The organism is Paraflavitalea sp. CAU 1676, from assembly GCF_029223285.1.
Lineage (GTDB): Bacteria > Bacteroidota > Bacteroidia > Chitinophagales > Chitinophagaceae > Paraflavitalea.
Map to the genome: position 1 here is coordinate 519043 of NZ_JARHUJ010000008.1, position 57671 is coordinate 576713.

Consider the following 57671-nt stretch of genomic DNA (forward strand, 5'->3'; position numbering starts at 1 on the left):
AGCAGAAATTGGAGACCATGTATCAGGCAATCATCACGGAAACATTTCGCCAGCTGTTGCAACACCAACAGGGAAGCCTTGAAAGCCACCGCGCAGCAGGCACCGTTGCTGATCCCTTGCTCGATCTCATCCAACAGGGCATCGTACACCTCGAGCCCGTATTCCCCGGCTCCACCGATGCACAATTACGCCGACACTATAAAGTATCACTGTCTCATCAGTTATCACCTGCCGAAATAGAACAAGTAAGATCCAATCCTGCATTCGAAAGCTTTTATGAAAAGCCAGCCGATGAACTACCCATGTAAACACCGGGTCAAACCAAACATTCATCCTTAAAAAGAAATTATGGCAAAAGCAAAAAGTGCCGCTCCGGCAGGAGCTGGTAACGACAATGATTTGCGCGAACTGATCGTGCTCATGAACAGCGAGTCAGCCGTCGTCGCATCCCGCGAATCCTTCACCTCCCGCAGCGGAACCGATACCTCTCCCCTCAACGCATTGCTCAGTGGCGTTGGAGCCACCCTTACACCACTCTTTGGCAGCGAAAGCCGCCTCCCCACCGTCCGCGAAGGGCAGTTTGCCCCCAGCGCCGAAGCAGTGGCCGATCTCATCGGCTATTACGCCGTCAACACCACGGCCGATAAAGAACAGCTCGCCAAACAACTCCGCAAAGATCCCAACGTGGAAGCAGCCTACGTGAAACCTCCCGCCGAACCACCCATCATCCGGGAAGATATAGCCCCGCCCATCGGTGGCGATACACCACCCGCCACACCCGATTTCAATGCCCGCCAGATCTACCTCGATGCCGCACCCGCAGGTATCGACGCCCGTTATGCCTGGACGCTCCCCGGCGGTAAAGGCGATGGCGTACGCGTCATCGACATCGAAGGCGCCTGGCGCTTCTCACACGAAGACCTCATCGCCAACCAGGGGGGTGTCATCGCCGGCACACCAAGTGCCGATATCGGCTGGCGCAACCACGGCACCGCAGTCGTGGGAGAGTTTGGAGGAGATGAAAATAGCTTCGGCGTTACCGGCATTTGCCCCAACGCCAATGTACGCGCCATCTCCATCTTCAATGCAGCCGGCGGCGCCAACAGCGCCAACGCTATCCGCCAGGCAGCCGACGCACTCAGCGCAGGCGATATCATCCTGATCGAATTACACCGGCCCGGACCCGCACTCGCTTTCGCCGGCCGCGCCGATCAACGCGGTTATATAGCCGTAGAATGGTGGCCCGACGACTTCGCCGCCATCCGCTATGCCATCTCGCGCGGCGTAATCGTAGTAGAAGCTGCCGGCAATGGGGCCGAAAACTTCGATACCCCCATCTATAATACCCGTCCGGCGGGATTCCCGGCCAGCTGGACCAACCCCTTCAACATGGCCAACCCGCAAAGCGGCGCCGTCATCGTAGGGGCAGGGGCACCACCGCCCGGAACCCACGGTCGCAACCATGGTGTGGACCGCAGCCGGCTCGACTTCTCCAACTTCGGTGCCCGCGTCGATGTACAGGGGTGGGGCAGGGAAGTAACCACCTGCGGTTACGGCGACCTGCAGGGAGGCCCCAACGAAGACTTCTGGTATACCGATACCTTCAGCGGCACCTCCAGCGCATCACCGATCGTAGTGGGAGCCCTGGGTAGTATACAAGGCCGCCTGCGTGCACGCAGCAAGCCGCTGCTTACACCCGCCACCGCACAAACGCTGTTGCGCAATACCGGTTCGGTGCAACAGGATAATCCCGGCCGTCCTGCCACCCAGCGCATCGGCAACCGGCCCAATCTCCGCCAGGCTTTCGAGAACCTGGGCGTAGGTGGCGTCGCAAAAACAACCGTCAAGGACCTCAAAGACATACGCAAAGAAGTAAAGGAAATACGCAAAGAACTCATCAAGGAAACCAAAGAGGTCATCAAGGAGATCCGGAAGGATACCAAAGAATTGAAGGAGTTCACCAAAGACATCAAGGAAAAGGAATTCAAAGAACACAAAGAGTTTCGGGAAGTAGGAGGCATCGACGTAAGGCCCACCCAGTCGCCCGACGCACCCGATGCCGAAGCGCGTCTGCAAAACCTGGAGAGTGCCATAGAGATGCTCACGCACTTCATCACCACCGAACTCCGGCCCGATCTGCAGCAGGCCCTCTTCAATAATCCCGACGATCCGGAGAAGAACGCAGCCGATAGCAAACAGGCCAAAGACCATAAAGACACCCGGGAAGTATAACGCACCATACACCCAATAACAGGATAGCACACCCTCGCTATCCTGTTATACTATTCCAACCCACCATGATATTGCTGTTACAAAATACCAACGACCGCCCCGCTACCTGGCTGCACCAACAGCTCGCAGCCCGGGGCGTTTATGTAGTGCAGGTAACTGTCGATGAAATACTCACCAGCAAACAGTTCTCCCTGCAAATGATCGAAGGCCAGTACCGTTCAGCCATCACCCTGCAGCGTGGACTGGTCATCGAAAGCGAAAAGGTACAGGCAGTCATCAACCGCATCCAATACTTGCCGGCGTTATTCGAAAGCACCTTTAAAAAGCAGGATGCAGAATATGTAAACCAGGAGTGGTATGCCATGCTGCTGAGTTGGTTACATAGCCTGCAGCCAAAGGTATTGTTCAATGAAGCCGCACCTACCGGCATGGCAGGCGAACGCTACAACAACCAGGAGTGGATGATGATGGCGGCCAAAGCAGGATTCTCAGTACTACCGTATTGGCACGACCACCGCCAGGGCGAAACGATCGATGCAGCTCCGGTCGAAGAAGCAAGGATACAATCATTGATCGCATACGACGGAGCGATATTCCCGGCCAGCCCACACGAACCCTTACCTGCATCCCTTACCGCGCCCGTACATGACCTGCAACGCCAGGCCGGTGCTCAGCTACTGGGACTGCAATTGCTCGTTACACCCAACGATACTTATTTCATATCGGCCACAACGTTTCCCATCCTCAGCGAAGGCGGCAAAGCATTGGTTAGTCGCATACGGCAAACCATTCAGCAAAAACAAACGATCACCCATCCTGTCAGCTAAACTGAAAATTATGGTCTTACTATGCGGCATACCAACCGACGGCCCGATGGAAAACATAGTCGATACACTCGAAGAGGCAAGCATACCGTATCTGCTGCTCAATCAGCTCGATTATACGCCCTTGTACATAACCTACCAGTTACGCAAAGGAAAATGCGAAGGGGAGATTGCGATCGGACCCAGATCCTGTACCCTGGAAGAAATAACCGGCGTGTACAACCGCGTGGCAGATGTGCAGGTACTCCGAGAGCATGGCAAACTGCCCAACAAGGAAGAGCGCAGCCACCAGGTGGTTCGCGCACACGAAACGCTCATGAGCTGGATCTCCATCACCACCGCCAGGGTGTTGAACCAGCACCGCGCCATGGCCAGCAATACCGCCAAGCCCTATCAAATGATGCTCATAGAAAAGTATGGCTTCAAAACACCGCCATCCATCATTACCAACGACCCTGCCGAGGTCGAAGCTTACCGTCATCAATGGGGCCGACTCATCTACAAAAGCGCCAGCGGCGTCAGAAGCATCGTGCAGGAGTTTACACCCGGCGTGGCAGCACAGTTGAAGCAGATCAGGTCATGCCCCACCTTATTCCAGCAATTGCTCGAAGGCACCAACATCAGGGTGCACGTAGTAGGGGAGCAGGTATTTGCCACGGAAATAGATACCAATCGCCTCGATTATCGCTATGCACACAAACAGGGCGGACAAACGCACCTCGCGGCCATCCAGCTACCCCCAAAGATTGAAGCGCAATGCCTGGCCCTGTCAAAATGGTTGCAGTTGCCATTGGTCGGCATCGACCTTCTGCGCACGCACGATGACCAGTGGTATTGCTTCGAAGCCAACCCCAGTCCGGGATTCAGTTATTATGAAAACCACACCGGCCAACCCATTGCCGCCGCCGTAGCCCATTACCTCGCCGGCTACTAAACAAGCCGCCACCCCCGCTGTTACCCCGCCCTTCGTGTACATTACTGCCACTCCGGGCTCCATTCATCACGTTTTATACAAAATATCTCCTTGCCCTGCCTCCCCAACAGCAGGAAAGCAGTACATTTCCCGTCCAACCAATAAATTAAAAGTTTCATGAGAAAACTACTGTTCTCCTGTTCAGCAATGCTGGCAGCCTTCATGACGTTCGCCCAGGACGAAAAACTGGACGAAGCCATGGTGCAGAAGATCCGCACAGAAGGGCTCAGCAATTCCAAAGTAATGGACATTGTCTTTTATCTCACCGAAGTGAGTGGCCCCCGCCTCAACAACTCACCCGGTTACATGCGCGCCGCCAATTGGGCTAAGTCCGAGCTCACCAAATATGGCACGGCCGACGCCCGCCTCGAACCCTGGGGCGATTGGGGCAAAGGATGGGAACTGGAAAAGTCATACGTAGCCATGACAGCGCCTTACTACCGCCCGCTCATCGCCTTTCCAAAGACCTGGACCTCCAGCACCAAAGGCCTTAAGAGCGCCGAAGTGATACTCTTAACCGTAAAAGACTCCACCGATCTCGAAAAATACAAAGGCAAACTGAAAGGCAAGCTCCTGCTCGTGCCCCGTACAGATACGCTGAAGCCAACCTATAAATCCGATGGCAGCCGCCATACCGACGAAGAGCTCGCGAAAATGGCAGCCTGGACACCACAGCCTGCAGGCAATGCAGGTGGCCGTTCCGGTGGTCCCGGTGGCCCCGGTGGTCGTGGCAACTTCGCAGCCGCAGCAGCCCTGCAGGCAAAGATCCGTGACCTGGCCAAAGCCGAAGGCGCCGTAGCCCTGCTCAGCACCAGCCCTCGTGGCCGCGATGGTACCCTGTTCGTACAAGGTGGTGGCGCCTATGCAGGCAACACGCCCGAGAACTTCCTCGATATCATGCTCGCCTTCGAAGATTATATGTCGCTCCAACGTCTGGTGGCAGCCGGAATACCCGTTAAGATCGACGTCGACGTAAAGTCGAAGTTCTACACCGCCGATCTCAAAGGTTACAATGTAGTAGCGGAGATCAAAGGCACCGATCCCAAACTGAAAGATGAGCTCATCATGCTCGGCGGTCACCTCGACTCCTGGCATGGATCCGTAGGCGCTACCGACAATGCAGCTGGCTGCGCCGTAATGATGGAAGCAGTACGCATCCTCAAAGCGCTGGGCGTACAGCCTCGCCGCACCATCCGCATTGCATTATGGGGTGGGGAAGAGCAGGGCCTCCATGGATCGCGTAACTATGTACGCAACCACTTCACCGATACCACTACCCGCCGTTTTAATGTGGAAGGAGATAAGGTCTCTGCCTATTTTAATCTCGACAATGGAACAGGTAAAGTGCGTGGGGTGTATCTTCAGGGTAACGAAGGCGTGAAACCGATCTTTGCAAAATGGCTCGAGCCATTCAAAGACCTTGGAGCAGCCACGGTGACATTGCAGAACACAGGCGGCACCGATCACCTCTCATTCGACGGCATCGGGTTACCCGGCTTCCAGTTCATCCAGGACGAAATAGAATACAATACCCGTACGCACCATACCAATATGGATTCATACGATCACCTCCAGGCCGACGACCTCAAGCAGGCAGCCACCGTGATCGCATCCTTCGTGTACCACGCAGCTCAGCGCGACGAAAAACTGCCGCGCAAACCAGCTACGCAAGGCACACAGGGCCGTCAGGGATTCTAAAAGATGAAGTAGGTCTATAGAGTAAAACGCAACAAAAATGCCCCGCTGGCTCGCCAGTCGGGGCATTTGTCTTTATAGTGTTTTAGCTCGTTCTCTTCTCTTGTCCCGACGAATATCGGGATTGCCTCGGCACCTACCTCAAATACTTAAACTTCACCACCGCACTCTTCTGCTCACTCGACGACAGCCTCACCTCGTAGCGTTTCTTGCCCGCCGTGATCACCATCAGCGAAGTGTTGGGCGGAATACGGCCCAGGTTCTCGGCATACATCATTAGCTCATACTCCATATTGGGGAAAGCGCTGAACTGCACCGTGAGCGGTTTATCCGTCAGGCGCTTCTTGTGCAGTAGTAAAGTATTGTTCAGGAAGATGCTCACCGTGTCGTCATCGATCTCGGCATTGTCATACAACTCGATCTTGATATTCGACGTGTCGATCGTCAGTGTCTGCACCACCTCCTTTTCCCGGTTCTGCAACTTCAGGTTTTGTTGCAGTTTCAGCAGCGAATCGTTTTGAAAGATGTCTACCGGAAACGTCGGGATCGATTCCCGGTTCAGCGTGATCTTGCCCGGAGGGCACGCGGTATTGTTCCCCATCTCATGCCCCTGCCAGTCGCCTAGTAAAGCTTCCTGCGCCCCGTTCTTCGACCATATCAGGTCGTAGATCTTGATGCAGGGAATGCAATTCGCCGGTACACTGTATTGCAGCACCGCACTTTCAGTGATCACCATGCGCTTGTTCAGTGGATTGTATTTGCCGGTAAAGTTTACTTTGGTGAATTGTTTGTCGTTCACATAGCTATAGGCATTGCCCATCATCGAAGTTTCATTCGACCAGGTAATGTGCAATTCAAGAAAGTATTCCGGAAAACACCCTTGTGACCCCTGCGTACGTTTGCCACGCCAGATGCCGGTCAGGGATTGCGCAGTCAGCGAACAGCTGAAAAGAACCAGGAACGAAAGGAGAAGAAGACGCATCGGGGGATTTTAATGGAAATTAAGAACAAGTCACAACCAGACAACACAAATTTATGTGAACGGTACCAGTATCCGGCAAACAAAAGCCCGGTAGCATCATGCACCGGGCCCTTGCGTAAAATAAGTCATTTATCAGGGGGCCGATTTATCGTATTTGAACACCACCATCGCATTCTTTTGCTCGGTAGAAGTAATGCGCACTTCATATTGCTTTTTGCCAATGTCCACGATCATCAGCGAAGTATTCGGAGGAATTTCACCCAGGTTTTCCGCCACCATCACCAGCTCATGATACGGGTTCTCGTCATCCAGCTTAACAGAAAGAATGAGCGCCCGCTCCGTCAGCCTTTTCTTCGACAGCACCAGCTTTTTATCCAGGTACACCGAAATGGTATCGTTGTCCACGCTGCCGTTATCATAGATCTTGATGAAGATCTCGTTCGAGCCGGTAACGATCGTCTTGGCCAGTTCATTCTCGCGCGTCAGCAGGATCTTCGGAGTAGGTCCGGGAGGCGCAGCCGCAATCACTGGTTTCTCCACCTTCTTCACCGTATCGGTAGTTATTTTGGTAGCTGGTTTCGTTTCCACCGGCTTAATCGCTACAGGCGGATTGGTGACGGGATCAGGCTTCTTCGTCGTTGTATTGGCCGGAGGTTTGGTCGTCGGTTTGGTGGTTGGTTTCGGCGCCGTCGTATTGGTCGGCGCTGGCTTTGTTACTGCCACCGGAGGTTTCGCTGCGGGTTTCGTTACAGGTTTCGTAGCCGGAGTTTTGGTCGCCGGCGGATTCTTTTTCACCACAGTGGTCGTGTCGGGTTTCTTAACAACAGGCGGAGGATCTTTCTTCACCGGATCCTTTTCGTGCTCCAGCAGGAAAGGCTCTTTGTAAAAATCCGACGTGGGCACTTTCCGGAGAAAAACCGTACCTCGGCCACAATCGGTCGAGTCGCTGGTCTTCATACTCGTGTAAGTACCTTCCAGGAACTCGTCGTCGCCTACCTTGGAATATTGCATAAAGAGGGTCATGATGCAGATGCCGCCGCCGCTGCTCATACGCTGTTCCACGATCTTGATCTCTTCCAGTAAAACTTTGCCGGTTTGGGGATTTATCGTACCCTGGCAGGTAGCCTTCCCGTAAAAAACAGTAGTGAGATAGGAATAAGTAACACCTTCAAAACGCTTGCCCTCCTGGCCGAGCTGTACTTCAAACTTATACCGGTCGTCCTGACCCAGCATTTCCATCAGCTTGTTCTTCGCCGTCGACCTGAATCCTCCCCGCCAGATGCCCGTCAGATCCTGGGCCGGTAACGAAATGCTGACACAGCATAATGCAAATAGTAGAAATCGCTTCATGAATAAAAACCTCACGTTGGCAAATTAGTTAAAATCTTCATTTATTACGACAAATATCGTACGTCGCAGTCTGCAAAAGTTCGTTAAATTTGCGGTCTTTCGGATATGAGATAGTCAGGATGCGGGCTCAAGATACGTGATTCACCAAAAAGATCACTTACCGTACGTCCTGAACTGTATGAACAGAAGGCTCATGTCACGTGTTATTAACGCAAACAACAGAAACGGCATAATTAAAAAATGATCAAGATTACATTACCAGACGGAGCAGTCAGGGAATACGAAGCAGGAGTCTCTGCTTTGGACGTCGCAAAATCAATCAGTGAAGGGCTGGCCAGGAAAGTACTGGCAGCAAATGTGAATGGACAGGTATGGGACGCTACACGCCCCATCACGGAAGACTCCGCACTGAAACTGCTCACCTGGGATGACGATGGTGGTAAGAACACCTTCTGGCATTCATCTGCACACCTCATGGCCGAAGCCGTGGAAGACCTGTTCCCCGGCGCCAAGTTTTGGGTAGGCCCCGCACTCGATAAAGGGTTCTACTACGACATCGATCTCGGCGGCCGTCAGATCACGGAAGACGACCTGCGCAAGCTGGAGAAAAAGATGAATGAACTGGCGAAGCAGAACAACAGCTACGTCCGCAAGGCCATGCCCAAAGCAGAAGCCGTACAATACTTCACCGAAAAAGGCGATGAGTACAAGCTCGACCTGCTCAGTAACCTCAACGACGGAGAAATTACCTTCTATACCCAGGGTAAATTCACCGATCTGTGCCGTGGGCCGCACATCCCCACAACAGCACCCATCAAAGCCATCAAGCTCACGAATATAGCCGGCGCTTACTGGAAGAACGATGCCAACAACAAGATGCTTACCCGCATCTACGGTGTCACCTTCCCGTCGCAAAAGGAGCTCGACGAATACCTCACCCTGCTGGAGGAAGCCAAAAAGCGCGACCACCGCAAGCTGGGTAAGGAACTCAGTATCTTCACCATGGATGATGATGTAGGTCCCGGCCTGCCCCTCTGGCTGCCCAATGGTACCATCATCATCGAAGAGCTCGAGAAACTGGCCAAGGAAACCGAGCTCAAAGGCGGATACAAAAGGGTGGTAACCCCCCATATCGCTAAAGAGAGCATGTACCTCACCAGCGGACACTTGCCTTATTATCAGGACAGTATGTACCCTCCCATGGAACTGGAAGGGCAGAAATACTACCTCAAGGCCATGAACTGCCCCCACCACCACAAGATCTTCGCGGCCGAGCCAAGAAGCTATAAAGAGCTTCCCCTCCGCCTCGCAGAATACGGAACCTGCTACCGCTACGAGCAGAGTGGAGAGCTGTTTGGGCTGATGCGGGTGCGCTGTTTGCACATGAACGACGCACATATCTATTGTACCCGCGAACAGTTCGCCAATGAGTTCAGGGCTGTTAATGATATGTATATCAAATACTTCAAGATCTTTGGCATCGATAAGTACGTGATGCGCCTGTCGCTTCACGATCCCGCCAAACTGGGGCAGAAGTACATCAACGAACCCGAGCTGTGGCTGGAAACCGAGGAAATGGTACGCCAGGTATTGAAAGAATCGAACATACCCTATATCGAAGTACCCGACGAGGGCGCCTTCTACGGCCCCAAGATCGACGTACAGATCTGGAGCACCATCGGCCGCGAATTTACCCTGGCCACCAACCAGGTCGACTTCGCCCAGGGCCGTCGTTTCAAGCTGGAGTTCACCAATAAGGAAAACTCACCCGAAACCCCGCTCATCATCCACCGGGCGCCCCTGGGCACCCACGAGCGGTTTATCGGCTTCCTGCTCGAGCACTACGCCGGAAAGTTCCCCGCCTGGCTCGCGCCCGTACAGGTCAAGGTTTTACCCATTTCGGATAAGTTCCTGCCTTACGCAAATAGTATTTTAGAATCGCTGAAAAATGCGGATATTCGTGGAGAGGTGGATGACCGCAACGAGAAGATTGGAAAGAAGATCCGCGATACCGAGCTGCTGAGGGTGCCTTACATGCTCGTGGTAGGGGAGAAGGAGATGAACGAAGGAAAAGTGGCGATCCGCCGTCAGGGTAAAGGCGATATTGGCGTAAAACCCATCGAAGAGTTTATCACCGATATCAGCGCAGAAATAAAGGAACGTAGAGGAGAATAAAATGTAACAGCATAGAATTACGTACAAGCGTACGCATAAATATTCCGGCCATTGCCGGGCCTGCAGCAAGTCGCCGGCAGACAGATGCAGGGGAAACAAAAAACAACAAAGCCGGTATAAATTATTCACGTAAAAATTGTAAATGGCATTTCCACCGAGACCTCCAAGAGGTGCATTCAATCCAAGGTTCAGAAAAGAACAACAACAAGAACACCGTACCAACCACATGATCCGCGTACCGCAGGTACGTTTGGTTGGCGACAACGTAACAGTAGGTGTATATTCTACCCAGGAAGCGCAGAAAATGGCGCAAGAGCAGGGGCTGGACCTGGTTGAGATTTCACCACAGGCTGATCCACCGGTATGTAAGATCATTGACTACAATAAATTCCTGTACGAGAAGAAGAAGAAGGAAAAGGAGATGAAGGCCAACAGTAAAACGGCTGAAGTAAAAGAGATCCGTTTTACACCTGGTACAGATGACCATGACTTTGACTTTAAAGCACGCCACGCCGAAACCTTCCTCAAAGAAGGCAATAAGGTAAAAGCCTATGTGCAGTTCAAAGGACGGGCGATCATGTTCAAGGAAAGAGGTGAACTCGTACTCCTGAAGTTTGCTGAGCGCCTCGCCGAGAGCGGACAGCCCGAAGGCATGCCCAAGCTCGAAGGAAAGCGTATGTTGATGATCATCGCTCCCAAGAGTCAGAAGAAGAAAAAAGAAGGAAAGGAAGCATAACTTCCCGTACTATCATATTGAAAGCATCCTGCACAGCCGGGATGCTTTTTTATTGCCCCTCCTTGTCGTCCCCGCCTGTTAAGATCTACCCACGCTGCAATTCCGTCGGTTCTTCCATCCCGTTGTGCGCTTTAGCCGATTTCACTACCACACTTCCTTCCGCTATGTTTTCTTTACCGCATATGCTGCCCGGTGAATGGGTTTAAAAGCATATACAGTAAAATCTAAAATATGAAAAACTTGCACCGCTCCACCCGGAGGCGATGGCTATGGGCTACCGCAATTGCAGCCATCATTGCTATCGTGGCCTGTAACAAGAACGACGACAAACAGGCCGCTCAACTCGCCATCACAACTTTCTCACCGGCAGAGGCAGCCGAAGGCGCAACCGTAGTCATTAAGGGGATAGCCTTTTCGCCCGACAAAGCACTCAACACCGTTAAGTTTAATGGACTCGCAGCCGCTGTAAGTAATGCAGCAGCCAACGGCACCGAGCTATCGGTAACTGTGCCGGAAGATGCCACCACGGGCAAGATCACGGTAACGGTAGGTGACCAAACAGTTACCTCCACCACCGAATTTAAAGTAAATGCTACCGCACCCGTCATAACAACCGTCGTTCCCGAAAAAGGCGATATCGGAACCGAGGTAACTATTACAGGTAATCGATTCACCAATACCAGCGAAGTGTATTTCGGGGGCATCAAAGCAACCGAAGTAACCTTCGTTGGCAAAACCAGCCTGAAAGCAAAGTTGCCCGCCGGTGCACTCAATGGTAAAGTAAAAGTAACGGCCGCAAGCCTCGAAGCGCTGAGCGCTGCCAACTTCTGGGTAAGGCCAGCCATTACAGGTTTCACAGCAGAAAAAGCACCAGAGGGAACCGTGATCGAGATCAACGGTACCAACTTTAGTACTGTAACAACAGAGAATACGGTATACTTTGGAACAAAGGCTGCCACAGAGATTACGGAAGCAACAGCCATTAAACTGAAGGTAAAGGTACCGGTTGATGCAGAAAATGATATCATTAAGGTCGTGGTAAAAGAACAAGAGGCTGTAAGTGCCACTAAATTCACGTTGCTGCCAACATTGATTTCATTCAGTCCGGCATCCATCGAGCGTGGCAGACCACTCGAAATAACCGGCAAGAATTTCGGCTCGGCCGAGGTATGGCTCAATGGCAATCGACTTGCCCCATACTCCAATACTGCCACAACGATTGGCGTTACTATTCCTAATGATGCAGTGTCAGGCAAACTCGTGATAAAGCAGTCGGGCGTTGATCAGGAATTTGCCACCGAACTGCGGGTAGTAAACTATTGGAAAAGTCATGACCCCCAAATGGCATCAATCATCTATCGGCAGGAGTGCAACTTTGTATATAATAACAAGCTTTACTTCGCCTTTGGATATGATAATGCTTCGACCGGTTCAATTGGCTTCATGACCCAGGTACGCAGTTATGATCCGATCAACAAAGTCTGGAATCATGAATTTGATATACCGGCCACTGTGCCGTTAAGGCGTGTCGCATTCTCGGTTGTAAAAGGCGACAAATGGTATTTTGGAGGAGGCGACGGTCCCGATCGTAGGGAATGTTGGGTCGCTGACCTCACAAAAACAGGTACAGGAGCAGGCGCATACACACAATTGACCAATTTGAATGTCGGAAGTATGTACGACGACGCCTTTGTGTTGAACAATGAAGTGTACCTCGCCACTATGCTTTATGAAAAGAAATTATATCGCCTCGATCCGGCAGCTAACAGCGGCAAAGGAAGCTGGAACGAGGTGCTGCCGCTTACCTTGCCAGGTGGGTTGATGAACAGCGTAGCTACAATAAATAATAAGGCCTATATCCAGGATAATCAAGGAAATTTCGCGGAATTTGACCCCGCTGTGCCTTCCCTGACGTCCAAAGCGGGTTCTACTTATATCTCGGAATCTGGAATATTTGCTATCAATGGTGTATGTTATAATGTCTCCAACGGAAGCCTGTATACATATTCTCCAGGTGAAAATAAATGGGCATTAAAGGCCGGCACGCCCTCGAATGATCTCAAGATCTTTATAATTAACGGTCGTGTGTTTGGTATGGCGCTCAATGGATATACGTGGGAATATATCTATCAATAAAAATAGGCTCAGCCTACAATTACAGCGTCGCCCGAAACCCATCGGGCGACACTTTTTTTTGCCCAATTGTTTTTAGATTGCAGCTATGAGAATCTTCAACCTCTTATTCTGTCTTTTGTTCGTGCTTAGTGCAGCCCTGCAATACAACGATCCCGATCCCTATGTATGGATACCTATTTACGGCTACGGAGCTGTACTCTGCTGGCTCGCCTTCCGCAATAAATACTACCCGCGCGCCTACCTCGCCGGCATCACAGTCTATGCAATATATGCAGCCTATCTCTTCTTCACCATCGATGGCGTATGGGACTGGATCACCAAACACGATGCCGAAAACATCGCACAAACCATGAAGGCCACCCGCCCCTGGATAGAAGACACCCGCGAATTCTTCGGATTGATGATCCTCGTCGTCGTACTGCTGGTCGATTATTACTATGCGAAAAAACGCCTCGCCGTCGCCCGCAATCGTCCGTGAATAAACCTTCCCAACCTCATAAAGTAAAAGGGGTGTCTCATCGAGACACCCCTTTTACTTTTATATAAGAAGCGCGGTCGCGCCCCGTTATTTGAACTGAATGAACAACAGCCCCACCTGGTTAGGTTCAGCCACATCTGTTGGTTTGCTCACGATATACAAGGAGTGTTTCTTGCCATCGGTCACCGCTTCCAGCACCGTCGACAGGTCTTTGAAGCTATATGGTGCATCTGGCTTGGCTGCCACTTCACCCGAGCCTGGCAACGTGAAAGTGCCCAGCTTTTTACCGTCTGGTGCATCGAGACGTACTTCGAACGTATAGCCAAACTTCGCCGGCTGCTGATAGCCCACATTCAGGGTAGCACCGCTAACACTGGTGAGGTCGATATTGTCGATCGCAAACCAGCCCTCTGCCTTCGGTGTCACCAATACCGTTGAGCCATTGACATTCGTGGAAGTATACTTCTCCATTTTCTTAACCCGGCGGAAAGGTACTTTGCTGCTGCGCAGCGTAACAACCTCATTCGCCGTAAGCGGCTTGATATTATTCCCTCCCTTATCTGTATAGCTGGCGCTGATGTAGAGAACGCCATTGTCCTTGGCAGGCTTGCCCAGCGTCGGTTGCAGCGAACCTGTCGCCGGTAAGGATTTCTTCGCCTCCTGCGCAGCAGTCAGCGATTGTATCCAGGTCAAAATCTGCTTCGCATCCGCATCCTTCAGGTTGGGGTGCGCCGCCATCGCTACTTCGCCCCACACACCGCCGCCGCCTTTGATGATCTTATTCACCAGGTACGACACCGCTTGAGGATCCTTTTCATATTTCTTGGCCACATCCACGAAAGAGGGCCCTATCGATTTCTCATCCACCTTGTGACAGGTCTTACAATCCAGCGACAGCATCAGGTTCTTACCCATCATCGCTTCCGTCAGCACCTGGTGACCCTGAGAAGCACCCGCCTTGTCGCTGCCTTCTACATAGTCGGCCGAAACGATCAGGCTGCTCAGGTCTTTCGCCGTAGCGGTATCATCTTTATCATCAACTTTCACACTATATAAAACAGGTTTGCCGGGGAAATAGAATGATTGGTTGCCCTGCAAAGCAATAGACACCACAGGCGCCTCATTGCCTGCATACACATCGATCACGCTGCTCTTGGTCTTGGCATTCTTATCGTCCGACACTTCCACGCTGATCGCGTAATCACCAGCCTTGGAGATTTCGTATTCCAGCGCAGGTTCATTGGTCACCTTGGTGGCATCACCAATATGCCAGGTATAAGTGAGTTTATCTTTCTCGGGATCTTTCGCTTTCACAGTCGCCTTAACAGTAAAAGGCAACGCGCCGGCGGTCTTTGTAACCTGCAGGCTGTCTACCTTGGGAGCCCGGTTGCCGCCATTGTAATCAACGCGCGAAATAGCCGCATCCGCATTCTTGCTGAACCAGCCGGTACCATATTCCAGCATGTACAACTTACCATCAGGACCCACCTCGAAGTCGATCATCGAGTTCAGCTTGGTATGCTCCATGAAAGGCTCCATCTTGTCGAAGTCGCCATTGGGCTTCATGGTCACCGCCTTGATCCATCCACGGATCCAGTCGTAAATGAAAAGCTTGTCGTTGTAATAATCCGGCAAACGTGTATCTGATGGGAACATCTCCGTGTAATACACCGGACCCGCCATGGCGTTGCGGCCGCCGGCGCCCACCTGGGGAAAGTCCTTTGAGTTACCATAAGGATACCAGATAAACGCAGGTTGCGCAGGCGGCAAAGCCTGTAAGCCGGTATTGTTGCGTGAGCTATTCACCGGTTTGGCGGCGTCAAAAGCACCTGCCGTAGCGCCGGTGTTATAATCATAAGCCTGGTACGCATAGTTGTTACCCACAAACAGCGGCCAGCCAAAATAACCTGCCTGCCTTGCCTGGTTCACCTCATCATAACCACGGGGCCCGCGGGTAGCCAGGCTGTCATTGCTCGCATCCGGACCAACTTCGCCCCAGTACAGGAAGTTATTCTTCTTGTCTACCGAAATACGGTAGGGGTTACGGTTACCCATCACATAGATCTCCGGACGGGTATTGGCTGTTCCTTTCGGGAACAGGTTGCCTTCGGGGATCTCGTACGTACCATCTTCCTTCAACTTAATACGCAGGATCTTACCGCGCAGGTCATTGGTGTTGGAAGAAGAACGGCGTGCATCGTATTGCATATGGCCAGGCCGGTCATCCAGCGGACCAAAGCCATGGTTCACATATTTTTGATTGGGTTCATCGAAAGGAGTGGAGTTGTCGCCCGTAGAAAGGAACAACTCATTGCCATCCCTGCCAAAAGCGATAGAGCCGCCCGTATGACAGCAAATATCACGCTGGGAGTAGAACTGTAAAATGACGTGCTCCGACTTCATATCCAGCGTATCGTTCTCGAACTTGAAGCGGGAGAGGCGGTTCACGGAAGTATCCTTCGGACTATAGAAAGCATATACATAATGGTTCTGCTTGAAGTTGGGATCGGCCTGTAAGCCCATAAAACCTTCTTCCGCATTCACATTGGGTGCTTCGGTCTTATGGTATACATTGAGGAAACCAACCTGTTTGATGCCGCCTGTTGAATCACCATTCTTGTACAACAACAGTTCGCCGCGGCGCTGGGCCACGAGGATATCGAGGTTGGGCAGGATGGTCATTTCAGTAGGCTCGAAGAACATACCCTGGGCCAGCACGGTCTTCGTGAAGCGATCTTCATCGGGCGTGCGCAATGATTTGGCTTTGGAATAATCGAGTTGATAGTTCTTGCCAATAGCATATTGAAGGCCACCCAGCAGGTGCTTCAGGTAGTTGTCTTCTACAAAAGATTCTTCGGTGTGCCCTAATTCGGTATAGAAAGCACGTCCGCCATCATAGTCATGATACCAGGCCATTGGGTGGTTGTCGCCATTCTTGCCGCCCTGGTAACTCTTTTCGTCGATGGTGAGCAGAACATGCACATCGGGATTCAGGTTCTTGAAATTGTACCACTCATCTTTCCGCTCCCACACCTTGGGCAGGTGTTTGGTGGAGAGGTGCGTGGAGTCTTTAACCAGTATTTTGGCTACCTGCTGTTCGGGGTGGCTCTCGAAATAACCGCCCACCAGGCGGCCATACCAGCCCCAGTCGTATTCGGCATCCGAAGCGGCGTGAATACCTACGTATCCGCCGCCCGACTGGATATAGCGTTCAAAATCAGCTTCCTGAACATGATTCAGGAGATCGGCGGTCGTATGCAGGAAAACCACTGCGGCATATTTTCCCAACGAGTCTTCATTAAAATAGTCGGCATTTTCTGTTGTATCTACTTCAAAACCATGCTCCTGGCCAAGCTTTTGAATGGCCGCAATACCCTGTGGTATTGAACTATGGCGGTAGCCGGTGGTTTTGGAGAATACCAGCACCCGGGCCTTACCGGGGCGGGTTTTACTACAACTAAATACTTGAAGCAGAAGCACTGCAAAAACAAGGAGTCTGAGCGTTTTTTTCATATGCAAAATAGGGGGATGGAGACTAAAGATAAGGGATTCAACATATTCCATCCATCAAGAATCGTGATTATCGGCGTGAGAAGAAGTTGAAAGGCCCGATCTATAAGCATTTAGCCAACTTTGAGTGTACAAAGGATAGTTGTTAATCAATTGAATATTAAAGAGCTAAGGCTTCTTCTCAAAAATGATTACCTTTGCGGGTATCAAAAAGAGGAGTCTGCACTCAGAGAATTGGGCCACCTGGAATCTTTTCCCCGTCAAAAGCTGCACATGTGACGTCCTTTCCCTACCTTTGCGCTCCATTTTCGGTTTTTGTCAGCCAACACTGTTAAAAGCCATATTGCCCACAAGGCCCAAAAAGTTCCCCGGTGGATCGGGGGCGCCAGCAGGGTGTAACAATAAAAGGTATAAATAAAATGCCTAAAGTAAAAACGAACTCGAGTGCCAAGAAGAGATTCAAAGTAACCGGCACCGGCAAGATCACTCACCAGAAGTCTTTCAAACGTCACATTCTTACTAAGAAGTCTAAAAAGCGTAAACGTGCCCTGAATAAGGACGGTGTTGTACACAAAGCCAATTTGGATTTCGTACAACGTCTCTTGAGGCTGAAATAACAAACGCCGTTTAAATCATCAACTTTTAACTTTCAAACTTATTAAGATATGCCACGTTCAGTAAATGCTGTAGCAAGCCGGGCACGCCGCAAAAGGATTTTAAAACAAGCCAAGGGTTTCTATGGCAAACGTAAGAATGTATACACCGTAGCCAAGAACGTATTGGAGAAAGGTCTTCAGTACCGTTACGTAGGCCGCAAGCTGAAGAAAAGAGAGTACCGCGCACTGTGGATCGCTCGTATCAACGCTGCCGTTCGTGAAGAAGGACTGACTTACTCAGTTTTCATCAACAAACTGGCTGTTAAGGGAATCACCCTCGACCGTAAAGTACTGGCCGATCTCGCTATGAACGAGCCTGAGACTTTCAAACTCCTCGTTGCTACTGTAAAATAAGCCCCCGTGCTTTATCATATTGCCGGATGTCAAAGACATCCGGCTTTTTTATGCCCGCCCGCCTTTCTTCTCACTGCTCACCCGCCCCATCATCGTCTACCACCCACCTGGCCAACCGCAACACCGCCACCAGCGCTGGCAGCACACTACGCACCACCTCCCGCAGCTCCCAGCCAACCCCTTAACACAAGTTTAATACGCCAACCTCCGTTGGCGAACCAAGCCCTCGACGCGCCCTTTCCCCCCTGTTTCAGCCCGCCAAATGCCCGTACAGGGCCATTCTAAGCCACATTAAGCCGCATACTTTCCACCGGGCCAGGCCCCAAAGCCACAATACGGCAAGGTTTTTATTTGTAAACCCCTGCAAACTATTACTTTTGTATACTTTTTTTGAACGGTGTTTTTTTTAACTATTTAAATTCACTGCCATCAGCCAGAATCAGTTCATGAACAATTCGTACACCGACCTGGTGTCGCAAACCTTCAACTTTCCACAAGAAGGTTTTGAAACGAAGGACAGTAACCTCCATTTTAATGGTCTTGACCTCAAGGCGCTTATCGACAAGTATGGTACGCCCATGAAGCTTACCTACCTGCCCAAGATCGGCCAGCAGATCAGGAAGGCAAAGAAGATGTTTGCCAACGCGATCAAGAAGCACCGTTATACGGGAGACTATAACTATTGTTACTGTACCAAGAGTTCTCATTTCTCGTTCGTGGTGGAAGAAGCGCTGAAACACGATATCCATCTCGAAACTTCTTATGCCTACGATATCGAGATCATCAAGAAGCTGTACGAGAAGAAAAAGATCAACAAGGAAACATTCATCATCTGCAACGGCTACAAGCAAAAGACCTATACCAGCCGTATAGCCGGATTGTTGAATTCCGGTTTCAAGAATGTGATCCCCATTCTCGATAACAAAGACGAGCTGCAGCAATACAAGAAGTCGGTGAAAGGACCCTTCAAACTCGGCATCCGTATCGCCGCAGAAGAAGAGCCTACCTTCCCCTTCTACACTTCCCGCCTCGGCTTCCGCGCCCGCGACGTACTCGAATTTTATGTCGATAAGATCGAAGGCAACGAAGACCGCTTTCAGTTGAAGATGCTCCACATCTTCCTCAACAAGGGAATCAAGGATGATATCTACTATTGGAGCGAGCTCAACAAGGTGATCAACCTGTATTGCCAGCTCAAGAAGATCTGCCCCGAACTCGATTCCATCAACATCGGCGGTGGCTTCCCCATCAAGCATTCACTCGGCTTCGAATACGATTACCAGTTCATGATCAACGAGATCATCGGTAACATCAAAAAGGCCTGTAAGAAGAACAACGTGCCTATGCCGCACATCTTTACCGAATTCGGTAGCTATACCGTAGGAGAGAGCATGGCGCATATCTACAGCGTAATAGGCCAAAAGATGCAGAACGACCGGGAGATCTGGTACATGATCGACTCCTCCTTCATCACCACCCTGCCCGACACCTGGGGCATTGGAGAGAAGTTCCTGCTATTACCGATCAATAAATGGGATCAGGAGTACCAGCGGGTCGTACTCGGAGGCATTACCTGCGACAGCCATGACTACTACGACTCCGAAGAACACGTGAATGAAGTGTTCCTGCCCAAGATCACCAATGGCGAACCGCTTTACCTCGGCTTCTTCCATACCGGTGCCTACCAGGACCAGATCAGCGGATACGGCGGTATCAAACACTGCCTCATTCCTTCTCCCAAACACGTGATCGTAGGCCAGGATAAAAATGGAAAACTAGTCGATTGGGTCTACGCCAAGGAGCAAACAGCACAAAGCATGCTGAAGATCCTGGGTTACGTGAAGTAAATCAATTGATACATAATCGAATAAAGGTGAGCCACTGCGAAAGTGGCTCACCTTTTTTATGGCACAAGCCTACAGGCAACCCATTAGAAGATCCGACTCGTAATGATACATTATTAGCATTTGATAGTGTTTTTTTAACATGCAATCGATTACATTGGATTATACGGGAACTTAGCTAACACAAATCAAGGGTAGTGGACTCACGCACTACCTGCGATCTAACCAAGTGATTGCTGATGCCACTGCATGACACACATGCTGACCAAAATCTGCTGCAACAATTGCAACAAAGCGACGAGCAAGCCCTTGCCGCGCTCATGAAGAAGTATTATCCCGATCTATACAGTTATGGAACCCGCTTTACTACCGATGCCGGCTTGGTAAAAGATTGCATCCAGGAAGTATTCATCAGCCTTTGGCAACGACGTCACAATGGCGGCGCTATCCTTTCGCTCAAGTATTACTTACTGAGGGCTGTCAAGAACAAGGTGCTCAAGTCATTGCACCGCCTTGCCAACAATACCCATCTCGACGACTGGCAGGATGGACACCCCTTCCTGCAAGAGTTTCCGGTAGAGAAGCTCATCATCGAAAAGCAGATATCCGAAGAGAAAGGAATGGCCCTCCGCAAAACATTGGCCCAGTTGTCCAAAAGGCAACAGGAAGTCATATACCTGAAGTTCTACCATCACCTCGATCATGCACAGATCGCCGAACTCATGAACATCAGCCGCCAAAGCGTATACAACCTGCTGCACGAAACCCTGCAAAAGCTGCGCGCCCTCTGGCAGGCCGAGTTCCTCACCCGGTGATCCACCACCAGCACCACCACCGGTTGACATCCCATCTATAAGATCTAAACGGCCTTCACATACGCTCTCCGTAATTCTTCCCTGATAATCACTGCATTGAACCACTGCGAAGTCCCCGTCTGCCCCTTTCTCAAAAAAAACTTTCTCAAACAACAGTAGGATTGCCCGGTAGGCGGAACTTATGCCTATAACATCGCCAGGCATGAAAGATTTTCGGTTGTACGACATCACGGATTTCGTTATGGATGAGGACTTTGTCCGCTGGGTGTACGAGCAACGGCCCGAAGATGATCAGCTCTGGCGCAATTGGCTGGCCCGCAATCCCGATAAGCACCTGGTAGTGGCCGAAGCAAGGGCCATCCTCCAATCATTGTACATCGCTCCGCCAGTGATCCGCAACGAAGAGATACAGGCAGAAACAGATCGGCTGCTGCAAACGATCCGGCAACAACCAATGGAAATAGTGGAGCCTGTTGAGCCACCGGCAAAACTAGTGAGGGTAAGGACCCGTTTTTGGTATGCAGCCGCCGCCATATTGATAGTAGGAGTAGCAGGCATAACGTTCTATCTCAATAAAAAGGCAACCGTTAGAGAGTCCTATTCCTGGGAAAACATGACAGCTTCCCGTAGCCTCATCGAGCAGGTCAACACATCCGATAAACCGGTCACCATTGCCCTCGCCGATGGAAGTGCCTTATCACTCTCGCCAGGCAGCCGTATAGGTTATGCCAACTATTTCGATAGCGGCGAGTTCCGCGACGTATACCTGTCGGGCGAAGCATTCTTCGAGGTGACCAAAAACCCCGACCGTCCCTTCCGGGTATTTGCCAACGAGATCGTTACCAAAGTACTGGGCACCAGTTTTAGCGTACGCTCATTCGAAAAGGATACCACCATACAGGTTATCGTACGTACCGGAAAAGTAACGGTATACTCACGGGCTGTACCCACTACAAAACGCAGCGCTACCGATCACAAACCCGGTGAAGTGATCCTGACCCCCAACCAACAACTCGTATATGAAAAGACCGGCCAGAAGTTTCAGAAAGTATTGCTCGACGAACCGTTGCTGATCGTATCCAAAGTGACCGAACAAAAGATGGAGTATGAAGATGCGGCGCTCAGCAAGGTCTTCAGCGAATTGAGCAAAGCATATGGAATAAACATCGTGTACGACAGCGAGTTGCTCGACAAATGCACGGTAACCGCCGACCTGAAGAATGAAACATTTTACCATAAACTGGACCTCATCTGTACTGCTATCGGCGCCACCTATGAGATCATCGATGGACAGGCCGTGATACAGTCCAACGGGTGCCAGTAAGGAACATCATTCAATAAAAAAAGGGCTGGTATTGCTGCGAACAATATCAGCCCCATAGAATCCCCACAGCCTTCGATGATTGCAGGGGAAACGTTGATTAAATCAAACCGATTTGCTTTAACCAAACATTGCAAAAATATGAAAAATGCGCTCGTTAACCAGTTAATTTACGGGTTTATGAGAATAGGACTGCTGCCGCTATTGATGATTACGACGCTCTCGGTAGTCATCCAGGCCAGCCCCATCAATGGGCAGGAAATATTGAACAAAAAGATCAACCTGGTCGCTGAACAGAAGGAGGTTAAGATCGTGTTGGGAGAGATCAGTAACCTGGCAGGGATCAAGTTTGTCTATAGTGCTCAACGTATTCCCACCCGCCAGAAGGTATCGGTGGTGGCCCGTGATCGCCGGCTCGGCGATGTACTGGATGTATTGCTGAAGCCCCTCAACATCTGTTACCAGGTATCTGGTAACCAGGTGGTACTCATGCGTAAAGGGGACGGCACCATCGCCAGCATAGCCTTTTACGACGAAGCAGCTGCCTACGGCATAGAGGCTTCGCCCGAGATGGTTTATAAGCCGATTGCCGGCAAAGTCACCAACGACAAAGGCGATGGCCTCGCCGGCGTATCGGTCGTGGTAAAAGGTACTGCCAAAGGCACTGCCACCAACCAGGCTGGCGAGTTCAACATCAACGCAGAAGTAGGAGAAACACTGGTTTTCTCCATGGTAGGCTACAAACAATTCACCGCAGTAGTAGGCCAGGAGAACGAGCTGTCTGTAACCATGGTGGCCGAAATGGTCAATATGAACGAAGTGATCATCGTAGGGTATGGTACACAACGCAGAAGCTCCCTCACCGGCGCCATTGCATCGGTCAGTGGTAAAACGATCGCCGAACTGCCGGTGGCCAGCGTAGAGTCTGCCCTGCAGGGCAGGGTAGCGGGGCTCACCGTAACCAACAATGGCGAGCCGGGTACCACCCCCATCGTGCGCATCCGCGGCATCAGCTCCATTAGTTTTGCCTCCGATCCATTATATGTCATCGATGGATTTCCCACCGGCAACCTCAGTAATTTCAATAGCCGGGATATAGAGTCGGTAGAAGTGCTGAAAGACGCCAGCGCGGCCGCTATTTATGGATCAAGGGCCACGAACGGGGTAATACTCATCACTACCAAAAAGGGTAGGAGAGACAGCAAGTTCCGCGTTAACCTGGATAGTTATATCGGCACGCAGGCGCCCTGGCGGGAGATCGATCTGCTCAATACAGAACAATACCTCAAATACGAGCGCGCCCTCAACGGTGCAGCTGGAATAGCCCTACCGCCACGCCTGGAAACTGCCAACTTCAATAAGCCCATCTATGATGGAACTACCCAAACCTATGCACAAACAAATACCGACTGGCAGGATGCTTATTTCAAAAGCGGCGTCATCACCCAGCAGGATCTTTCTTTGGGAGGCGGCAACGAAAAATCACGCTTCTTTGCCTCCGCCGGTTATTTCAAACAGGATGGCATCGCGGTAGGGGTTAACTACGAGCGTGGTAACTTCCGGTTGAATACCGAGCACATCATCAGCAAGGTCTTCACCTTCGGCGAAAACCTGTTCATCTCTTATTCCAAACAACGGTACGATAATACATCCGGCAACCGTACACGCCTGGTAAATGTGATCCGCAGCCTGCCTTACCTGCCGGTATTCGATCCTACCACCATTGGTGGTTACCGTGGTGCAGAGAACAGTGTCGATGCATCTGATCCTACCAATCCGGTAGAAGATGCAGAACTGCTCGGTAATGCCACCAATAAAACATTGAAGTTGTTGGGAACCGCTTACCTGGATATCAACTTCACGCCATGGTTAAGGTTCCGTTCCACTTTTGGGGTGGATTATGTGAACCTCAATCAACACCAGTTCAGCCCCATCTTCAACGACAAAGGTCGCAACGCAACTGTGTCTACGATTCGCGATCAAAAGAACGTCGCCACTACCACCTTGTTTACAGAACAACTCACCTTCGATAAAACCTTTGGTGATCATCATATAAATGTTACCGGGGTGTTTGAAGTGCAGGGAACCAAAAGCTCACAGGAGAATGCTTCCGGCAACCAGAACAGCAATGATATTGAGGTACTGCGCGGCGCCACCAACGTCAGTTACGTGTCTACCAAAAGCGAAAACTTCCTGCAATCCATGGTGGGTCGGGTGAATTACGAATATGCAGGAAAGTACCTGTTCAGCGCCGCCATTCGCCGGGATGGATTGTCGCTCTGGGCGCCTGGTAAAAAATATGCCAACTTCCCATCGGCCTCCGTAGGCTGGCGTATCGACCAGGAGCAGTTTATGCGCAATGCTCCCTTTATTTCTGAATTGAAGGTACGCGCCGGATATGGCGAAACCGGTCTCAATGCCGTAGCTGCGCTCAACAATGATTATCCCTGGCAGGTAACCGTGTTTGCCAACGGAGCTACCTATCCATTCAATAATGTGAACTCTACCGGTAATGGTTCCTATTACAATGCGCTCGGTAATTCGGAGCTCGAATGGGAAAAGACCAAGCAAACGAATATTGGCCTCGATTTTGGAGTCCTGAACAATCGCATCACCTTATCGGCCGAATACTTCATGCGCAAAACCGAGAACCTGATCCTCAACGTACCCACACCACCTTCCTTTGGTTTTGCCGGCGTGGGTGTACTGGCCAACGTGGCTTCGATGGAAAACAAGGGACTTGAGCTGCAGGCAGGATACAATAAAACAGGCGGAGAATTTACCTGGAACCTGACCGGTAATATCAGTTTCATCCGCAACAAGGTACTTAGCCTCAATACCGAAACGGCTACCATCGATCAGGGTGGCGACCAGGACTTCGGAGGCGGTACACCCATTACCCGCACCCAGGCAGGACACGTCATCCAGTCATTTTATGGATATGTAGTAGAAGGCATCTTCCAATCGGCCGACGAAGTAAGTAAGAGCCCCACACAGAACCCCGGCACCGCCGCGGGCGACCTTAAGTTTGCCGATCTCGACAAAGATGGAAAGATCACCGACAACGACCGCGCATTCATCGGAGATTACCTGCCTAAGTTCTCTTACGCACTGAATTTCGGCGCGAGGTACAAGAACTTCGATGCCTCTCTCTTCTTCCAGGGTGTACAGGGCAATAAGATCTTCAATGCTGCCAGGATCATCAGCGAAGGCATGGCCCGCCTGTTCGGTTCGGGAACAGCTGTCATGAACGCGTGGAGTGAGAGCAATAAGAATACCGATATACCCCGCGCCATCAGCGGCGACCCCAACCAGAATGTGCGCCCCTCCACCCGGTGGATCGAAGATGGTTCTTACCTGCGGTTGAAGAACATCATCGTTGGTTATACCATACCTGCCCGTACGCTGCAGTCGGTCACCAAAGGAGCCATCAGCAGCTTCAGGCTCTACATCTCCTCCCAAAACCTCCTTACCCTTACCGGGTACGATGGCTGGGATCCGGAGATCGGTTCCAAGAACACTACCCTCACCAATGGCATCGATTATGGACAATACCCCGCTGCCAGGTCATTCCAGTTTGGATTGCAGGTAGGATTCTAAACGCATGAACAATCATTAACACGATACCTAAATTAGCTACATATGAAATCTGCTGTTGTATATAAAGTAACGACCGTAGCCTGCGTGATCGCAGTGATCGTGGTGGTTGCCTGTAACAGAGAACTCGACAAAACAAATCCCAATTCGCCCACCGTCAATAATTACTTCAAGAACAGTAATGAACTGCTGGGCGGCACCAACGCCATCTATTCTATCTTTCACTCAGCCTCATTGATCGGCCGTGAATGGTTCTTCCTCCACGATACACGCACCGACGATGTATCGGCCGGGGGCGGACAGCTGGAAGTACCACGCGCCCAGCTGCTCAATGGCGCAACTACGGCATCCAATGCGGTCCTGAACAGTGTGTGGAATGGACTGTATACTGTAATTCACCGGTCCAATACCGTGATCGATAATGCGCCGCAGGTAACCGACAACGCTGCCCTGCGCGACCGATGTGTGGCCGAAGCCAAGTTCTTCCGCGGCTGGGCTTATTTTGAACTGGTGTCACTCTGGGGCCCCGTGCCGCTGTACACCAAACAAGTCACCACGCCCGATCAGTTTCAGCCACGCGCTGCCGCCGATGCAGTCTACAACCAGATATTCCAGGACCTCAAAGATGCCGCAGCCGGCCTGGAACAGGTTGCCACCGATAAAGGCCGGGCCTCCAAGGGAGCCGCCAACGCCGTCCTCGGCAGGGCTTACATGCAGAAAGGGGATTATGCCAACGCCAAAACCGCCTTGCTGGCCGTGAATCCCGGCAACTCCGTGTACAAACTGATGGACAACTACTTCGATAATTTCGATGAGGAGCATGAGTTCAACGCAGAGTCGATCTTCGAAGCAGTCTTCTTCGATCGGGGCGATAACAACTTCAACTGGGGATATACCGGCGACGACCAGCCCAATGCACAACCACAAAGCACCGTCCGCAACCAGGAGTATTCACCCATTGCCTGGCGCAACCTGATACCGTCCAACAGACTACTTAACGAATTTGAGAATACCGCAACCGGGGCCGCTAAAACCGATCCCCGTTTCGGCTTGTCGGTATACCAAACCGGCGACAAATACAACAACAACGCCAATACCCTCACCGATGCTGAGCAAAATGGCAATTCATCGGTGGTTAACGGCGTAACCAAAAAAATAAGCTGGCGCAAGTTCATGCTGATCTATAAAGACAACAGCGGATTTCGTCCCGGTGGTATCAACCAACGTATCATCCGCTATGCCGAAGTATTGCTGATGCTGGCCGAATGCGAGAATGAACTGGGCTCACCCGCTGCAGCTGTCGGTTACCTCAACCAGGTAAGGGCCAGGGCCAGCGTAAATATGCCGGCTTATCCAACAGCGCAGTATCCGGTCACCACAAAAGAGCAGGTCACCAAAGCCATCATGCACGAAAAGACGGCAGAGCTGGGTGGTGAAGAAGTACGCAACCGCGACCTGCTCCGTTGGCGCAAAAAAGGTTATCTCGGTGTGCCCGATCCTATTTCCTATTACAAGGCAAGGGATGAGTTTCTGCCCATACCACAGGCAGAGATCGACAACAATCCCAAGCTCGAAGCAGGCGGCATACCCAAACAAAACACCGGTTATTAATCGCCCATGATAGTAGTGAGATCGTTTTCGTCCTATACACTGGTTATTCTGTGTATTTTATCAGTGGCCTGTAGAGAGGAACAGGCCACTACTTTTTTTACCTCCCTGCCTGCCAGTGAAACCGGTATCCATTTCAACAACGAAGTGCATGAACTCGATTCATCGCACTCCTTCATCAATGAATTTGGATACATGGGTGGAGGTGTAGGCATCGGCGATTTCAACAACGATGGCCTGCAGGATGTATTCTTTACCGGCAACCAGGTCAGTTGCCGCCTCTATATCAACAAAGGCAATTACCAGTTCGAAGACATCACAGAGAAAGCTGGCCTGCTCACCACCGCCTGGGCAACCGGCGTTAGTGTAGTCGATATCAACAGCGATGGGTACAACGATATCTATGTCTCGGTATTTGGTAAGGATCTCTCTCAACGGGCAGCCAACCTGCTCTTCATCAACGATCACAACCTGCACTTTACCGAAGCCGCCGCAGCGTATGGCCTGGCCGATACCAGCTACTCGACACAGGCTGTATTTACCGATTACGACCGCGATGGCGACCTCGATATGTACCTCTCGAATTATTTGTTGAATGGCCCCAATGCCAATACCATCTATCCACGCAACTTTACAGGCAACTCACCCGCCAACGACAGGCTCTATAGAAATGACGGAACGCCCGTAGGCGTTGGGCATCCAGTATTTACCGATGTATCGCTCGCTGCCGGTATCCGCGATGATGCCTACGGACTGGGCGTGGTGGTAGAAGACTTCAACAACGACCAGTGGCCCGATATCTATGTAGCCAACGATTTCCTGTCAGACGATTTGTTGTGGCTCAATAACCGCAACGGGACATTTACGAATGTAGCCGGCAAGAGTCTCCGGCATCAAAGCTACTCGAGCATGGGCGCCGATGCCGCCGATCTCAACAACGATGGTCTGCCCGATCTCGTAACGCTCGACATGATGCCCCAGCACAACCAACGCAGAAAGACCACCTTCTCTTTTATGAACTACGAGCGCTACCAGGCCGAAAGGGCTGCGGGTTACGAACCGGGCTATATGCGCAATATGCTGCAGTTGAACAACGGTAACTATAATGCGGGCGATACCAGCATACCCTATTTCAGTGAAATAGGCCAACTCGCGGGCATTGCTACCACCGATTGGAGCTGGAGCGTGCTCATGGCCGATTTCAACAACGACGGCCTCAAGGATATGCACATCACCAACGGCATCGGCAGGGATTTTATCAATGCCGATTTCATCGAGTTCAGTTCCACCGTATTTGCCAATAAACGTAGTCCGCAGGAACAGCGGCAACTGATCAACAGCAAGCTATCATCACTCAAGCATATCAACCTCAGCAACTACCTGTATTACAACACCGGTAATTACCGTTTCGCCGATGTATCCAAAGAGGCTGGTGTCGATGAACCTGCCATGTCGAATGGAGCGGCCTGGGCCGATCTCGATAATGACGGCGACCTCGATATGGTCGTCAACAACATCAACAAGGAGGCATTTGTGATGGTCAATAATACCATTCGCAAAGACCGGCCGGTAACAGCACATCACCTTACCATCACCTTGAAAGGCGATAAAAGCAATCCGGCAGGCTTTGGTACCACGGTTACTGTATACCAGCCGGGAGTGGTGCAGCGCGTGCAGCAAAACCCGGTGCGGGGCTACTTTTCATCGGTCGATCAACGCCTGTTTGTGGGCCTCGGCATAGAAGCCCCCGCCGGCACCAACGACAACAAAGCACAGCAGGTGGTGCAGGCAGGCGTAGTACCCCGCCATTCATCAACGGGTGTCACCAGCATCGATTCGGTAGCAGTACAATGGTTCGATGGGCGCCGTCAGTTGCTGACCCAGGTACCCATTGATACCTCGCTCACGGTATCCATTGCCGATGCCACATTGCCTGCAAATGGCATCGTGCAACCGGCTTCGACCCTCCATGTTGAAGGAGCGGCCACGAACACGCGCATCGCCTATAAACACATTGAAAACAACCACAACGACTTTGCCGATCAGCGACTATTGCCACAGAAGTATTCGCAACTGGGTCCCTTCCTATCCGCAGCCGACGTGAATAAAGATGGCCTCACCGACTTCTTCGTAGGCGGGGCCTTTAATCACTCCGGCCAGCTCTTCGTACAGCAAGGCAATGGAACCTTCACGGCAAAGCCAATAACCGATAGCATCAAGATGCAGGAAGACCAGGATCTGGTATTCTTCGATGCCGATAGCGACGGCGACCAGGATCTGCTGATCACTACCGGCGACAACCGGTTTGAGGACGAATCCGCGTACAACCAACCATTGTTGTATACCAATGATGGCAAGGGCAACTTTATAATTAACCATCAAGCCATACCCAGCCATGTACGTACCATCGCAGGTACTGTTGCTGTAGGCGATTATGATCGTGATGGCCAGCCCGATCTCTTTATCGGGGGGCGGGTATCCCGAAAGTATCCGCTGGCGCCCCGCAGCTATATCCTGCACAATAACAGCGGCAGCTTTGCCGATGTAACCAGGAGTGTCGCGGCGGTCCTCGAGAGGCCAGGCATGATCACGGGCGCCGTTTGGACCGATCTGGACAATGACCAGCAACCCGACCTGGTAATCGCCGGCGAGTGGATGCAGGTACGCTTTTTCAGGAATGAGCGGGGGCAGTTGAAAGAGATAACATCCTCCACCGGATTACAACAGATCGATGGAATGTGGCGCAGCCTCGCCGCTGCCGATATCGACGGAGATGGTGATCCCGATATAATTGCCGGCAATATGGGCCTCAACTGCGACTACCAGGTGAGCAAAGAAGAACCCATGCAATTGTTCGCGAAAGACATCGATGGTAATGGCAGTATTGATCCGATACCGTTCTATTACTTCAAAGACAATGAGGGGAAACGGAAACTTTATCCCGCCATCAACCGGCGGCAGTTTGCCGATCAGGTGCCTGCCATCAAAAAGCAGTTCCTGTACCACAGCGATTATGCAAAAGCCTCCTTCAACGAAATATTCCAGGGCAAGGCACGCGATAGTTTGACGAAGCTGGAATGTAATGAAACCGCCAGCTGCTGGTTCGAGAATCTCGGCAATGGGAAGTTTGTAAAGCGCTATTTACCCATGGAGGCGCAGTTTGCCCCGGTCAATGCGATCGTTTGTGATGATCTGGATGGAGATGGCACCACCGACCTGTTACTGGCAGGCAATGAATACCAGACCGATGTCATGATTGGTCGCTACGATGCCTCGTATGGCTGCTTATTGTTGGGCCAAAAGAACAAGCAGTTCAAAGTGGCTACGCCTGCCGCCACCGGCCTGCGGTTAAAAGGAGATATCAAGGACCTGGCAGTACTTACGCTGAAAAATGGAACGAAACTAATACTGGCAGCGGCCAACAACGATCAGCTGCAGGTCTTTCAACTAACTGATAAGGGGAGTCAGGCGCCCCCGCTGGCTAACCGTTTTGCTTTGCGGTCGCGCCCTTAAAAACATCAACCCGGCCTCTCGGCCGGGTTGCTTCATCAGAGCCATAACGCCTCTATTTCCTGGTTAGGGGCTAACATGTTAAGCCAGCACACTGATCAATCCCTTGATCACAGCGCCCAGTTTCACAGCTTCCAGCACACGCGCTTCCGAACTTCCGTGCTGCAGTACCGACTGCTCATGGGAAGTTACGCACATTTCGCATCCGTTGATCGAAGAAACGACCAGACTCACCAGTTCAAAGAATTCTTTTCCCAGCACAGGGTTCATCATGATGCTCATCTTGATGCCTGCCGGGGTATTGTTATAATATTCCTTCCCCATGAAATGGCGGAAGCGGTAAAATACATTGTTCGTGTTCATCAAAGACGTACAGGCAGTTATTTCTGCCAATTCCTCGTCGGTAGCGCCGGCTTCCTTTGCCTGTGCGGCAAAGCTCTCTTTCAGCAGGTCAAACTTCTCATTGATGGCTACTGAAAGGGCCAGCAGCAAGGCTTCCTTGCGGTTGAGGTACTGGGTGTTGTTCAATACATTGCCGGTATTGATCTTGAGGTCCTTGATGAACCGGGCATTCACCTGCAGCAAAGCCTGGGCATTGGCCGAAGGGGTATAGTGAGGAACGTTCAGATCATTCAGTAGATTCTGGAACGTCTCGTTTTGAATAGCAAGAGTGGCACTCATAACAAAAATGTTTTATAGGGAACCCCGCCTGCGGGCCGTGGGGTTCGGATGAAGTACTTACAAAGAGAGGTGAGGGTAGGGCAGAGGGTGCTGCCATACTGCTCACCTCACACGGAATAGTTGATTAGTTCATGTTCAACTGGGCGGTCAGTGTTTCCTGTCCCTTGTTCCAGTTGCAGGGGCACAGCTCGTCTGTTTGCAAAGCATCCAGCACGCGCAGCACTTCCTGTACGCTACGGCCTACATTGAGGTCATAAACGCTTACCCAGCGTACGATACCCTGCGGGTCGATGATGAAGGTAGCGCGGTAAGCGATCTTCTCTTCGTTGTCGAGGATACCCAGTTCTTCAGCCAGCGATTTTGAAGTGTCGGCCAGCATGGGGAATTTCAGGTCGCGCAGGTCGGCGTGATCCCTTCTCCAGGCTGCATGCACGAACTCAGAATCGGTAGAAGCACCGATCAACACAGTGTCACGGTCAGAGAACTCGCTGTGCTTCTTGTTGAATTCGGCGATCTCCGTAGGGCATACGAAAGTAAAATCCTTGGGCCACCAGAACATGACAGTCCATTGACCATTGGCACTTTCATTGGTAAGTTCAGTAAACTCTTTTCCTTTCTCGATCGATACTACTGCTTTCTTCTTAAAGGCAGGAAATTGGCTGCCGATGGAAATAACTCTGTTGGACATATTATTAATGCTGATTTGTTACAACAATTACTGGGTGTAATTTTTCGCAGGCAGGCTCATCGTGGATCATTAAAGTGGTGCAAATGTATAAGTTATACTGATAGAGGGTGATCATCCTTTTCTATTGATCGATAGAGAACATCTATAAGTGACGATACCGCAGGCGCAGCCTGCGGTATCGCTATCTCAATCGTTAAAAACAATTCCTTAAACGTTATCCGGAACCGACCGCATTCTTTCCGTTTCGGCCGCACTGGCCCGGTGCGCAGCATAATCGCCCTCGATCGCCTCCAGCAAATAGGCATTGAGCGAGATCTCACCAGGTATATTCAGCTTTTTGCGGAGCCGATACCGGCTCGTTTCCACGCCCCGTACAGAGATGCCGAGCAATTGGGCAATCTCTTTGGAGGTTAGGTCAATGTGTAAATAAGCACAAAGCTTCAGGTCGGTGGTGGTGAGAGAGGGGAAATACTTTTTCACCCGCGCCAGGAAATTGCTGTGCACCTCATCGAAGTGTTTGGAGAAATGTTCCCAGTCTTCATCATTGTTCTCCGCTTCCTCAAACAACCGCATCACCCGTTTGAAATGTTCTTGCGTAACCGTGGGCTCCAGCTTTTTAATGGTGGTATTGAGCACCTCCTTGATATTCGAAAGCACCCTTCCCCGGTCTACCAGGTGCATCGTAACTGTAGCCAGTTCGCGGTTCTTGAAGTTCACGTCCGAAGCCAGTTTATCATTCTGCACTTTGATCAGCTCCTTCTCGTTTCTTTCCAGTTCCAGCTGGTGCAGAGAGATCAGGTGTTCCTGCTTTTGCTGGTATTTCTGTTGTTGCATAGCAAACTTCTGTTTCTGCCTTCTATAGATCAGGAACAGTAAGCTCAGAAAGAGCAACCCATAAATAGCTTTTGCAAACCTGGTTTGGTAAAAAGCAGGCAGGATCGTAAAGCTGTATTTCATTTCAGCCGACTCAATCCCTACGTTGTTCCGTGCCTTCACGGAGAAAGTATAATTGCCATAAGGCAGGTTGGTATAGTCCTTTTCGGTTTTAGCCGTCCATTCGCTCCAGCCATCATTGATACCTGCCAGGCGGTAACTGTATTCCACATTACTGCCCTGGTCGAAGGCAGGAGATGCAAACTCGAAATGAAAATCATTGTAACCATTGGGCAGTTCTGCCAGGGCATCGTCGGTTTGCTGGTGCTGTATCACCTGGCCATTGGAATAATAACCGCCAAACAACAGGCTGTCCGACTTGCCCATCGCGCGCACGGCGCCAATCGTAACGGCCGGTCCCCCGGCAGACTGGATATACTTGCGGTAATTGATATGGTAAAGCCCCTTCTCGGCCGCCATGAAAATGTTCTCATCATCATAGGGATATATGAACTCAAAACCGTTCACGATCTTTTGCTGCAACTCGGGGAAATAGATCAGGGAGTAGGCGTTCTTGCCCGAAGGCTTGTGAAAATCGATGATACCTGGTCGCCGCTTGGAGGTAAACCAGATATTCCCATTGGCATCTTCAGTCAGGAACTGTACGCTGGTATTGCCCAGTACGTCATACAGGAGGGCGCTTTTTTCGAAGCGGTTGGCAGCGCTGTTAAACTCGTAGATGCCCTGGCTGGTAGCAACAACCACCCGGTTCCTGATCCGGTATACAAAGTTGTCGTAGTCGGAAGGCAGCCCGTTCTTGCTGGTGAACAAGGTATAATGCACGCTATTGCCCTGTAAGCTGAGCTTATACACGCCCCGGTACGGATGCGAAGCCCAGATGGTATCTTCATTATCTACTGCCAGGAAACGAAGGGATTCTTTCAATCCACCGAGATAAGCAGGAGTCATGAAGCCCTTGGTGCCGGACTGTACACCATACAAACCATTGTACGCGCCAATCAGCATCTGGTAGGGCGAGCCCGTAGCGCTGAAGGGTTTATAGAGCCAGCATCCTTTTTCGGTAATGAGTTGGGCCGCATTGTTGCCACTCACGACGAAAGTGCCTTCATGGTGGCCCATCAGCAATTGGTTGTTGACCACCGAAAGGTTCCAGACCTGCCCCTTGCTGTTGCGCACCTGCTGAAAATGGTTTTTCGAAAAGCTGAAATCGCTCGACTGGCAAATAGGTGTGCTGTACAGCCCATCCGACGTGCCCACATACAGTTTACGATCATAGACCTGCGCAGCATAGGTGGTCAGCATGTTCTTCTTGTCGGGGTAGATCTGCTTGATGAAGGTATTATAGCGGATAAAGTCGATGCCATTGTCGAGGGCCAGCCAGATGTTTTGGCGGCTATCCGCAAAGAGACGCAGCACATTATTGTTCTGCAGCCCCTCTTCCATGCTGAAGTGCTGAACAATCCGTCCGTTCTCCTTATTAATAATATAACAGCCGTTCGAAGTAGTGCCCACCGCCATTTCGGTCTCATTCAACGTGATGGCTCCATATATCCGGCTAGCGGCAAAGATGGCGTCTCCTTCCGTTTTCCACGCAACAAGCTGGTTGTCTTTTAAACGAAATAACCCGTCTTTATGGCTCACGATCAACAAGGAACCGTTGGGACCATCCAGCAGGCCGGTGATCAGTTTGTCGCCGATCGCTGCATTGGCCACGGCTGTTTTCCACACACCGGCTTCATACTTCATCAAACCATCCCGGATGTCCTGTGCATACAGGCCCTGGCGGGTATGGTACATTTTGCGCCATTCGCGCGGAGCCGCGTGCACCTTGATAGTACCGTCGCGGTACTCCAGCACCATATTGGACAGCCTGTAAAAAACAGCATTATCGTGCAGCTCGATATCCCATACATCGGCCACCGAACCGCTATTGGCGGGAACCAGGTGGCGCAGGGAATGGTATTGCAGGGCACCGTTGCGATCAGGAAAATAGTAACCCAGTTCGTCCTGGGCGCCCACAAAAATGTACCCACGCTCATCAACCTTTACCGAGCGCAGCCGGGTATGGTTGGCAATGGGATAGAGTTTCCAGTACTGGCCGTCGTAGGTGAGCAGACCCTCCGTGTTGGCGAAGTACATCAGGCCACGTTGGTCGATGGCCACATCCCAGTTCTGACCGCCGCCGCGGTATTGTTCTTTGGGATAATTGATGATGTCGGGAAAACCAATGGTGTTTTGGGCAAAAAGGGCAGTAAATGACATGGAATAGCATAGCAATAGCAGCAGCCTCATAACGCAATCGTTTGCTGTAAAAATAGGGTAAAATAAGATTGAAGTAGGCGTGGCGTAAATGGCAGGAATTGATAGCCAATATATTAAATTTTTTTGTAGTAGTAATGACGTATGTGAATATTCGTCTATGGGTGTAGTTGGGAAGTAATTTGAGGTTGTTCATGCATGCGGGCCTGCCAAACCGCATTTTACCAAAACGATCATAAAACTGCTTGTGTATGACAAAATCAATTGCTTGCGCATTCCTTTTGCTATGCCTGCTGTTGCCGCCGATGCTATGGGCCCAGCAGCTACAGGTCACCGGTAAGATCAATGACAAAGACGGTACGCCCATAGCCGGCGCGTCGATCACGGTAAAAGGCACCACCCGGGGCACACTTACAGATCCTTCCGGAACATTCTCCCTCTCCGCTTCAAAAGGCGAAACCCTGGTCTTTAAACATGTTGGTTATGCCGAACAACTTTACCCGGCCGACAAAGTTCCATCCGTGATCCTCCTGGTGCCCAAGGCGGCCGACCTGGATGATATCGTGGTGATCGGTTATGGTACGCAGAAGAAAAGCGTTACCACCGGTGCCATCTCCCGGGTTAAAGCGGCCGACCTCGAGAACATGCCCATCAACCGGGTAGAAGACGCCCTGCAAGGCCGGGCCTCGGGTATCACCATCGCTTCCAACAGTGGTCAGCCAGGCTCCGCAGCCACCGTTCGCGTGCGCGGTATTACCACCCTCAACAACAACAACCCGCTATGGGTCATTGATGGGGTTGTAGTAGATGCCGGCGGTATTGGCTTCCTCAACCAATCCGATATCGAGTCCATCGAGGTGTTGAAAGACGCAGCCTCGCAAGCTATTTATGGTTCGCGGGCCGCTACCGGGGTAATCCTCGTAACGACCAAAAAAGGTAAAATGGGGAAGGTGAACATCAACTACAATGGATTCTACGGCACCTCGGCGCCTGCCAAAAAGCTAAACCTGCTGAACGCCACAGAATATGCCACCCTGCGCAATGAAGCGGCGGTGAATGCGGGTAAAGCGGCCCCCTTTGCCGACCCCGCATCCTTCGGTGTGGGCACCGATTGGCAGGAACATATTTTCAACAAGGATGCCCGCCGGCACAACCATGAGTTGAGCATCAGCGGCGGCAGCGAAAAGTCGACCTTCTACATGTCGCTGGGCTTCCTGGAGCAGGAAGGTATCGTGGCCAGCGACATCTCCAAATACCAGCGCCTCAATGTGCGCATCAACACTACCCATAAGATCAATTCCTGGCTCAACCTGGGCGAGAACATTGGGTATGCCCACGACAAATCCGTAGGCCTCGGTAATACCAACAGCGAGTTTGGTGGTCCGCTCTCGGCCGCCATCAACCTCGATCCCATCACCCCGCTGGTAGAAATGGATCCCGCCAAAGCGGCTGCAGCGCCCTATACCAACCGGGGCGTACGCCGTGATGCATTCGGTAATCCATACGGCATCTCCACCATCGTTGGCCAGGAAATGACCAACCCGCTGGCCTATATCCAAACCCGGTTGGGTAACTACAGCTGGAGCGATAATGTAGTCGGTAATATGTACGCAGAGGTGTCGCCGATGAAAGGATTGAAATTGCGGTCGACCTTCGGCCTTAAGCTGTCCTTCTGGGGCGATGAAGCCTTTACCCCCGTGTTCTGGCTCAACGCCACCAACAGCACCACGCAAACGAACTTCCGCCGCACCAACAACCGACGTTTCGATTACAACCTCGAAAACACGGTCTCTTATACGAGAGCATTTGGCGATCACAATTTCACCGTACTGGCCGGCCAGGGTGCCTACCTCGAGAACAATACACGCAATACGAGTGTAACGTTCTTCAATATCCCTGCAGATAACTTTAAAGAAGCATCCCTCAATTTTAAAGTGCCTGCCGATCAACGCAATACCGATGGTTCCGAAGGCATCGAGCACATGGTGACCTCTCTCTTCGGTCGTATCACCTACGACTACCAGGAGAAATACCTGTTCCAGGCCCTCGTAAGAAGAGATGGTTCTTCCCGCTTTGGTCCCAATAAACAATATGGCGTGTTTCCCTCGTTCATGTTGGGCTGGGTAGCCACTAAAGAGAATTTCTTCCCGGTTAACAGCGGCATCAACTTCCTGAAGTTCCGTGCCGGTTATGGTGCGGTAGGTAATGACAATATCGGCGACTTTGCCTTCGTCTCCACCGTAGGTAGTGGCCGCAACTATACCATCGGCACCAGCGGCAGCTATTCGCCCGGTTACAGTCCCAATGCCCCCTCCAATCCCAACCTGAAGTGGGAAGAGACCCGCACCGCCAATATCGGATTCGATGCGGTATTGTTCGATAACTTCAACGTAACAGCCGAATGGTTCAGCAAGAAGACGGTCGACATCCTGCAAAATCCCCGTATTCCCGGGTATGTAGGTGCCATCGGCAACCCCGCTGCCAATATCGGTACCGTGAAGAACACGGGTGTTGAATTGGAACTGGGTTACCGCAAGCGGTTGGGTGAACTTTCTTTCTCGGCCAATGGCAACGTATCGTGGATGAAGAATGAAGTCACCTTCCTCGGCAACAATATCAAGTTCCTTTCCGGCGGTGCAGGCTTCCAGTCCATGAACTTTGGATCCATCACCCGCACACAGGTAGGCCAGCCCGTTGGTGAGTTCTTCGGACTCAAGACCCTCGGCATCTTCCAAAGCCAGGCCGAAGTGGATGCCCATGTCGATAAAACAGGCAAGAAGATACAACCCGATGCCAAAGCCGGTGATTTCCGCTGGCAGGACACCGATGGCAGTGGTGTGATCGATGAGGCCGACCGCGTATTCATCGGCAATCCAACCCCCACCTGGACCTACGGCATGACCATCAACCTCGAGTACAAAGGTTTCGATGCGGTGATCTTTGGACAGGGGGCCTTCGGCAACAAGATCTTCCAGGGCCTCCGCCGCCTCGATATCGGCAATGCCAACTGGCAGGTCAAGACCCTCGGTCGCTGGACGTCTCAAAACCCCAGCAACGACCATCCCCGGCTTAACCAGGACGATCCCAACAAGAATTACAACAACCCCTCCGACTTCTACCTCGAAGACGGTGGTTATTTCAGACTGAAGACTTTACAGATCGGTTATACGCTTCCTGCGAATCTCATTAAGAAGGCAGGCTTGAACAGGGTTCGTTTTTATGTGATGAGCCAAAACCTGTTTACACTTACCCAATACACCGGCTACGACCCGGAGATCGGTGGCGGTGTCATGAGCATCGACCGGGGCATTTATCCCCAGGCGCGTTCGTTCATGTTAGGTATCAACGTTGGCTTATAATCATCTTTAAAAATCAAGCAAACAATGAAAACTCTTCAAATAGCTTATAGCGTGCTCATCGCAGCAGGATTGTTGACAACCTCCTGCAACAAAGAATTCCTCGAGGCCGATCCAAGAGGCCAGTTCCTGGAAGACAAATACTACCGCAACGAGCAGGAAGCCTATAATGGTCTCGTGGCCGTGTATGATGTGGTTGGCTGGCAGGGTGGTGGCTATGTAACCAAGATCGGTACCATGGATGCCGGCTCCGACGATCACTTTGCCGGTGGTGGCGGCCCCAACGATATCACCAATTACCAGGTATTCTCCAACTATACCCTGAGCCCCGCCGTAGGTCCGCACCTCGAACTGTGGGCAAAAGGGTTTAGCGGCATCTTCAGGGCCAACACCCTGCTGGCGAAGCTGCCCAAAGTGCCGATGGATGAAAACAACAAGAAACGGTTTACGGCAGAAGCAAAATTCCTGCGTGCCTATTTCTATTTCGATCTTGTTCGTTTCTTCAAATCCATTCCCTTGCTCACAGAGCCGGTGGCGCCCGAGAAGATGTACGATGTATTGCAGGTAACCTCCGATGTGGTGTATGCCCAGATCGAAAAAGACCTCAAAGAAGCATTTGCCGAACTGCCCGCCTCCTTGACCTTATCAACCCAGGCCGGTCGGGCTACCAAGGCGGCTGCACAATCTTTATTGGGTAAAATGTATCTCTGGCAAAAGAAATACAAGGAAGCTGCTGCCGAGTTTGCCGTGGTGAATGGAACGCCCGGTGGCACCGGCGCTTATGGTAATAAACTGTTCTCCACCTTTGCAGGGCTATTCTCACTGGCCAATGAGTTCAATACAGAATCTGTATTTGAAATATCTTATACAAATACCTCTGCCGGTGGATGGGGTTGCGTATCCTGTACAGAAGGTAATGTGCTCAACATCATGACCGGGCCGCGCGGTTACAACCGGAAAGATGCTTCTGCGCCCGACTATGTATCTGGCTGGAGCTTCCTGCCGGTTACGGATGATCTCTTCAATGTAATGAAAGACGATCCACGCCTCAACGCCACCATCGCCAACCTGAAACAGTTGGAAACCGATAATAAGATCACTTACCAGAAGGGATACATGAATACCGGTTACTTCCTGGAGAAGACGGCTGGCCGCGAAAGTTTCAAGTGGACAGGCGCCGGTAACATGGAGCTTAACTTTCCCAAGAACATGTACGATATGCGCCTGGCCGATCTGTACCTACTCGAAGCAGAAGCGCTGCTGATGACCAATAGCGACCTGCCCAGAGCGCAGGCCCTGCTCGATGCTGTGCGTGACCGTGCTTATGGCGATGCGCTGCACCGTGTACCGCTCACGCTCAACAACCTCAAGCTCGAAAGAAGGATGGAGCTTGCTGGCGAAGGCCATCGTTGGCTCGACCTGGTGCGTTGGGGCGATGCGCCTACGGTATTGGGCCCCCGTGGTTTCAAAGCCGGTAAACATGAGTACCTGCCCATTCCGATCCTGGAATTGGAGAACACTAAAATTGAGCAATTGAAAGAATGGGGTGGAACGAAATAATCCCTGAACTCCCGCCCTGTTCTTATCTTTTTTGATACAGGCAGTTAGCGTTATTGATGGATAACGCTTCGCGTTTCGCAAGCAATCACTTAAAGGTGGAACGCATTTACCTTTCCAGGTTGAATGCTTCCACTTTTTTTCCCTGCTCAATGACGCTTCATTTGATAGCAACCAATAGCAACATCCTCCAATAGAACACAGCGGGTGCACCATTGCACCAGGCTGCTTAATCCGTTTGTTAACCAAAAAACCAATTCATATGAGTGTATGTCTACCAAAAGTAGCGAGGCTATTATGTTGTAGTCTGCTAACGATGCTTATGCTAAACCTCTCTGCCAGCGCCCAGTTATCGCGGCTGCGGGCAGATGGTCAACGAATTGTCAATGCCAGTAACCAGGAGGTGATGCTGAAAGGCGTAGGCCTGGGCGCCTGGCTGCTGCAGGAAGGGTATATGATGAACCCCAACAGCGGGGGCACCCAATGGTCGTTCAAACGTACTTTATACAACCAGGGGCAAACAGATGCACAGGTAGAGGCTTTTTACCAGAGCTGGCGCGATAACTTCATTACTCAGGCCGATATCAACTGGATCGCCGACCAGGGTTTTAATTGTGTGCGTATCCCTATGCACTATGAACTATTCCTTACCGCAGCACAACGCGCTGTGCGGAATACCGTGGCCCGCAATTCATCTAATTATACCAACTATGTAAACTCCATCACCAGCTGGTACAACAACAACCAGCTGTTTACCGATGTCAATACCGAAGGATTCCGTACCCTTGAAAACTGTTTGAACTGGTGTGCCGCCCGTGGCATGTACGTGATCGTCGACCTGCATGCAGCACCCGGCGCGCAGGGCACCGATGCCAATATCTCCGATGCCCTCGTGGCCAATGATCTCTGGAACCGTACCATATTCCAGGACGTTACCGTACGCCTGTGGCAGGCCATTGTTACCCGGCACATCAACAACAATACCGTGGCCTTCTGGGACCTCATCAATGAGCCCAACAATGTACCTGGTGGCGGACAGGCGATCTTTAGTCTCACGAACAGGCTGGTGAACATGGTGCGCGGACTGGGCGATACCCACCTCATCATGATCGAAGGCAATGGCTGGGGCAATAACTATGACTGGCTCGAGCCTAATAAGTTCACCAACCAAAGCAACCTGGTGTACAATGCCCACCGCTATTGGATACCCGAGGCCGATGACAATGTGCGCGATGGCAATCCCAACCAGATCAACCGCATGATCAACCTCACGGAGTTTCGCACGCGCTGGAACGTACCGGTGTGGGTGGGCGAAACCGGCGAAAACTCAGACGCCTGGTTGAGGCAGAATGTCGACAAGCTCAATGCAGCCGGTATCGGCTGGTGCCACTGGACCTACAAGCGTACCAGTTCAAGTCCCAACGCAGCCTTGCGCAGGATCGTTGGACCGCCTTACCTTACGGATGGCGTATCTGCCATGAGTGGCGTGCTCAACAATATACCCTTTGCCAATACGGTGGTCAATAGTGGACCGCTGGCGGCCGTTGATCCCCGCAGGGGAAGTTCAACCACCTGTACAGGTACTTACAATGCGGTACCGGCAACGATACAAGCCGAAGCGTACTGCGCCATGAGTGGTATTCAAACAGAAGCTTGTACCGACGCAGGTGGCGGACAGGATGTAGGTTATATCGATGCAGGCGATTGGCTGGGTTACCGCATCAATGTGCCCACCGCTGGCAGCTATACAATTCAATACCGGATCGCGAGTCAGAGTGGCGGCGGTAATATACGTCTGGAGCGCTTTGGGGGTGGCACCGTATTCGGCACGCTTGCTGTGCCTTCCACGGGTGGCTGGCAAACCTGGCAAACGATCTCACATACGGTTACATTGCCGGCAGGGCAGCAGGAGATAGGTCTGGCTGCAGTAGCAGGTGGTTTTAACCTTAACTGGATCAGCATTACTTCCAATACGCCGGTGGGTGCGCCCATCGGGCAGATCATAACGTTGCGCGGTATCAACAATCAATTTGTATCGGGCGAGAATGGAACACAGGCCATGCGTTGCAACCGGGCTACCGCAGGCGATTGGGAACGGTTCTCCGTACTCGACGGCGGCAATGGCACCGTCGTGTTGCGCAGTATGGGTAAATACGTATCGTCGGAGAATGGTGCTGCGGCCATAACCTGTAGCCGTACCGTGGTGGGCGGCTGGGAGCGCTTTACCTGGGTCACCAATGCCGATGGCACCATTTCTCTGCGGGGCAGTAATAACCTCTATGTGAGTTCGGAGAATGGCACTACGGCCATGACCTGCAACCGCACGGCCATCAGTGGCTGGGAGGCTTTCAACTGGGCATCGGTAGGCACCGTGGCCAATGCCGATATCAACATTGTTACAGCCATCGCGTCGCCGGATGCTGCTACGGCAAGGCTCCGGTTGCAGGTGTATCCCAATCCATCGCCGGGGGCGGTTAACATCAAAACCACTTTACCCGGCAAGGTGGTGATCTTCGATGTAGCGGGAAGAACCGTGTACCAGGGCACGATCAGGAAAACGCTCACCATCTATTCCCTGAAACAGGGTGTATACACAGTGCGCGTTGCAGGCGATCAGCAATGGGTCGAATCGAAGAAACTGGTGATACGAAATTAATAACGTTATACTTTATCAACCGCGCTGCTTTCGATGGCAGGGCAGTTGTTGTTTATTATCTTTAACCAAATTCCTATTCATTGGATCATTCAACATCGCGCAGGCAGTTCTTAAGAAATACATCACTGGGTAGTATCGGATTATTGAGTGCCGGTGACGGGATAACACAATGGCTGGGTAATATGGCCGATCCGGCGCCGGACCTGATGAAACTGAGCAGTCAGCTGGTCAATACCTGGGGTAAGCGCTTGCTGAGTTTGCAGGTACTGGATGCTTCACAAACCGATAATTATGGCGGCATCCTGTGCCCGGGTTATAACATCGTACACGGCAGGGTGGGGGATACCATTTATCCGTTCCTGCACCTGGCAAAGAAAACCAATGACCATCGTTTTGTGGATGGCGCAGTGTTGTTGTACCGCTGGATGGAGCGAAGGGTGAGCCAGGACGATGGCTCGTGGTTGAACGAACCCGTCAAGGGCGCGTGGAAGGGAACCACTATTTTCTCCATCATAGCCTTGTGCGATGCATTGCAATATCATGGGGCATTGCTCGATGAACCTTTCAAGCAGGAACTGAGGGCGAGGCTCAAGAAAGCAGGAGATTATGTGTACAATAATTTCTCGCTCGACTATGGCAATATCAATTACCCCATTGCTGCTTCATATGGATTGAGTTTACTGGGCACGTTGCTCGATATTCCTGCCTATAAAGAAAAAGGCCGGGCTTTCGCGCACCAGGCCATTAAGTTTTTCACTAAGAAAGACGGACTGTTGTATGGTGAAGGCGACCTGTACCAGGCGAGTGCCAAAGGCTGTTATGCGGTAGACCTTGGCTATAATGTTGAAGAGTCGCTGCCTTCTTTGGTGCAATACGGCTTGTTGACCAAAGATGAAGAAGTGCTGGGGATCGTTACCAAAGCGCTCAAGTCGCACATGGAATTCATGCTGCCCGATGGCGGCTGGGACAATAGCTGGGGTACGCGCAATTTCAAGTGGACCTATTGGGGAAGCCGGACCTCCGATGGATGTCAGCCGGCTTATGCTTTGATGGCCAACCGCGATGCGCGCTTCCACACGGTAGCTTTAAAGAATGCTCAATTGCTGCAGCAATGTACGCATGATGGACTCTTGTATGGAGGTCCGCACTATGTATCGCACAAAGTGCCGGTGAGTGTGCATCATACCTTTTGCCATATCAAGGCGCTAACTACGATCCTGGATCACGAAACGGTAAAGCCCCAACCCAGAAAAGAATCGCCATTTCTGCCCAGAGAACAACCCTATGGAGTGCGGGCTTTTCATGATATACAAACCTGGCTCATCAGCCAGGGACCGTTCCGTGCTACGGTGACGGGGTACGATAAGGAATACAAAAAGACAAATGGTGGCCATGCTACCGGTGGGGCATTAACCCTGCTGTGGCATGAAAAAACAGGCCCCCTGCTGGCGTCGAGTATGAACGAGTATCAACGCTATGAAGCAGGCAATATGCAGCCCGACAACGATCCTTTGTCGATGCCGCTTACGCCGCGGATCGAATGGCGACCGGGGGAAGAGCTATATATGAACTGCAATGACCTTACTGCTGCAATCGAAACTAAAACTTCGCAGGATGTCATCGAGGTGCAGGCTGTTTCTAAACTGGTCAATAAAGCACAACAGTCGCCTGCGGGCGGTGAAGTTCGTTGCCGCACGAGCTATTCTTTTGCAGCCAATACAGTGAGTTGCCGGTTTAGTTATGAGGGCGCCACGGGCGCTGTTACGCCGCGGGTCGTTTTTCCGGTGGTATCGCCAACTGGCGAAGCCGTTACAATAGTGAACGATCAAACCATCCTCATCGATAAAGGCACGGTAAAAGTAAAGCTGACGACCAATCGCTCGTTTAAGGTGTTGCCCACCACCAATGGGCGCCTGTTCAATTTTGTGCCGGGATTGGAGGCGGTGCCGCTGGCGATCCTGGCCAATGATGCTACGGTTGTAATAGAAGTGATTTAATACCGAACAGATTTACAACAAAACAGGCAAGCCTTCGAAGGCTTGCCTGTTTTGTTATAAGGTATCAGGAAAAGCTGCCATCGCAGCCTGATTTTCGATGGATACACTTTACTGCTTTACTTTCTCCACTTCTTTCGCGGTGATGAGTTTCCCTTTATTGCCCCAGCTATTGGTGATATAGGTAACCACATCGGCAACTTCTTCATCGCTGATATTGGGCGAAGGCATCGGGGTGCTGTATTTAACACCATTTACTTCGATGGGGTCACTGAGTCCGAACTTTACCGCCTGAATCACTTTGGTGATGTTTTTCATATAGCTCGACTTGGTGAGGGGCGGTATGGCGCCGGGCATGCCTTTACCATCGGCGAGGTGGCAGGTGATGCACAGCTCTTCATAGAGGGCTTTACCGCGTGCTTTGGATTCTGCCAGTTTCTTATCCTGTACGGGCGTCCAGGCCAATGCTGTTATAGCTGCTACGAGCGTGCCTGCCACGATTGTTTTCTTACCTATCATAAGTACGATATTGTTGTGCGGGTACGGTGAGTACAATTTTTTGATTACAGATTGCTTTTTCCAGCACTAAATATAGGGTGGATTGTACAATATCGTGCCTCCGTTGCTATAAAATAATCACAACAATCGTTGATTGTGACACCCCTTCCGCATTAAAATCGCTTTCCGATGGTAATAGCGGCCTCTTGGATGACATCGCCTTCGGTATCGGTTTGAAAACCACCGGCTATGCCGAGCGTGATCCGCGGGCCCAGGGTCCAGCGGTATTGGACCTGGAGGAGGGCACCCAGGGTGATCGTATGTTGAGGCGTAGTGTTCCAGAACTCGACCACAGTGAACGGTAAATTGGAGACGCGCGGCGGGTAAGTGGAATAACCATCCGAGCCGCTGGCGCAAGACTGAAACCTGCCGAAGGGACCCAGGTTGATCATCACTTCATGGTGGGCACTGTGCACCGGGCTGAAGCCGCCCAGGATGCCCAGCTGTACGCCGGCAGTCAGTAAACGTATCGAACGATCTGTTACCTGTCCTGTCAACTGGTCTTTTTCGATGATCTGGTCTTGTCTCCAATTCATAGTGCCGCGGAGGTCGACGGTGAGTGAGAACTGCTGTGATAGATATTTGGCGTAGGAGCCAGCAAAGACAATGCCGTCATAGTCGCCGCCGCCATGCTTACTATACCCCAACAACAATTGGATGGCTTCGTCGTCGGGTGCGGCATCTTCATCATCATCGATCGTTTCATTGCGGCGATTGCTATGGGCGGAAGCTGGTGGTTGAGCTGTACGGGTCGCGCTGGTTTTGGTTGAACGGGCGTTGCCTGCGGGTGAGGTTGGGCTGGTTTTCACCACCGGCTTAATACCAGTTTGGGTGACGAGGGATAATGATTCGATGATCCTTGCCTCCTGGGCTGCCGACTTACCACTGATCGCTTTGCCCGCAGTAGTGGTTGCCTGGGTGGCAGCTACTCCGGAGGTTGTTGGAGTAGAAGTTGTTCCAGCTGCTGTTCGCTTTGCCGCAGACTCATTGGTTGATTGCCTGCCGGCGGTTTGTGGCGCTTGTTGATTGGAGACTGTTCCCGTTGCTGTTTGCTTTGCAGCTGATTCGTTGCCTGATTGTCTGCCAGCAGTTTTTGTTGCTGGTTGCCTGGCAGCCGTATCGGCCCGGTGCTGCGTACTGTCGATGTGAATGCGGATCGTGGGTGGTGCTACCTTGTTGCGGCCTTTACTGTTGGCGGCTGGTGCGGCGGGTGGTTGTTGCGTGTGGGCGCTGGTGTTATTGGCTTCATACAGGATGATGTGATTGCCTACTACTTTGTGTTGTATGCCCAGGCTTTGCTGCAAGGTCTTCAACCACTGCGACAGGGACTGTTGGCGCTGGGGCACGGTGATGGTTTGCGAAGGCCTTACTTTGGCAGTACTGAAGGAGAATTCAACACCGGTTTGCCGGGCAAAATGGTTGAGCAGCGTGTCTATCCGGACAGCACCCGATTGAACCGTGATGGGCTTTCCGTAGGTACTGGTGCTTACCTGGGCGCGTGTGGCTGCCGACAGGCAAAAAACGAGGGCAATGAGGCAGGTTGTGTTCAGGTAGTTCATGGCTTACTTGTTTAAATTACTCACAGCCTTTACCGCTGAGGGTGATCAGGTTCCCCTGGCGGCGACTGTTCGTATTGAGTGTTGCGTTGAGGATGTTCAAAATATAAGGAAGTGTTCTGTTGTCGAATCGGGCCGATAGCCGGCATCCGGCGAGCGATGGTTGATCGAACTGGAACTGTATATTGAAGGCTTTCTCCAGGTACTGACAGGCTTCCTGCACCGTGAGGTCGTTGAATTGGAATGACTTCGTGGCGTAGCTAACGCTGTTCACATCGATCGTACCGGCGAGGTAAAGCGATCTCTTCTGTACATCATAGATACCAGTATGGTCTTTGGGCACCATGATGGCTTGTGTGCTGGTAAACATTTTAACCATACCCGACAGCACCTGCACTTCAATATTTCCGGACGGCGTAATATCCCTGACATTGAATGATGTGCCCACCACCTGGATCGTAAGGTCGGCTATACTGATCGTAAAGGGAAGCTGCGTGTTGTGCGTTACATCGAAGTACGCTTCCCCACGAAGCTGCACGGCACGGTCCAACTGGTTGAAACCGGTTGAATAAGTGATCGTGCTGTTATGGTGTAATGTGATGGCGGTGCCATCGGGTATGGTAACAGGTTTGATTTCCCCGGCGCCGGTGGTTGCCGTATAGGCTATGCTATTGGCTGGTGGTTGCACAGGTGACGGTTTCAGAAACCACCATAGCGGCAACAGGAGTAATAAGATGGCGGCGGCAGCAAGCCAGCGATAGCGCAGGGTTAGTAGGCGGGCAGGTTTCCCGGCCGGTGGGAGTTGGGCATTTAAAGCCTCCCAGGCCTGTTGTGCGTCCGGCACCGGTGGTGCGGCATTGCCGGGCAATTGATCCCAGAGCTGCCGTATCTGCCTGAATTGCCGGGCATTTTCGGGATCGGCGAGCCAGTCGTCGAGTGCCAGGGCTTCCGCTGGGGTGGCATCTCCGCAGAGGTATTTAGTAATGAGTTCGGTAAACATGATGTGGTCGTTGCTGTTCATGATGGGTGTGTTAGATAGCTCCTGTAAAAAGAGAAACGATATAGAGAATGACCAGGTCGGCCAGTTGTTCGCGCAATAGCCTTAGGGCTTTTCCCATCTGTACCTCTACTGTTTTGATGGAAATAGTCAACTCTTCTGCGATGGCGGCATATTTTTTTCCTTCCAGCCTGCTTTTGCAAAACACTTCCCGGCACCTCGGGGGCAATGTATCGATGGCCTGGTGAATGCGTTCGCGAAGCTCTTTATCCTCGGCTGTTTGCACTGGCGGACTAACATAGCGCGCGGCGATGCCTGCCTGGTGCTGGTCGCGCGCTTTACGGTTGCGCACAGTATTCAGCGAAAGGTGGTAAACGGTCGTGTACAGGTAGGCCCTGGTGGCTCCGTGAACGTTGATATCACTGCGTTTTTCCCACAACTTCAGGAAGGCTGTTTGTACAATGTCTTTTGCTTCTGCCTCATCGTTCACGATGGACCAGGCGTATCCGAAAAGTTTCTCGAAGTATGCGTGAAAGCATTGTTGGTAGTGGGCTTCCACTGGCGTATAGGCTTTGATGGTATTACAAACGCCGGAGGCGGTGTTTTGCGGTTGCCATGTCAGTATCATATCCCTAAGACACGGTACCGGTAAAAAGCCCTTATGCGGCGCCCTAAATAGCACCAGTAAGTTATCCTTCTTTTACCGGGCAGCACGAAAAATAGGACGAACGAACCATTTCGCCGGCCGGATAGCCTGGTAGGCTGCAAAAAAAGAGGTGTGCCTGGCAGACACACCTCCTGCATGGAAACCCTTTGTGTTGAAGGAATCTATTGTTTTGCCGGTTCGTTGAGGATGCCCGGTGTTCTGTCTTTCGTTTGATTCAGTTTTACGGCATAGGCCACCAGGATCGATATAACGCCACCAACCCCAAAGTTCACCAGGGTCGCCGTGATGGCGATGATCATGAGGGTGCCGGCGTTGTTAATGTTCATGGCGTCGGGCGATCCTTTCATGAAGGAGTCCGGGCTATGGCCGCTCAGGAATTCTGGAATAAAGAACAGGCAGAGCATAAAAGATAGTAATACCGATATAATGATGCCTGTGAGAACGACCATATTTCCTGCAATGATCATCATCCAGGTGCTCTTGTATTCGGGCCGGCGTTTGGTGAGCCGTATGGTGTACAGCAATATGACCAGCATGAACAGGATGCAGCCTATGAACACAATGGCTGAATAATAATAATTCGCCAACGATAAATAAACAAGTACTGGGATCGAGTAAGCAAGTCCGGCCAGTGCACCCCACAGCAGGTATTCGCGGAGGTGCCTGCGATCGAATAGTATGTTTGCCATAATGGGTTTTATTTGTATGCTCAATTGTGTGCCCCATTATTGTGCCATCAGCATTAACAGGTTGAAATGATTGGGTTTAGGGGTTTTGTTCTACGAACGTTTATCCATTTCTTTCTACAGTTATACATATAAAAACCCTCCGGCTGCTCGCCAGAGGGTAATAGATTCCTACGGGTACGGGTCTGCAATGAGGTTGGGGGTACGATTGAAAAACAGGGTACGGATCGTTTGTTGTACTGGTCTTTCGGATTTGGATAGTAAAGCGTTGCGGATGTAAAGATGCACCTGCGGTGAGGCGAAAACAAGAATTTGGATACCTAATGCAGCAAGTAAAGTGGATTGGGGTACATTTTGTTAAGGGTTTTACTTAGCGTTGAGGGTATTATCGTGGTCCCGATCTGTAAAACTTCGTTAAAACACCATGGCGAAAGCAGCTTTGGGGTGGTTTGTGATACCTAAATGGTAGATTGAGCGTTGGTCGCTAAACAGCTTGCTCATGGCCAATAATTCTACACGATTCAAATTTGCTTTTGTTGGATGTATTCTGGCAGGGATCCTTTTTATCCAGTACAGCTGGGTGAACCTGGTGCGAAAAGAGAAACTGGAGTCGGTGAGGTTTCAGCTGGTAAAAAGTATAGAGCATGTGGTAGATAAGATCACGCTGAATGAGCCTGCGCCGGCGGTGGAGCGTACCATTCTGGACAAACTGCTCCGGCAATCCTTCTCGCAACGGGGCCTGGGTCATGTGCCATTCGAGTTCTCCCTTCAGTCTAGCCGGTATCCCGTCGCTTCACCGGGCTTCAACAACAAACTGGCCGCCAACCCCAACAATTTAACACTGCAATATGTGATCGGGCAACCTGCTCCTGCGCACGCAACGGAAGATCTGTTGATATTGGTGGTGCCCTCGTGGCGAAAGATGGCATTGAATGACACGACCTGGATCATGCTGGGCTCTATCCTCCTCACGCTGATGATCGGGGGCATTTTTTATGGTACCTATATCTGGGTAAGCCGGAGACAACAGTTGTATAACAACCGCACAGCCGATATCGAGCGAATGATCCAGCAATTGGAAACACCCCTCAGTACCGTATCGGTGGCTGCACAGGCCTTGGGCGACGCCAAAGTATTGAATGATACGGAAAAGATCACTTACTATCAGCAGATCATCAACAAAGAGGTGAAGCGGATGAATGAGGAGGTCAATAAACTGCGTTCAGCTACTGAAGATAAGGATGTAATAGATGAATAGCGAAAAGCTGGAGGTTGCCCTGCGTACACATTCTTTCAACAAACATTATTTCACGGCAATAGGATTACAGCAATACACCGGTAGGTATGCTGCCGGCCGGTGTATTGCTGTGCGGGTTCTATAAGAAGGCCGCTTTTGCTTAAAACTTTTGTAAGAATGGCAAGGGCTCCCCATTGCCATTCAGCTTGAGGTAGATCGCTTTGGTGCCATCGGCTTCGTTGCCGGTGGTGTAGGTGTACTGGGTTTTTAGCGTCATTTCACTTTTCTGCATATCCCTTTCTTCTACGGTGCGGCCATTTTGGGTGCGCTTGTAATGCGCTGCATTGGCATGCGTGATGATGGTATGGTTCGTTTCATTGATCTCTATAGTTCCTTTGCTAACGGATTGCTGGTAAGTAACGACGGTGCCCGAAACTGCGCTGGACGTAAAATACTGTTCGTAGGTGCCATTGGCATTGAACTTAAATGCAATGGCAAACTGAACCGCATTGCCCAGGTAGTCGCCGGGGTTTTGTGTCCAGTACTCGGTCATCGAGAAGTTGCCGTACATCCAGTTTCCCTGCAGGGCGGCAGATACATTGGTACGCGGACCGTCACCGTAACCGTCTGCACTGTTCTTGTCTTTCTGGCAATGGGCGAATAGGGAAGATAGCACTACCGCTATCAGCAATATTGTTTTATTCATGGCTTTATTTTGCCGGCAAATCTAAATGCCTGCGGGAAGGCGGGAAACGGTGCGGAGTATGAGTTGTGCATTGCCTTGTGTGAATTGGGAATGGGATAAGCACATGGGAAAGAACAAAATGCCTTTACTTTACAGGTTTAATTGTCTTCATGGCAGTATCACTGGAATTACAACGACTCGAACGGCCGGGTTATACCATCGACCTGTATGTGCCCAATGCACAGGAGGTACAGAACGACTATCTGCGGCAAACGCAGCTACAGGCGGGCGTGCCTTTTCCGCATTGGACGAAATTATGGCCGGCGGCACTGGCCCTGGCCGACTTTATTCACCAGCATCCTGAGTGGGTGGCTGAGAAGCAGGTGTTGGAGTTGGCTGCGGGACTTGGCTTGCCTTCTTTTGTTGCTGCACGCAGGGCGAAGGCTGTATGTTGCAGTGATTACCTGGAGGAGACAGTAGTTGCGATGGAAAGATCGGCACAGCATTTACAGCTGTCGAATGTTACTGCCCGCTTGCTGGATTGGAATCATCTCCCTGATGACCTCCACCCGGATGTGCTGCTACTGAGTGATATCAATTACGATCCTGATCAGTTTGACCGCTTATTCCTGGTATTGCAGCGTTTCCTGGGGCAAGGCACTACGATCCTGTTAACCACACCGCAACGGCTCATGGCCAAGCCATTTATTGAAAAGCTGTTGCCGTGGTGCAGGCGCCAGGAGGAAATGGTGGTCGATTATTTACAGCAACGCACGGCGGTCAGCTTGCTGGTGTTGAGGGAAGGCGAGCTTCAATCCTCCCTGCTCAGGTAGCGGCTGATCCTGTTCCGCAGACTGCTATCGGTTTGATGAAGGTGTTGTTCCAGGAATAACCTGTCGGTCTTGATCTGTCCGCCGTATCCAAGGAGAGAAGGTGTATTCGTTTGAATAGTAAACCGTAGAAAACGCAGTTCTATGTTTTGGTCATCGGCCCCGATGGCCTTTTCAAGCATCTTTTTTCCTTTTCTGAAGGAGGACAATTTAGAGAACGGACTGCCGATATGTTTTGCCATGATCATATAGGCACAACCCTTGTATCCAAAATACAGTGGCGTAGTTTCGTCGTAGGGCTTCAGCAGCGATATCAATTCCTCGCAATACGGTTTTCCGCCGGGCGCCTTTTCATACAGCGATCGTATTTGCACCAGCCTGCTATCTGTCGTAAGTAAAAAAGAAACGCAAATGCTGAGCAAAAGGCTTCCTGTCTTTAACATCATTCCATATCATTTATTAATATTAGGTAGCGATCCCCTGCCTGTCAGGTGTTCTTTTTACCAAAATATAACCGGAAATATTTAACGGGTACCCAAAGAAAGCCAAAGCATTCACCCTTTTCCTTTCCGGTATGCCTGTGGTGCTGCTTGTGCGCCCGCCGGATCGCCAGCAGGTAGGGGTTACTGGTATTGCGCAGTATTTTCAGGCGTTGGTGAATAAATAGATCGTGTACAAAAAAGTATGCCAGGCCGTAGCACAAAATGCCAAGCCCGATGAAGAACAAATAATTGAATCCTCTCGCAGAACCCAAATACATCAGTACGACGGTGGGTATGGCGAAAATGGCGAAGAACAGGTCGTTGCGCTCGAGATCACTGGTATGACTATGGTCGTGGTGGTCTTTGTGCAGCGACCACAGAAGGCCATGCATAATGTACTTATGGATGAGCCAGGTTGCTCCTTCCATGAGTACAAATGTTGCTACTGTTATTAAAACATTCATGATATTCTATTTGATGGTTCGCTTCGTTGTAATGATGGCGCCCGATGTTAAAAGGCGGCGATCTTGTATTGAATATAGCTGCTCATCATCAATGATAACTTTTGCACATTGGGTATCCTGATGCGGCGCTGTAATATCTTCTGCGCGGGCGTTTGCCTGATCTTGTTGAAGAGCGACAGGTAATACCTGTAAGCCAGGTATACGCCAAACCGTGAACAGGAAGGCAGTTTTTTTATTCCTGTAAGGGCTTCTTTAAAGTCAGCTTCTATGTCCCTTTCGATGGCCGCTTTGATACTGTTGTCGAACAGGTCCATTTTCAGTTCGGGGAAATAGGTGCGACCGAGCGTTTGATAATCGTCTTTGAGATCCCGGAGAAAATTGACTTTTTGAAAGGCAGCGCCCAGCTTCATGGCATAGGGTCTCAGGGTTTCATAAACCGCTGCATTCCCCTCTGCAAAAACCTTCAGGCACATCAGTCCCACTACTTCGGCCGATCCGAGAATATACCGGTTGTAGCGTTCGGTATTGTAATCGATGGGCTGCAGGTCCATCTTCATGCTTTCGAGGAACTGTACGATGAGTGACCGGTCGATCTGAAATTGTTGCACGGTTTCCTGGAACGACTGCAGGATCGGGTTAAGCGATATGCCTTCATCAAGGGCCTGCCAGGTTTGTTCTGTGAACCGCTCCAGCAGTACGGGTTTGTTGTAATCATGGAAGCTGTCTACGATCTCGTCGGCCAGCCTTACATATCCGTATATCGCATAGATGGCCGGCCTGATAGACGGATTCAAAGCGAGGATGCCCAACGAAAAGCTGGTGCTGTATTGTTGGGTGGTTATCTTACTTACCTGTCGCGATAACTCGTCGAAAAGCAATTTCAATTTAAACAGTTTTAAGGTGATTAATTTCAGTGGCTGCTATTTTTCCGGAAATGATGGAGGGTGGTACGCCTGGCCCGGGCACGGTGAGTTGTCCGGTATAATAAAGGTTCGATAGTTTCCTGTTCCTGATGGCGGGTTTTCGCACCGCTGTTTGCGACCAGGTATTGGCCAGTCCATAGGCGTTGCCGCCATAAGCATGGTAGTCGCGCCTGAAATCCTGCAGGCAATAACTCAGTTTGTAATCGAGCTTTTGCAACAGGTCGTTGGTTCCTGTGAGCTTTTCAAGGCGACCTACCATTTGATGTAAATACTGCTCCCTTTTTTCTTCTTTGTCTTCGAGGTCTGTAGCCAGCGGCATCAGCAAAAACAAATTCTCGTGATCCTTTGGCGCCACACTGTGATCTGTTTTCGATGGGCAACAGACATAGAACAGTGGTTGTGTGGGCCATTTTTTGTTTTGGTAGATCTCGTCGAGGTGTACGTCGAGGTCGTTTTCAAAGAAGAGGTTGTGGTGCTGCAGGTTCGGTAATACTTCGGTGCATCCCAGGTAATAGATCAGTGCCGACGGTGCAAAGGTTTTGCTTTCCCAATAGATTGCGGAGTAATTGCGCTGGTCGGGTGGCAAGAGGGTCTCCGTATGGTGGTAGTCGGACGACGCTATCACTGCATCAAAACGGTGTTCCTCTCCATTGACAGTGAGCGAATCTATTTTGTTCCCTTTCGTCCTGATCTCCTCCACCTTATGGTGAAAATGAAACCTGGCTCCCTGACGCCTGCCTATTTGCTCCATGGCGCGTATCAATTCATAAAAGCCGCCCATCGGATACCAGGTTCCTAGCGCATAACCACCGTAGTTCATCAAGCTGTACAAGGCCGGTATTTTTTCGGGAGAAGCGCCTAAAAAGATCACCGGAAACTCCATAAGCGCAATGAGCCGGGGGTGCGAAAAATACCTTTTCACATATTTGCGAAAGTTGGTAAGCAGATCAAGTTTCAGCACGCTGGCGCCTATTTGCGGGGATACAAATTCCCACCAGGAATGGCAGGGTTTGTTGATAAAGGAGTTCATCGCCACTTTGTATTTGTACCCGGCAGCGTCCATAAAAGCATCCAGCCTTTTGCCCGCGCCCGGCTCCAACGTCTCGAACAGGCGCTTCATTTCATCGTAATGCCGCGGCATATCGAGGGTACCGTCTTTAAAGATCATTTTGAACTGTGGGTCGAGGGGGACAAGGTCGTAAAATGATTTTCTGCTGCAACCAAAGTCGTGGAAGAATTGGTCAATGACATCGGGCATCCAGTACCAGCTGGGGCCCATGTCGAATGTATAGCCATTGTTGGTTACGAATTGGCGGGCGCGGCCTCCGGGTGTTGCATGCTGTTCAAACACGTGTACCTCATGGCCTGCTTTTGCCGCGTAGGCCGCGGCAGAAAGTCCCGATATACCTGCTCCGATTATTCCGATCTTCATGGTGATCCTGTTGCTGTTGTAGAATGTGCTAGGAATGATTCCTGGTCCGATTGTCATTGGCGCCGTCTAGGATTCAGCCCATGCCCTGAACTCTGCCACCCGCTCCCTGCTGATGATAAAATCTTCCTGGGATTGTGCGCCCCTGAGGGAAAGCTTAAGCCGGCTGTTCATGTAGGGCTTTATATACTCGATGGCAGTGTATCGAACGATGTAGCGCCGGTTGAGCCGGAAAAACAGCCTGGGATTCAACTGCTGTTCCAGCTTTTCGAGTGTGTAATCGATCAGGTACCTCACGCCCTGATCGTCGGTGAGGTAAACGATCTTGTTATCGGCCTGGAAGAAGGATATATTTTCCGTGTTCACGAATTGCAATCGCTGACCAATGCGTGCAAGAAAGCGCGTTTTGTATTGATCGTCGGCCGCCTGTTGTACCCGTGGCAATACCTGTTGGTAATCTATTTGCGGCGCGATGATCTGCTTGTACTTGTTGAGGGCGGCCGACAAGGCTTCGGCCGTTACCGGCTTCAGGATATAATCGATGCTGAACAGCCGGAAGGCTTCCATGGCATACTGGTCGTAGGCGGTGGTGAAAACGACGGGGCCACGGTAATCGATGCGCTTGAATATTTCGAAGCTATGTCCGTCCGACAGCTGGATATCGGACAATATGAGATGGGGTGCGGCATGCTGCTGTAACCACACGATCGTTTCCTCTACGCTTTCCGTAAAATGTATATCTGTGATCGCCGGGTCGTACTGACCGATCATCAGCTGCAGGCGTTTTGCTGCGAGTATTTCATCTTCTACAATGAGTAGTCTCATATGATCAGTTTAGTTGCAATAAAGGCAGGGTCACCTCAAATACATCGCGCGTTTTATGGATGGAGATCTGCCGGCCGCAGATCATTTCATAGCGCTGCGCGATATTGTTGAGGCCGATCCTGTTCGATTGTTCTACCGAACGGCGCGGTTGACGGTTGTTGCGTACCACCAGGGCTTCGGCGCCTACTGTCAGCACTTCAATGTGCAGCGGGCTGGTGCGCGAAATGACGTTGTGTTTAATGGCATTTTCTATCAGCATTTGCAAGGCCACCGGTATAATGTAGCGGGCATTGTACTGAGCGGGTATACCAATATGAACCTGCAGCCCTTCGGGATACCGCTGTTGCAGGAGGTATACATAAGGTTTGATGAATGCCAGTTCTTTTTCCAGTTCCACCAGTTCAATATCCTGTGTATTGAGAATGTACCGGTACACCTTGGAGAATTCTTCGATAAAGCGATTGGCGCGTGGGTTGTCTTTGATGACCATGCCCGACAGCACATTGAGGTTGTTGAACAGGAAGTGCGGATTGACTTGGCTTTTGATCGCCTGCAGCTGCGCCTGGGCATTGATCCGCTTCAATTCTTCTGCTTCCGTCAGTTTGTTCTTGTACTCGCCAAAAAAATACAGGATCGTGTTCAGTAAATGGAAGAACAAGGTGATGAGACCAGCATAGATGAGGTTTAGTTTAATGGGCATTTCGAGGACTGTCCAAGTGTATCCATAGATCCACAGGCCTATAGTGTAAACGACGGCTATGGCGCCTGCGCAAGAGGCCGCCATGCCGGTAAGGAAAAAGGTAGCCAGGTACCACCCCCGGCGTTTGCCGGGGGGATGCCATCGCTGCACCGGTATTTCCAACAACCGATTAGACTCCCAGCTCATCCAGGTGATCAACAAAATGGTCAGCAAGGCATGGTACCAGGCTACCCGGATATTAAAGTAGTAGTATACCTCACACAGTTCGGTATTGATAAACGCATACAGGGCGAGTAATGCGATAAACAGGTATCTGTAGCGGTGTGTAAACATCTTGTAAATAGGGCAGGTGTGTTAGGGAAGCAAAACCCGGTCGATAACATGCACCACGCCATTGGTCGTTACTATATCGGTTGTTATAATATTTGAAGCTTCCATATTACCCGTACCCTTCACTTTGGCGCCTCCCGACAGGGTGATGGTTAGCTTACCGCCGCCGGCCGTGGTGGGTTGTGCGCCTTCGGTGAGGTCGGATGAAAAGACCCGTGCTGCCACCACATGGTAGAGCAGGATCGGTTTTAAGGCATTGGGATCGGCGACCTGGATGGAGGCGATCGTTGGAAAGCCGGCATTGATGAAAGCCTGGTTGGTGGGCGCAAATACCGTAAGCGGGCCCGGACCAGTTAGTGCATTGATAATGTCGGAACCGGCGCGTTGTACTGCAGCGACGAGGTAGGTGAAGTTGGGTGCT

At 51.1% G+C, this 57671-nt stretch carries 43 protein-coding genes (1 of these 43 running past the window's edge); 24 read left to right on the plus strand and 19 right to left on the minus strand.

Annotation, left to right across the window (positions count from 1 at the left end):
* Positions 1 to 17: 17 nt before the first annotated feature.
* The 5 genes from P2H89_RS26835 to P2H89_RS26855 all read left to right on the plus strand — a co-directional run bounded on the left by P2H89_RS26835 (position 18) and on the right by P2H89_RS26855 (position 5727).
* Positions 18 to 308: a hypothetical protein gene (locus tag P2H89_RS26835; protein WP_275832909.1), complete on the plus strand. Its 291-nt coding sequence runs from the start codon at positions 18 to 20 to the stop codon at positions 306 to 308.
* Between the two features lie 40 nt (positions 309 to 348).
* Positions 349 to 2232, plus strand: a complete 1884-nt coding sequence (locus tag P2H89_RS26840; RefSeq protein WP_275832911.1) for a S8 family serine peptidase — start codon at positions 349 to 351, stop codon at positions 2230 to 2232.
* A gap of 65 nt (positions 2233 to 2297) precedes the next feature.
* Positions 2298 to 3059, plus strand: coding sequence for a hypothetical protein (locus P2H89_RS26845; protein WP_275832913.1), 762 nt, complete (start codon positions 2298 to 2300; stop codon positions 3057 to 3059).
* 10 nt (positions 3060 to 3069) lie between these two features.
* Entirely contained in the window at positions 3070 to 3990 is a 921-nt protein-coding gene (locus tag P2H89_RS26850; RefSeq protein ID WP_275832916.1) for a hypothetical protein, read from the plus strand.
* Between the two features lie 156 nt (positions 3991 to 4146).
* The gene (locus P2H89_RS26855; RefSeq protein ID WP_275832918.1) at positions 4147 to 5727 is read left to right on the plus strand and encodes a M20/M25/M40 family metallo-hydrolase; all 1581 of its coding nucleotides are present in this window, start codon (positions 4147 to 4149) and stop codon (positions 5725 to 5727) included.
* A gap of 133 nt (positions 5728 to 5860) precedes the next feature.
* On the opposite strand, the gene P2H89_RS26860 is transcribed toward P2H89_RS26855, so the two are convergent.
* Entirely contained in the window at positions 5861 to 6706 is an 846-nt protein-coding gene (locus tag P2H89_RS26860; RefSeq protein ID WP_275832920.1) for a hypothetical protein, read from the minus strand.
* Positions 6707 to 6838: 132 nt separating this feature from the next.
* Entirely contained in the window at positions 6839 to 8056 is a 1218-nt protein-coding gene (locus P2H89_RS26865; RefSeq protein ID WP_275832922.1) for a hypothetical protein, read from the minus strand.
* Between the two features lie 240 nt (positions 8057 to 8296).
* On the opposite strand from P2H89_RS26865, the gene thrS reads away from it, so the two are divergent.
* From thrS to P2H89_RS26885, 4 genes are all read left to right on the plus strand, one after another.
* Complete coding sequence (gene thrS, locus P2H89_RS26870) at positions 8297 to 10231, plus strand: threonine--tRNA ligase (RefSeq protein ID WP_275832924.1); 1935 nt, start codon at positions 8297 to 8299, stop codon at positions 10229 to 10231.
* A 142-nt stretch (positions 10232 to 10373) separates the two neighbouring features.
* Positions 10374 to 10967 (plus strand): translation initiation factor IF-3, encoded by a 594-nt coding sequence (gene infC, locus P2H89_RS26875; RefSeq protein WP_275832925.1) that lies wholly within the window; start codon positions 10374 to 10376, stop codon positions 10965 to 10967.
* A gap of 231 nt (positions 10968 to 11198) precedes the next feature.
* A complete protein-coding gene (locus tag P2H89_RS26880) occupies positions 11199 to 13103 on the plus strand; it encodes an IPT/TIG domain-containing protein (protein ID WP_275832928.1) in 1905 nt (634 codons plus the stop codon).
* A gap of 85 nt (positions 13104 to 13188) precedes the next feature.
* Positions 13189 to 13581, plus strand: coding sequence for a transmembrane 220 family protein (locus P2H89_RS26885; protein ID WP_275832930.1), 393 nt, complete (start codon positions 13189 to 13191; stop codon positions 13579 to 13581).
* An 87-nt stretch (positions 13582 to 13668) separates the two neighbouring features.
* Here the strand turns inward: P2H89_RS26885 and P2H89_RS26890 are convergent, their stop codons facing one another.
* Positions 13669 to 17094: a ThuA domain-containing protein gene (locus P2H89_RS26890; RefSeq protein ID WP_275832931.1), complete on the minus strand. Its 3426-nt coding sequence runs from the start codon at positions 17092 to 17094 to the stop codon at positions 13669 to 13671.
* Between the two features lie 416 nt (positions 17095 to 17510).
* Between P2H89_RS26890 and rpmI the strand changes: the two genes are divergently transcribed.
* The 9 genes from rpmI to P2H89_RS26935 all read left to right on the plus strand — a co-directional run bounded on the left by rpmI (position 17511) and on the right by P2H89_RS26935 (position 30799).
* Complete coding sequence (gene rpmI / locus P2H89_RS26895; protein WP_275832932.1) at positions 17511 to 17708, plus strand: 50S ribosomal protein L35; 198 nt, start codon at positions 17511 to 17513, stop codon at positions 17706 to 17708.
* A gap of 48 nt (positions 17709 to 17756) precedes the next feature.
* Positions 17757 to 18101 (plus strand): 50S ribosomal protein L20, encoded by a 345-nt coding sequence (rplT, locus tag P2H89_RS26900; RefSeq protein WP_275832934.1) that lies wholly within the window; start codon positions 17757 to 17759, stop codon positions 18099 to 18101.
* Positions 18102 to 18127: 26 nt separating this feature from the next.
* On the plus strand, positions 18128 to 18286 hold the full coding sequence (locus P2H89_RS26905; RefSeq protein WP_275832936.1) for a hypothetical protein: 159 nt from the start codon (positions 18128 to 18130) through the stop codon (positions 18284 to 18286).
* A gap of 261 nt (positions 18287 to 18547) precedes the next feature.
* On the plus strand, positions 18548 to 19948 hold the full coding sequence (locus P2H89_RS26910; RefSeq protein WP_275832938.1) for an arginine decarboxylase: 1401 nt from the start codon (positions 18548 to 18550) through the stop codon (positions 19946 to 19948).
* A gap of 236 nt (positions 19949 to 20184) precedes the next feature.
* Positions 20185 to 20760, plus strand: coding sequence for a sigma-70 family RNA polymerase sigma factor (locus P2H89_RS26915; RefSeq protein ID WP_275832940.1), 576 nt, complete (start codon positions 20185 to 20187; stop codon positions 20758 to 20760).
* A 202-nt stretch (positions 20761 to 20962) separates the two neighbouring features.
* Positions 20963 to 22084, plus strand: a complete 1122-nt coding sequence (locus P2H89_RS26920) for a FecR family protein (RefSeq protein ID WP_275832941.1) — start codon at positions 20963 to 20965, stop codon at positions 22082 to 22084.
* Positions 22085 to 22261: 177 nt separating this feature from the next.
* Complete coding sequence (locus tag P2H89_RS26925; protein ID WP_275832943.1) at positions 22262 to 25681, plus strand: TonB-dependent receptor; 3420 nt, start codon at positions 22262 to 22264, stop codon at positions 25679 to 25681.
* A 42-nt stretch (positions 25682 to 25723) separates the two neighbouring features.
* Positions 25724 to 27289: a RagB/SusD family nutrient uptake outer membrane protein gene (locus P2H89_RS26930; RefSeq protein ID WP_275832946.1), complete on the plus strand. Its 1566-nt coding sequence runs from the start codon at positions 25724 to 25726 to the stop codon at positions 27287 to 27289.
* A gap of 6 nt (positions 27290 to 27295) precedes the next feature.
* A complete protein-coding gene (locus tag P2H89_RS26935) occupies positions 27296 to 30799 on the plus strand; it encodes a VCBS repeat-containing protein (RefSeq protein WP_275832948.1) in 3504 nt (1167 codons plus the stop codon).
* A gap of 78 nt (positions 30800 to 30877) precedes the next feature.
* On the opposite strand, the gene P2H89_RS26940 is transcribed toward P2H89_RS26935, so the two are convergent.
* From P2H89_RS26940 to P2H89_RS26950, 3 genes are all read right to left on the minus strand, one after another.
* A complete protein-coding gene (locus P2H89_RS26940) occupies positions 30878 to 31477 on the minus strand; it encodes a carboxymuconolactone decarboxylase family protein (RefSeq protein WP_275832950.1) in 600 nt (199 codons plus the stop codon).
* A 124-nt stretch (positions 31478 to 31601) separates the two neighbouring features.
* Positions 31602 to 32165: a peroxiredoxin gene (locus tag P2H89_RS26945; protein ID WP_275832951.1), complete on the minus strand. Its 564-nt coding sequence runs from the start codon at positions 32163 to 32165 to the stop codon at positions 31602 to 31604.
* A 207-nt stretch (positions 32166 to 32372) separates the two neighbouring features.
* Positions 32373 to 35351: a triple tyrosine motif-containing protein gene (locus tag P2H89_RS26950; protein WP_275832953.1), complete on the minus strand. Its 2979-nt coding sequence runs from the start codon at positions 35349 to 35351 to the stop codon at positions 32373 to 32375.
* Between the two features lie 218 nt (positions 35352 to 35569).
* Between P2H89_RS26950 and P2H89_RS26955 the strand changes: the two genes are divergently transcribed.
* The 4 genes from P2H89_RS26955 (at position 35570) to P2H89_RS26970 (ending at position 44884) form a co-directional block, all read left to right on the plus strand.
* Entirely contained in the window at positions 35570 to 38677 is a 3108-nt protein-coding gene (locus tag P2H89_RS26955) for a TonB-dependent receptor (protein ID WP_275832955.1), read from the plus strand.
* A 24-nt stretch (positions 38678 to 38701) separates the two neighbouring features.
* Positions 38702 to 40234, plus strand: a complete 1533-nt coding sequence (locus tag P2H89_RS26960) for a RagB/SusD family nutrient uptake outer membrane protein (RefSeq protein WP_275832957.1) — start codon at positions 38702 to 38704, stop codon at positions 40232 to 40234.
* Positions 40235 to 40553: 319 nt separating this feature from the next.
* Positions 40554 to 42887, plus strand: a complete 2334-nt coding sequence (locus P2H89_RS26965) for a carbohydrate-binding protein (protein WP_275832959.1) — start codon at positions 40554 to 40556, stop codon at positions 42885 to 42887.
* 80 nt (positions 42888 to 42967) lie between these two features.
* A complete protein-coding gene (locus P2H89_RS26970; protein WP_275832962.1) occupies positions 42968 to 44884 on the plus strand; it encodes a hypothetical protein in 1917 nt (638 codons plus the stop codon).
* A 108-nt stretch (positions 44885 to 44992) separates the two neighbouring features.
* On the opposite strand, the gene P2H89_RS26975 is transcribed toward P2H89_RS26970, so the two are convergent.
* The 5 genes from P2H89_RS26975 to P2H89_RS26995 all read right to left on the minus strand — a co-directional run bounded on the left by P2H89_RS26975 (position 44993) and on the right by P2H89_RS26995 (position 49348).
* On the minus strand, positions 44993 to 45400 hold the full coding sequence (locus P2H89_RS26975; protein ID WP_275832964.1) for a cytochrome c: 408 nt from the start codon (positions 45398 to 45400) through the stop codon (positions 44993 to 44995).
* A gap of 152 nt (positions 45401 to 45552) precedes the next feature.
* Positions 45553 to 46998, minus strand: a complete 1446-nt coding sequence (locus tag P2H89_RS26980; RefSeq protein ID WP_275832966.1) for a hypothetical protein — start codon at positions 46996 to 46998, stop codon at positions 45553 to 45555.
* Positions 46999 to 47014: 16 nt separating this feature from the next.
* Entirely contained in the window at positions 47015 to 48016 is a 1002-nt protein-coding gene (locus P2H89_RS26985; RefSeq protein WP_275832968.1) for a FecR domain-containing protein, read from the minus strand.
* Positions 48017 to 48026: 10 nt separating this feature from the next.
* Positions 48027 to 48620: an RNA polymerase sigma-70 factor gene (locus tag P2H89_RS26990; RefSeq protein ID WP_275832970.1), complete on the minus strand. Its 594-nt coding sequence runs from the start codon at positions 48618 to 48620 to the stop codon at positions 48027 to 48029.
* 200 nt (positions 48621 to 48820) lie between these two features.
* A complete protein-coding gene (locus P2H89_RS26995; protein WP_275832972.1) occupies positions 48821 to 49348 on the minus strand; it encodes a hypothetical protein in 528 nt (175 codons plus the stop codon).
* 496 nt (positions 49349 to 49844) lie between these two features.
* Here P2H89_RS26995 and P2H89_RS27000 point away from each other — a divergent pair, with 496 nt between their 5' ends.
* Positions 49845 to 50603, plus strand: coding sequence for a hypothetical protein (locus tag P2H89_RS27000; RefSeq protein WP_275832974.1), 759 nt, complete (start codon positions 49845 to 49847; stop codon positions 50601 to 50603).
* A 139-nt stretch (positions 50604 to 50742) separates the two neighbouring features.
* Here P2H89_RS27000 and P2H89_RS27005 read toward each other — a convergent pair whose 3' ends face one another.
* Entirely contained in the window at positions 50743 to 51288 is a 546-nt protein-coding gene (locus P2H89_RS27005; RefSeq protein ID WP_275832976.1) for a hypothetical protein, read from the minus strand.
* Positions 51289 to 51437: 149 nt separating this feature from the next.
* On the opposite strand from P2H89_RS27005, the gene P2H89_RS27010 reads away from it, so the two are divergent.
* A complete protein-coding gene (locus P2H89_RS27010) occupies positions 51438 to 52100 on the plus strand; it encodes a methyltransferase (protein ID WP_275832978.1) in 663 nt (220 codons plus the stop codon).
* Here P2H89_RS27010 and P2H89_RS27015 read toward each other — a convergent pair.
* From P2H89_RS27015 to P2H89_RS27045, 7 genes are all read right to left on the minus strand, one after another.
* Positions 52079 to 52543, minus strand: coding sequence for a hypothetical protein (locus P2H89_RS27015; protein ID WP_275832980.1), 465 nt, complete (start codon positions 52541 to 52543; stop codon positions 52079 to 52081). The two genes, P2H89_RS27010 and P2H89_RS27015, sit on opposite strands and share 22 nt — an antisense overlap.
* 41 nt (positions 52544 to 52584) lie before the next feature.
* Positions 52585 to 53043 (minus strand): sterol desaturase family protein, encoded by a 459-nt coding sequence (locus P2H89_RS27020; RefSeq protein WP_275832982.1) that lies wholly within the window; start codon positions 53041 to 53043, stop codon positions 52585 to 52587.
* 47 nt (positions 53044 to 53090) lie between these two features.
* A complete protein-coding gene (locus P2H89_RS27025) occupies positions 53091 to 53927 on the minus strand; it encodes a phytoene/squalene synthase family protein (protein ID WP_275832984.1) in 837 nt (278 codons plus the stop codon).
* A gap of 1 nt (position 53928) precedes the next feature.
* The gene (crtI, locus tag P2H89_RS27030; RefSeq protein ID WP_275832987.1) at positions 53929 to 55398 is read right to left on the minus strand and encodes a phytoene desaturase family protein; all 1470 of its coding nucleotides are present in this window, start codon (positions 55396 to 55398) and stop codon (positions 53929 to 53931) included.
* A 66-nt stretch (positions 55399 to 55464) separates the two neighbouring features.
* Positions 55465 to 56220: a LytTR family DNA-binding domain-containing protein gene (locus P2H89_RS27035; RefSeq protein ID WP_275832989.1), complete on the minus strand. Its 756-nt coding sequence runs from the start codon at positions 56218 to 56220 to the stop codon at positions 55465 to 55467.
* A gap of 4 nt (positions 56221 to 56224) precedes the next feature.
* A complete protein-coding gene (locus P2H89_RS27040; RefSeq protein WP_275832991.1) occupies positions 56225 to 57253 on the minus strand; it encodes a histidine kinase in 1029 nt (342 codons plus the stop codon).
* Positions 57254 to 57274: 21 nt separating this feature from the next.
* Positions 57275 to 57671 carry the 3' portion of a fasciclin domain-containing protein gene (locus P2H89_RS27045; RefSeq protein ID WP_275832993.1) on the minus strand. It continues 572 nt past the right edge of the window, so the window shows 397 of its 969 coding nt (coding positions 573–969); its start codon lies off the right edge, out of view; it ends in the stop codon at positions 57275 to 57277.

What these genes read in the sequence shown, in the direction of transcription:
- P2H89_RS26840 (WP_275832911.1), top strand. Translation starts at nt 349, where the DNA reads ATGGCAAAAGCAAAAAGTGCCGCTCCGGCAGGAGCTGGTAACGACAAT.
- P2H89_RS26880 (WP_275832928.1), top strand. Translation starts at nt 11,199, where the DNA reads ATGAAAAACTTGCACCGCTCCACCCGGAGGCGATGGCTATGGGCTACC.
- P2H89_RS26985 (WP_275832968.1), bottom strand. Translation starts at nt 48,016, where the DNA reads ATGAACAGCAACGACCACATCATGTTTACCGAACTCATTACTAAATAC.
- P2H89_RS26960 (WP_275832957.1), top strand. Translation starts at nt 38,702, where the DNA reads ATGAAAACTCTTCAAATAGCTTATAGCGTGCTCATCGCAGCAGGATTG.
- P2H89_RS26975 (WP_275832964.1), bottom strand. Translation starts at nt 45,400, where the DNA reads ATGATAGGTAAGAAAACAATCGTGGCAGGCACGCTCGTAGCAGCTATA.
- P2H89_RS26955 (WP_275832955.1), top strand. Translation starts at nt 35,570, where the DNA reads ATGACAAAATCAATTGCTTGCGCATTCCTTTTGCTATGCCTGCTGTTG.
- P2H89_RS26995 (WP_275832972.1), bottom strand. Translation starts at nt 49,348, where the DNA reads ATGGCAAACATACTATTCGATCGCAGGCACCTCCGCGAATACCTGCTG.
- rplT (WP_275832934.1), top strand. Translation starts at nt 17,757, where the DNA reads ATGCCACGTTCAGTAAATGCTGTAGCAAGCCGGGCACGCCGCAAAAGG.
- P2H89_RS26945 (WP_275832951.1), bottom strand. Translation starts at nt 32,165, where the DNA reads ATGTCCAACAGAGTTATTTCCATCGGCAGCCAATTTCCTGCCTTTAAG.
- P2H89_RS27040 (WP_275832991.1), bottom strand. Translation starts at nt 57,253, where the DNA reads ATGTTTACACACCGCTACAGATACCTGTTTATCGCATTACTCGCCCTG.
- P2H89_RS27010 (WP_275832978.1), top strand. Translation starts at nt 51,438, where the DNA reads ATGGCAGTATCACTGGAATTACAACGACTCGAACGGCCGGGTTATACC.
- P2H89_RS26890 (WP_275832931.1), bottom strand. Translation starts at nt 17,094, where the DNA reads ATGAAAAAAACGCTCAGACTCCTTGTTTTTGCAGTGCTTCTGCTTCAA.
- P2H89_RS26965 (WP_275832959.1), top strand. Translation starts at nt 40,554, where the DNA reads ATGCTAAACCTCTCTGCCAGCGCCCAGTTATCGCGGCTGCGGGCAGAT.
- thrS (WP_275832924.1), top strand. Translation starts at nt 8,297, where the DNA reads ATGATCAAGATTACATTACCAGACGGAGCAGTCAGGGAATACGAAGCA.
- P2H89_RS26990 (WP_275832970.1), bottom strand. Translation starts at nt 48,620, where the DNA reads ATGATACTGACATGGCAACCGCAAAACACCGCCTCCGGCGTTTGTAAT.
- P2H89_RS26865 (WP_275832922.1), bottom strand. Translation starts at nt 8,056, where the DNA reads ATGAAGCGATTTCTACTATTTGCATTATGCTGTGTCAGCATTTCGTTA.
- P2H89_RS27000 (WP_275832974.1), top strand. Translation starts at nt 49,845, where the DNA reads ATGGCCAATAATTCTACACGATTCAAATTTGCTTTTGTTGGATGTATT.
- infC (WP_275832925.1), top strand. Translation starts at nt 10,374, where the DNA reads ATGGCATTTCCACCGAGACCTCCAAGAGGTGCATTCAATCCAAGGTTC.
- P2H89_RS26855 (WP_275832918.1), top strand. Translation starts at nt 4,147, where the DNA reads ATGAGAAAACTACTGTTCTCCTGTTCAGCAATGCTGGCAGCCTTCATG.
- P2H89_RS26835 (WP_275832909.1), top strand. Translation starts at nt 18, where the DNA reads ATGTATCAGGCAATCATCACGGAAACATTTCGCCAGCTGTTGCAACAC.
- P2H89_RS26950 (WP_275832953.1), bottom strand. Translation starts at nt 35,351, where the DNA reads ATGAGGCTGCTGCTATTGCTATGCTATTCCATGTCATTTACTGCCCTT.
- P2H89_RS27020 (WP_275832982.1), bottom strand. Translation starts at nt 53,043, where the DNA reads ATGAATGTTTTAATAACAGTAGCAACATTTGTACTCATGGAAGGAGCA.
- P2H89_RS26845 (WP_275832913.1), top strand. Translation starts at nt 2,298, where the DNA reads ATGATATTGCTGTTACAAAATACCAACGACCGCCCCGCTACCTGGCTG.
- P2H89_RS26850 (WP_275832916.1), top strand. Translation starts at nt 3,070, where the DNA reads ATGGTCTTACTATGCGGCATACCAACCGACGGCCCGATGGAAAACATA.
- P2H89_RS26920 (WP_275832941.1), top strand. Translation starts at nt 20,963, where the DNA reads ATGAAAGATTTTCGGTTGTACGACATCACGGATTTCGTTATGGATGAG.
- P2H89_RS26915 (WP_275832940.1), top strand. Translation starts at nt 20,185, where the DNA reads ATGCCACTGCATGACACACATGCTGACCAAAATCTGCTGCAACAATTG.
- P2H89_RS26885 (WP_275832930.1), top strand. Translation starts at nt 13,189, where the DNA reads ATGAGAATCTTCAACCTCTTATTCTGTCTTTTGTTCGTGCTTAGTGCA.
- P2H89_RS27035 (WP_275832989.1), bottom strand. Translation starts at nt 56,220, where the DNA reads ATGAGACTACTCATTGTAGAAGATGAAATACTCGCAGCAAAACGCCTG.
- P2H89_RS26925 (WP_275832943.1), top strand. Translation starts at nt 22,262, where the DNA reads ATGAGAATAGGACTGCTGCCGCTATTGATGATTACGACGCTCTCGGTA.
- P2H89_RS26940 (WP_275832950.1), bottom strand. Translation starts at nt 31,477, where the DNA reads ATGAGTGCCACTCTTGCTATTCAAAACGAGACGTTCCAGAATCTACTG.
- rpmI (WP_275832932.1), top strand. Translation starts at nt 17,511, where the DNA reads ATGCCTAAAGTAAAAACGAACTCGAGTGCCAAGAAGAGATTCAAAGTA.
- P2H89_RS26935 (WP_275832948.1), top strand. Translation starts at nt 27,296, where the DNA reads ATGATAGTAGTGAGATCGTTTTCGTCCTATACACTGGTTATTCTGTGT.
- P2H89_RS26860 (WP_275832920.1), bottom strand. Translation starts at nt 6,706, where the DNA reads ATGCGTCTTCTTCTCCTTTCGTTCCTGGTTCTTTTCAGCTGTTCGCTG.
- P2H89_RS27015 (WP_275832980.1), bottom strand. Translation starts at nt 52,543, where the DNA reads ATGATGTTAAAGACAGGAAGCCTTTTGCTCAGCATTTGCGTTTCTTTT.
- P2H89_RS26930 (WP_275832946.1), top strand. Translation starts at nt 25,724, where the DNA reads ATGAAATCTGCTGTTGTATATAAAGTAACGACCGTAGCCTGCGTGATC.
- P2H89_RS26910 (WP_275832938.1), top strand. Translation starts at nt 18,548, where the DNA reads ATGAACAATTCGTACACCGACCTGGTGTCGCAAACCTTCAACTTTCCA.
- P2H89_RS26980 (WP_275832966.1), bottom strand. Translation starts at nt 46,998, where the DNA reads ATGAACTACCTGAACACAACCTGCCTCATTGCCCTCGTTTTTTGCCTG.
- crtI (WP_275832987.1), bottom strand. Translation starts at nt 55,398, where the DNA reads ATGAAGATCGGAATAATCGGAGCAGGTATATCGGGACTTTCTGCCGCG.
- P2H89_RS27005 (WP_275832976.1), bottom strand. Translation starts at nt 51,288, where the DNA reads ATGAATAAAACAATATTGCTGATAGCGGTAGTGCTATCTTCCCTATTC.
- P2H89_RS26905 (WP_275832936.1), top strand. Translation starts at nt 18,128, where the DNA reads ATGTCAAAGACATCCGGCTTTTTTATGCCCGCCCGCCTTTCTTCTCAC.